We start from the raw sequence: 41,343 nt of genomic DNA on the forward strand, positions 1-41,343 counted from the left end.
ATCTAAATAATTTCCTAGGTCTAAGGACTCCTCTTTTGCTACGGCTTTGTCTAGAGATATTGCCCCTTCCTCGGGCATAACTAAGGCGTAACCACTACCATAGCGCTCCAAGCTTAGGGGAACGACAATACCGGTGGAGTTCAGGTTTTTAGAAATGACATACTGGTTGCGGAACTGCACCAGTTCGCTAAAACTGGGGTAGGAGTTGCGTAACAATTTGATCACGACGTTTAGGGAGTCGGATAGGCGGGTTCCTTGATAGACTAGGGTTCGTTCTCCTTCATATATGTTTTGTCCAATTTGATAGCCGGGAAGTGTTGGAGTCATTGGTCTAGTCTTTATTAGGGATAGCGATCGCCAAAGAAGACCTTTGTTCTATTCAGAAGTATAGTTTACTTCTGTTGTTGGTACGGGTCTGTTTTGCCTAATTTGATAACCAGGTAACTTCAAGACCATTTGTCTATGTACTTTTGGCGGAATTTAGATTATAGCCTTTATATTAGATTCAAGTAGAGATCGCGATCGCTCCTTCATGGTGATGCGATTCCTCCTATCTTGCAGAAGAGTCTATAACCTGGTTTTGGCGATCGCCAAAACCTATCTACTTCTTATTTTTTGTATTATTTGATACAGGAATGGAGATCGTAAACTCAGTTCCTTTACCCAATTCTGATATGAAAGCTATAGTTCCACCATGTTTTTCTTGGACAATTTTGTAGGCGATCGCCAGTCCCAAACCCGTACCTTTTCCCACCGCTTTAGTCGTAAATCCTTGCTCGAATATTTTCGCTTTCACCTCTTCTGGCATTCCCCTACCATTATCCGCAATTTTAACAACGATACATTTTTTATCTTGACCAAATTTCGTACTGATAGTAATGCAATTGGGTTGTGTTTCTATTTCTGTAAATGCTTTTCCTGCATTGCTTTCATCCAAGGCATCAATAGCATTAGACAAAAGATTCATAAAGACTTGATTGATGGGGCCAACATAACAGTTCACTTCAGGAATATCGCCATAGTTTTTCACGATCTCAATAGCGGGTCGTTCTTCATTAGCTTTCAGCCGATATTTGAGAATTAAGAGAGTGCTATCTAGACCCTCATGGAGATTGAATTTAACTTTTTCACCGGCATCACTGCGAGAAAAAGTTCGCAACGACGTACTAATATTTTGAATGCGATCGCATCCCGTTTGCATTGATTCAATTAGTTTGGGAAAATCTTCCCGAATAAAATCAGGATCAAACTCTTCAATCTCGTCCAGAACTGACTCAGGAGGGGACGTATTTTCTTGATAGAGAGCCAGAATTTCAAGTAAGTCTTGCAAATAGTCTTGTGCAGCCCCGATATTCCCACCAATAAAACCGAGAGGATTATTGATTTCGTGGGCGACTCCTGCCACCAATTGACCTAATGTAGCCATTTTTTCACCTTGGACTAATTGCAGTTGGGCTTCTTGAAGCTGCTCCAAGCGTCGGCACAATTCTTGGTTGGTCTGTCCCAATTGTTCATTCATCTGTTGCAGTAGTACATTTTGTTCCGCTAATTTTAGATCTTGAAGTTCATTTTTTTGCTGTAATTCCTGTTGTAGGCGGTGCAAAGAGAGATGGGTTTTTACCCTCGCCCAAACCTCTTCCGCCTGAAATGGCTTAGTGATATAATCAACTCCACCGACTTCAAAGGCCTTTAATTTGTCTAGCACCTCATCAAAAGCACTGACAAAAATCACAGGAATATCTCGCGTTCTTTCATCCTCTTTGAGGTGCTGACAGACTTGGTAGCCATCCATCTCTGGCATGGAAATATCCAGTAATATCAGGTCTGGATAGTCTAAATGAATGCCTTGGAGGGCTAATTTACCGCTCGGAATGGGTCTAATGGTATATCCTTTCTCTGATAACAAACCCATCAATAGTTGTAAGTTAGCGGGACTATCATCAATAATTAAGATATTGCCTGAATCGCCGTTCATTTGCTCACTATTCATAGAGGTTGATATTATTCGGTCAGTAAATTTAGAATTTTCTGATAGTCAAAGCGATCGCAACATGCTTTGATCGCCTGAGCTAAAGCGGGATCGTCAGCAGCAATCTCGTCTAGAACAATGGCCAACAGCTTCAGATTGCCCGTGAGTAACAATTCCTGCAATTGTTGCCGAAGAGTCTCTGGGAGTTCCATCAACGCTTCGCGGGTTAATGTATTTTCTGTGGAAGTTGCACTGGAAGTGTCAATTTCTTCTAGGCCTTCATAAACATACCGCACCCCTAAATGTTTCTGTATAGCCTCAAGGATTTCTTCTTGTCGAAATGGTTTGCGTAAAAAGTCATCGCAGCCAGCAGAGACAACCACTGCTCTCTCTTCTTCTAAGACACTAGCAGTGAGGGCAATAATCACCGTATTTTGTCCTTGAATCGTCGCTTTGATGCGCCGTGTTGCTTCGTATCCATCCAGAACTGGCATCCTCATATCCATCCAAATCAAGTGCGGTTCCCAACTGTGCCAATTTTCTATGGCTTCTTTGCCATTGCTGGCTTCTTTAAGTTCAAACCCCAAGGGAGATAGCAATTGGTTTAATAACTTACGATTCAAAGGCTTGTCATCGACCAGTAAAATCCGGTAGCGAGGTTGACCGGGTTCGAGGGCGATAACATGCCGTTTGGGTCTGCGCTCTTCGACTTGGTCTCGTTCTATAGGAATAGCATTGATATCGAATTGAAAGACTGTGCCTTTTCCAACTTGGGATTGAACCGTTAGCTCACCTCCCATCAATTGCACAAAGGAACGGCTGATCGTTAGGCCTAATCCGGTTCCCTCTTGGGACTTTTTGCCGCTGGTGGTTTGGGAAAATGCTTCAAAGAGCTGGTCTAATTCTTGTTCTGCAATTCCAGCTCCGGTATCTTCTACTTCAAAAATCAGTTTAATCTGGGTATCGGAGTAGATGGGACTAGGTGCGACTCTCACCGATACTCCTCCCGTTTCTGTAAATTTAATAGCATTGTTAATCAAGTTAATCAGAATTTGGCGCACTTTGAGTTCATCGGTACAAATATACCGGGTTAAATCCGGCTCCCACGCTACTGCTAAGTTGAGTCCTTTTGCCTCTGCTTTCAAGTGTAGTAAATCTTCTATATCGGAGAGTAAGCGGTACAGATCAAAATTCTTGGGATTCAGAGTGGTTCGTCCAGCTTCAATTTTCGAGAGGTCGAGAACATTGTTAATCAACGTTAGCAAATGTTCTCCACTACGGTTGATAATGCTAACGTTTTCCTGCTGTTCTTCTGGCAGGGTTTGGGAGCGAATCATCAGTTGGGAAAAACCAAGAATGGCATTGAGGGGCGTTCTCAGTTCGTGACTCATGCTGGCAATAAAGTTGCTTTTTGCAGCGCTGGCAGTATCGGCTTTTTCTTTGGCAAGTTGGAGTTCGGCAGTGCGTTCTTGAACTCTCAATTCTAATTGTTGCGCTTGCTCTCTGAGTTGGGACTCTGATTTTCGTAGGGCGGCTTCAGCTTGTTTTTGTTCAGTAATATCGCGCAGAATAATGACATTTTCTTCAAAAAAGTTGTGGGTTAATTCTGAGGTGGACATTTCTAGGACGATCGCCCGTTCCCCCAAGATTAATTGCTGTTCGCTCAGTCGCGGCCAACTTTCTACAGTATCCGGCAAATTTCTTAAATAGTCTTTGAGGGGGCGGCCGATCAGGTCGCGTCTATCGGTTTCAAATAATGCAGTCATGGCTGGGTTAACCTGGCGAATAACTCCCAGGCGGTCAATCGCTCCGATGGCATCTTGGGCAATGGTAAATAAAAGTTCCGCTTGTTCTCTGGCTTCGGCAATTCTAGCAACTTGAGGTAAGCTCGTCCAACAGGCGATCGCTACTCCTACAAATCCCACCGTTAAGATAACAATCACTAGCACGCTATTTCGGATCTCTGGGGGTAGCCAGTGGAATCGAGAACTCATCGACCAACCGAGTGCTGCTGCCCCGCAAACGAGAAAGATCAATACCGAGACTTGAAGCCCAACAAAATCATTAAAATCTCCGGCTGGCCTCATTTGATAGCGCTTGTTCCACCAAGTGGGCTGAAAAATGGGCAGTTTTAAGGACCATTGATCGATCGCGCGATCGGCTAAAATCAGTACGATGGGGATAGCTAAACCGACACAAAAATCAGTCACGCTCCAAGCCAAACCGCCAACCACCAGCACCAGGGTTTCGATTATTAGAAAACCGAGAGACCACCACGGCCAAAGCACTTCCGGCTTTTCACGATTGAGCCATAGTCCCAGATGAAGCACCATCATGGAAACGAGATAGCCAATTCCGGTGATCGAGATAATCCGCAAAACATTTCCCCAAATTAAACAAGCAATGCTAATGATTAGTGTGGCAGTGAGGGCAGGGCCTAAAACACCTCGACGGGACACCACGCCAAATACTGGGGCAATATAGTCATCAAGAGCAAGTTGGTAGAGAACCCTGGCACTTAGGGCGACTGTGGTGGCACAACTGAGCAAAGAGGCAAAGGCAATAAGCAATACAATTAATACGGTAGCCGAGTCTCCCCAAAAGGCCTGAGCGCTTTGGATCAAGTTGACCAGAGCATCGTCTCCGAATGTGCGATCGCTATCCAATCTCATCACAACCCAAGAGCCGCCAATATAGACAATGGGTAATAGTCCAGCAGTCAGTTTCAGATAGTGGAGTGCTGAACTGGGTTGGCGACTATCAGCAATAAAGGCCGTTGCACCTTCACTGGCATAAACAGCATAGACCGCGACTAAATACCATTTTGCCCATTCTACTGGAGCAAAGGGAGACCAGCGATCGGGGAAAAAGCCTGGACTGTCCGGAGACAGAACTAACCACCCCAATCCCTGAATCGCAAAAACTAGGAGGAAGCCGATCGCCGGCAGCATAAAGATCAGGTGTAGAATGGCTAGGGCGCGGTTGCCACTGAACGCTAAGATAAAGGCAATTAAGGTAAAGCCAATATTGAGAGCTGTATTGGGGATCTCAATGCTATAGGGCGTTAGGAGCGCTGCAATTAAATCCGTCAAAACAATAGCATTAATGGGAATCAGAGCTGCCCAACTAATGAAGTAACCACTAGCTGCATATAAACCCAAACCTGGATAAGGCTTTAGCAAGCGGGTTGCGTAGTTGGATGTGCCGCCCGACATCTCCGGCCAATAACTGCCCAACCGAGCTAATTGGAGATTGAGTAAGATCGCCACAATCACAGCAGGCAACCAAACCCATAGTGCTTGAGGGCCCAAAGCATAATGCATTCCAATCACTGTTCCCGGCCAGACTAATAATCCCGTGAGGCTAAATCCAAAATCTTCTAAGCGACTAAAACTACGAGTTAGCCGCATGGTTAGTTTCTGATGTTGATGTTGGGCGACTAAGCGGGACATAGGCTAGAGTAGCAATTATTTTAGTTTCCCAGAAGTAAATAAATACTTGAATCTGGATCGGGTCAATCTGCTGACTATGGATGGATTCACCAGCTAGCAGCCAGTAGGATAGCGAATCGACTTTTCTCCCATAGTTGCTCTAACTCTTTTTACTCCCTAGCATCTAGCTCAGTCAAGATATAGCATTTTCCCTTGGTAATAGGTTATGGAGATGACAGGGAAGGGAGTTTGATTACTATCGGCGATCGCCTTTAGGATAATTGTGTTAGCTTAATCTGAAGTTTCTGTTCACTCTTCGACCTACCCAGTCGGAAAAAAAACTCTATTTTTTTATTCAATAACTTAAGAGGACTAAACCCTTGACTCCCCCTAATAAGATCTCTGTTCGCAAAGGCACAGTCACGATCTGTATCGCCCTTACAGTTTGGACAATCTGGTTAAGCTTACTCGGTATCAATCGAGCTATTTCTTATGTTATGGAGTATTGGGAAATTGCTTTAACGATGATCTTTGGATCGGCAGTTTCTGGAGGAACAAGTCTGGGAGGAGCAGCAGTTATTTTTCCTGTATTTACTAAGGTTTTACATATTGACCCCTCAGAGGCTAAAATATTTTCCTTAGCCATTCAAAGTATCGGCATAACAGCCGCCGCCATAGGGATCGTCTTGACCGGCATTCGAGTCGATTGGCGGGTTATTTGTTGGGGCAGTATTGGAGGTCTAATCGGTATGGTTTTCGGTGCAATTTTATTAGCCCCTGTTTTGCCTCCAGATGTAATAAAAATGTCATTTACAGTTCTACTTGCTAGTTTTGGGATTACATTATTAGCCTTAAACCGATTACCGAGAGAAGTCCATCTAGGGATGCCAATCTGGACGGCAAATGAGCGAATCATCTGGCTACTCGCTGGAACTATGGGCGGAATCATTAGTAGTCTAGTCGGTAGTGGAATTAATATATTTTGTTTTTCTGTGATGGTGATTCTCTTTCGATTTTGCGAAAGAGTTGCTACGCCAACTTCTGTAATTTTGATGGCCACAAATGCTGTTTTTGGATTTGCGTTTTATGCCTGGATATTGAATGATTTTATAGAGCCTGTTCGGAGTTACTGGTTGGCAGCAATTCCTGTGGTTGTGGTCGGCGCTCCTCTGGGGGCAATATTATCTTCTCTCTTAACTCGGCAAACTCTTGCTAATATAGTAATTGGCTTGATTTCGCTAGAAATCATCAGTTCTTTATTACTGGTGGAGATGACTTCACTCGCTATCTATTCTAGCTTAATTGCTATGATGTTTTTTTCGGGTCTGAATTACTGGATGTACCGGACTAATATCTATAGTAAGGAATCAGTTGATTAGGACAGTTGGGTTATGTTTTGAGGCAATAGGGTTAGAGTTTATATGAAATCGATCGTAAAAAAGAAAAGATATTCGAGATTCAATCTATGACTACTGAATTAACTAAAGGTGCACGATTTAATCTGTCCCAAAACTATCCCGATCTACAAAAAATCCAGATAGCAGTGGGTTGGAGAACTACAGAGTCGGGATATGATATTGATGGTTCAGCGTTTATGTTAGGGGCAAATGGATTGATTCCTGCCGAAGAATATTTTGTATTTTATAATAATCCCCGATCGCCCGATCGCGCTTTGCAACGACTAGAAGATTCTCGAGAAGGTCGGCAAAGCTTTATGCTTGATTTGAGTCAAATTAGCCCGGTGATTACTGAACTGGTGTTTGTCGTTACTATTCATGAAGGAGTGGAGAAAAACCAAAGTTTTTGTTACATTGACCAAGCCTTTATGGCGATCTCCAATCCCCAAACCCAGGAAGAATTAGCCCGTTATGCTTTAACTGAGGCATTTACCTCAGAAACCGCTCTAGAATTTGGTCGCATTTATCAAAAAGGAGGACAATGGCGTTTTCATGCCCTGGGTCAAGGGTATGATTCTGGATTACAAGGCTTTTTAGACCAATATCATCAAGAAAGAGCAACCCCACCCGCTCGTGTTCCTGTTGCCCCCGAACCCATCCGCAGAGCAAAAGCGGTTGAATTAGAGAAAAAATTGGAAAAGGAAGCGCCTCTGTTATTCGATTTAGTCAAAAAAGCCGATATTTCTTTGCAAAAGGCAAATTTAACTGACCATCAAGCGCAAGTTGCCCTCTGTTTAGATGTTTCTGGTTCTATGTACTCACTCTATCACTCCGGTAAAATTCAACGGTTGGCGGAAAAAATATTAGCCCTCGGTTGTCGGTTTGATGATGATGGAGCGATTAAGATTTTCTTGTTTGCCGGAAATTCCCAGGATATGGGTGAGATGACGGTCGAGAACTTCCATAATTTTATCGGTCAAGCTCAAAATCAATATCGAGGTTCAGGAGGAACTAACTATTCTCCCGCATTGCAAGCCATTAGAAATACTTATTTTCCTGATGCGAGAGGTGCAAATCGGCGATCGCCATTTAAGGCTAATGTACCAGTTTACGTGATGTTTGTCACCGATGGGCGACCGTTCGATCGTGACCCGTCCGAACAACAGTTAAAATGGTCATCCTATGAGCCGATTTTCTGGCAATTTATGGCGATTGGGAAATCGAGTAAAGATGTCACATCGAAGCGTGGGGGCATTTTAGGCTTTTTGAGCGGTGGCAGTCAATTTGAGTTTTTAGAAAATTTGGATGATTTGGAGGGACGATATATCGATAATGCAGATTTCTTCAGTGTAGAAGATCCAGAGGCGATCGCCGACCAAGAGCTGTACGATCTACTGATGACAGAATATCCCAACTGGCTCAAAACTGCCCGCGATCGAGGTTTACTACCCTAGTGATGCCCATGAAATCTGCTTCTAGCGGCGATCGGCCTCAGCGCTATCTCCTGTTTTACAAACCTTACAATGTTCTCTGTCAATTCACGGATAATAATCCCCATACCCAAGGCAAATCAGCCAGGAAAACCCTGAAGGATTATATACCTATTCCTGGTGTTTATCCCGTAGGCAGATTAGACCGGGATAGTGAAGGGTTGCTGCTCTTAACTAATGATGGCATTCTACAGCATCGTCTCTCTGACCCACGCTATCGCCATCCGCGCACCTACTGGGTACAAGTAGAACGCATTCCTGACGACCAAGACTTAAATCCCCTGCGTCAAGGCATCAAGCTCAAAGACGGTAAAACTCGGCCTGCCCAAGTACAAATTATCCCTGAACCGAATCTTCCAGAACGCAATCCACCGATTCGCCACCGGAAAACCGTCCCCACATCTTGGTTGGAAATAACACTCACAGAAGGACGAAATCGTCAGGTACGGCGGATGACAGCAGCGGTAGGATATCCGACATTAAGATTAGTGCGGGTTTCCTTAGCAGGGTTAGGATTAGGAGCTTTAAACCCTGGCCAATGGCGCGATTTGACCCCGGAAGAAGTGGGCAATATAGCAAGGAGCTGGTTAAGTTAGGACAGCTAAATTGTGGTTTTAGGGAACAGGCAATAGAAAATGTCTTCATTTTCCCTTCTTTTGCTATACAAAATCAGTGGGCAGAAAGCACAAACAACCAGAAATGCTAATTTGTTGATTTAGGAATGACGAAATTAATGGCTGCTCGCAAAGCGAAAGAAAAATTTGTTGTTGCAATTAAAAGATTTACGAACCCTTGGGCGATCGCTGATTTAAGAATAAGTTTTGGGTCAATATTTGATTGAGACTGAAGTGTCAGAAACAGCGCTCTTAGGGAAGCGGAGCAGTGCAGTTTAATCTACCACTCGTAGACGACCTTGGCGTAATCCTTCAAATACTCGATCGATTTGGCGTTGATCGGCAAAACTTAGGGCATCTTTAGATAACAATAATCTCATAAAACCCTCTTGATCGGCGCGAGAAATTTGGCGAGTTTCAAAAATTCGCTCTATAATTTGCTCAAGATTTACTGTTGATGGACTAGCTAAACTCGTTTTCATCTCAATTCTATTGGTAAATAGGAAACTTAAGAGGATTAGATCGCACAGTCAGATTGAAGAACAGGCGACATACTCCTGGAGATGCGAAAGAAACCTTTTAGTTAAATTATACTGGATTTTAGAAAATAGTGCAGGCAGGTCAAGGGATGAAACGACGGACTTTTTTCCTTATAAGTAGCGCGATCGCCTCTTTAGGCGCAACTCTAAGTGCCCTAAGTCGCTCTTTTTCCCGCTCTCCAGTGGTTTTGGCTAATTCAGGAACTCCTTTACCGGAGCGAATTTTGGGCAAAACGGGGGAGAGCTTACCGGTTTTTGGCTTAGGAGGAGCAGGAAAAACGCCCCTATCCTGGAATGGAGCAGAGTCAGAAGCGATCGCCATTATTGAACGGGCACTAGAATTGGGCATTCGTTATTTTGATACAGCCGCTAGTTATGGTCCTAGTGAAAATTATTTAGGAAAAGTTTTACCCTCCTATCGATCGCAAGTATTCTTAACCACGAAAACGGCTGCTCGCGATCGCGATGGTGCTTGGCGAGAGTTAGAACAGTCTTTGAAGCGTTTGCAAACCGACTATTTGGATGCTTGGCAATTTCACCATGTCTCTTTTGGGGAAGAATTGGATCGCATATTTGCCCAAGATGGGGCGATCGCTGCTTTAGAAGAAGCCAAAGCCCAAAAAATTGTTCGGTTTAGTGGCATTACCGGACACCATGAACCCGCTATTCTTGTAGAAGGATTAAACCGTTATCCCTTTGATACCACGCTGGTGTCGATCAACGCAGCCGATAAACATCATCCCCGTCCCTTTATCCCCACAGTTTTACCCGTTGCCCAACAAAAAAATCTTGGTGTTATAGCCATGAAAATCCCTGCCTATGGCAAACTTTTAGAACCCGGAAGATTAACCAGTATGGATCAAGCCCTAGGCTATGTTTTATCCCAACCTGAAATTCATTCCTGTATTGTTGCTGCTGAACATGTCACTCAACTGGAAGAAAATGTTAAGGTGGCCCAAGCCTTTCAATCCCTATCCTTAGACCAACTCGAAGCCATTGAAAAACTTACCGCCGAAACTTGGCAAGAAGCCACATTTTTCCGCCGTTGGACTTAATGAAGTTTAACGATAATTTTCTTGACTTGTATTGACTCTCGTGGTGTTAGACAGGGTATCCTCTTATGGTGAAGTCAAATAGGTTATGTTTGATCGAATTAAAAACCAAGCCCAAGAAAGAGCCGCCGAAGTTGCAGATGCAGCTCAAGAAAAAATTGAAGATGTTATTGATGAATTTAACAAATTTCTGCCCTTAGCAGAAGACCTAGGTTTAAGCCTAGATAGCTTTAATATTGAAGCTGGAATTTTACCGGAAATCAATGCGACTTTAATCGGTTCTGTTGATCAAATTGATAATGAAACCGTTGAGCGCATCATTGCCGAAAATGAGAATAACCAGCTCTTAGTCGCTGCCCTAAAAGCTGTCTTGATGGCCAAAGGCTTTCATGAAAAACTCGAGGGCGTGTATATTCAGATCCTACAAGATTTGGTCATTGATATTAAATTGGGTATTCCTCCCAGTATTTCTTGTAAATTCAAAAAATCGAATCACAACAACGACAAAAAAGAGAAGTAAAGTGCTTCGCGCTAGGCAATAGGCTTGCTTTGCAATAGCTTGTATAGCTTAGGTTCTAAGGCTTCAAGCTGTACCTCAGAGAAGAGAGAAACGCTATAATACCAGTAGGGGCGAAAAACAAAAACTTTTCGCCCCTATTGTCTTTTTCCGGACTTCTGCAAGAAGTCTACTGAAGGTTTCACCCAACTTTGTGTTCCATCTGCCCAACATTCGTTTTTCCAGATGGGAGCATCTTCCTTGAGTGCATCAATGGCATACTGACAAGCAGCAAAGGCTTCTGCTCGGTGAGGACTACCCACGGCAATAATCACACTCACTTCACCAATTTCCAAATATCCTAACCGATGGTGAATCACCACTCGATTTACGCTAGGATAGGCTTGATGAATACGTTGGGCAATCTGCTTAAAGATTTCTAGAGCCATCGGTTTATAGGCTTGATAATCGAGAGCGATCACCGGTTTCCCTTCGGTTTGATTGCGAACCATACCGCTCATCAGGGCGATCGCCCCATTGCCGGGATCTTCTGCTAAATGATACACTTCTTCTAACGAGAGGCGATCGCGAGTAATCTTAAACTGCTCTAACATAACACCATAGCCATCATTCACTAAACCTATCTAAACATGAACTCCCCGCCCCTCCTTCAAGGTCACCTGAAAACCGTCCATCATATTGCCCTCAACGTCAAAAACATGGACGCTTCCCGGCACTTTTACGGTCAAATCCTAGGCTTAGAAGAACTCACGGGCGAACAAGTCCCCGAAACCCTCATTAACCTCGTCGCTGCTGGAAAAGTTGCCAACTTTCGCACTCCCGATGGCATCATTATAGACCTGTTCTGGGAAGCTGAATTATCTCCCCCAGACCCCAATCCTAAAACCCAATTTACCCGCGCCAACCATCTCGCCTTTGATATTGCCCCAGAAGACTTCGATCGTGCCGTTTCTGTCCTCCAGCATCATCAAGTAGAGATCGATCACGGCCCCGTCAGTCGCCCCACAGGACGTGGAATTTACTTCTACGATCCCGATGGTTTTCTCGTCGAAATTCGCTGCGATCCCGATTAATTATTTTATCAGATTTTACCCTTAAAAATGGCAAGCACTTCCACCTTATCTTTACCCAAAATGGGATGCGGAACCTGGGCATGGGGCAATCGATTACTCTGGCAATATGACCCTACCATGGATCGAGACTTACAAAACGTCTTTAATCTCTGTGTGAGCAATGGCATTACCCTATTCGACACTGGAGATTCTTATGGAACCGGTAAATTCAATGGCCAAAGTGAAAAGCTCCTCGGACAATTTGCCCAAGAGTGTATTGCTGCCAATATAGATAGTCTTTGTATCGCCACCAAACTCGCCCCTTATCCTTGGCGCTTCACCCGAAATGCCATGGTGCAAGCCGGAGAAGCATCCGCTCAACGCTTGCAACGACCCATTGATTTAGTGCAAATTCATTGGTCTACTGCTAATTATGCTCCTTGGCAAGAATGGGCACTCTTGGATGGGTTAGCTGATTTATATGAACAGGGAAAAGTAAAAGCAGTGGGTTTATCCAATTATGGGCCCAAACGCTTACAAAAAGTGGTCAAGCACTTGCAAAACAGAGGCATTTCTGTTCTTACCCTACAGGTACAATATTCTCTCTTATCTACCGCTCCAGTGACCCAACTGAATCTTAAAGCGGTCTGTGATGATTTGGGCATTCAACTGATTGCCTATAGTCCCTTGGCGTTAGGACTGTTAACCGGAAAATATATGGAATCTGGACAATTACCCCAAGGACTGCGTAAAGGGTTATTTCAGGAATTATTACCCCAAGTCAAACCGGTTTTAGAGTGCCTGCAAGCGATCGCCAAGTTTCGCCACAAAACCCCCTCGCAAGTAGCATTAAATTGGTGTATGGCCAAAGGTTCGATTCCGATTCCTGGCGCAAAGAATACTCGTCAAGCTCAGGAAAATATAGGCGCATTAGGTTGGCCTTTAACCCCTGGGGAAGTCGATGAATTAGATCGAGCAGCGGCAGGTTTGAAAAAGGGAATGGTCAAGAATATTTTTCAGACGGGTTAAAGGAATTGGGGAATAGGGAATAGGCAAAAGGCAATTTCCCCGTGTCCCCGTGTATCCGTGTCTCCCAATTACCGTCCAGCAACGCGAGATTGAGACATGGCCAATAAAATCATACTGGGATCAACCCATTGACCGGCGTATTTCAAGCCCCAATGCAAGTGCGGGCCACTGGTGCGTCCGGTCATACCGATTCTACCAATGCGATCGCCAGAATTCACCATCTGACCTTCCCAAAGAATAATGCCACCAGCCTGATCCATCAAATAGGGACGACCTTGATGGGTTCCTACCCGTCCCTTGACATGGCAATAAATATGCTCCCAATATCCTGACTCAATCACAATTCCTGTGCCGCAGCGATTATCTTCCCACACTTCCACGACCCTTCCAGTCCACCAACTGCGAATATAACTACCATAGGGAGCGGCCAAATCTAAACCGTAATGATAGCCTCCAGCACGGGGCCCAAACCGGGACGTATACTCCACAAAATTTTCCACAGGAAATGAAGCACTATTCCAACCCCTCATGGCCGCCATTGGTACCGATTCTACCACCTGGCCTCGATCAATCTCGATACTTTGAGTTGGCAATCCCGTTGCATTCAACCCCAACGTCAGGCTTAAGCCCAAAAACGCTTTCCAGAACCCTAATCTATGTTTGCGTGCTACCATGATTCCTCTGTGCGATCGCTCTAGATAATGTACTAAAAAATCTATGTTTAGACCATTCTCATTGCTGTTGCGATCATCCGGATACCCCAGACTATCACTTCAGCTCATCTGCATTTTATAAAAAAATCTAAAATCCCGATGGCCATAACTCATTCAATGCGATACCTTAAAGGATTATTGTACGCAGATTAAGTCATCATCAAGATCATCAATGGAACCTGATTTATTGCCCACAGAGATTATTGTCACCCATCCCCGTGAGAACTTAGGCAAAATTCAACTCGACTGGACTCCCCAACCGGGAAACTATCTTAATATTGAAGGCAAAACCTATACTGTTCTGGAGCGTCGTCATCGCTATACCCTAAAATCGGGCCAATATCGTTTACACAAAATTGCCCTCTATGTTCAACCGTCCTCCCCTCCCAGAGAACAAAGCTTAGTCGAGGGACGGTGGATTATTGGCGATAGTACTTGTCGCTTTAATGCCTTATCTGAATTAATTCGTTGTGCAGTCTATCCAGAAGGCCCCTGTTCTAGTTGTAGATTCTATGAACAGAGAACTTGAGCTGTATTAATCTTCATTGTCTAGTCATCGGGATAATGATATTTATGCCAATGACGAGCAATATCTACCCGACGACAAATCCAAATCCGCTCGTGCTGTTGCACATAATCTAAAAAGCGAGCCAAAGCTGCCGCTCGTCCAGGTCTTCCTGCTAATCGGCAATGTAGACCAATACTGAGCATTTTGGGACTCTCTTCACCTTCTGCGTACAAGAGGTCAAAGGCATCTCGCAGATAAGTAAAAAACTGATTTCCACTATTAAAGCCTTGGTAAGTGGCAAACCGCATATCATTGGTATCTAGAGTATAGGGAATGACCAAGTGGGGTGGGCCATACTCCATGATCCAGTAGGGTAAATCATCAGCATAACTATCTGCATCATACAAAAAACCCCCAGCTTCTATCACCAGTCTCCGGGTATGGGGACTCACTCGACCGGTATACCATCCCAAGGGACGAGACCCAGTTACTTGAGTATGGATTTCTATAGCTTTTGTAATATGTTCTCGTTCGGTTTCTTCGCCAATATGTTGATAGTCAATCCAGCGGTAACCATGGGAGGCAATTTCCCAGTCTGCTTGTTTCATTGCAGCTACGGCTTCTGGATTGCGCTCTAAGGCCATGGCTACCCCATAGATGGTGACGGGGATTTGGCGTTTCGTAAACAGGCGATAGAGTCGCCAGAATCCAACTCGACTTCCATATTCATAGATGGATTCCATGTTCATATTACGAACTCCATCTAAAGGTAATGCACCTATAATTTCTGAAAGAAAAGATTCAGAATGAGAATCACCATGAAGAATACAGTTTTCTCCACCTTCTTCGTAGTTAATGACAAATTGAACCGCAATTCTGGCTTGATTTGGCCATTGAGGGTCAGGAGGATGTTGGCCATAACCGATAAATTCACGAGGAGATTGAGGGAGCATAACAACCGTCCAAATGTTTTATTTCATTTCTAAATCTTGCTAAGGTTAACTTTGAAGTTCTTCCAGTTCTAAGGTTAACGAAGGCATTAACCGTTGTAAATTTTTCAAAGATTTTCCTTGCCAAGGAATCCCTTTTGATCCTTTGACGACCATGGCCATATCTTTCTTCTGACGAATTTTAATTACGAATTTTGAGAGCATACTAATCCCTGAACTATTCAGAAATTCCAAGTTTCGTAAATTCAACGTAATCACAGGAGGCTGTTGTTCAGCAATCTCTTCTAAAATTTGTACAATCGGGGCATATTCATCCATGCCACTTAACCGTAGAGAGCCTTGAAAACTAATGGTTTTCGTTTCATCATCATAGTATACGTTGTAGTCCTCTGTTTTTATTTCGATAGTCATTCATTCATTCTCCTTAGTGTCGATAATTATTTTTGATTGTCTTTAACTACACTTAAACAGGATTAAGTGTTAATCAATTTATATGGGGAGTTGTACCATGGTAGTTACTTTAATTATACCAGGGTGATCGGGAACCGTTTCAAAGCTCCATCCCAACTTGGCAAAGTAGTCATTAAGCATGGTCAACAGTCCTAATCCTGAATTAGAGCTGCTCTCTTCTTGGGCACTACTTTCGAGTTGTTCCAAGTATAGAGTTTGAGGATCGCCTTGCTCTATTTTTTTCAAGAACGTTTGGAATTTATTCACATGTTGACCGGGGATACTGTTCGAGGTGGTAAAGATGATTTTATCTTCTCGTACTTGCAGACGAATACTAATCGGAAATTCTGAAGTTTCGTCGTTAAACTTCATGGCATTTTCTAATAATTCATTGGCAATGTAGCTGACCGCACTCTTGACTTCTGCTTGCTGTTGTTCTGAAATATCATCTTTGGCAGGGAAAAAAGTAGTCAGATAGTCAGCGAGGAAGTCTGCTGATAAGCCATTGTTGCGCCAACGCTGTTTTAAGGGAACAGAGCTGGGGGAAAATCCAATAATTAAGTATTCTGGACTCTCCGGTAAGTCGTCGATATAGTCACCAAAAGTTTCTGCCATTTTTGAATTCACCTTTGACCATTTTTCTTGCTCTATGGATTTAAATATATTGTATATAGCGTTTCTTTTTTCTCCTTAGATTTGGATAAATGAGACGGGACTTGTTCATTGTACTATGGATATTTGCTTTGAGATCAAGGAAGTTAAGGGTAAAGGATGACCCGATCGCGGCCTTGTTTTTTTGCTTGGTACAAGGCCACATCGGCTGCTTTGATTAATTCTCTAGGGGTAGATCCATGCATAGGATAGCAAGCAACACCAAGGGAAATGGTGACTGGAGCTAATTGTTGTCCTTGATGATGAACTTCAAGGTTTTTAACTTCTTGCCGCACTTGTTCAGCGAATTCCGCCGTCTCCTCCAGACTGCGATCTGGTAGGACGAGGGTTAATTCTTCTCCACCATAGCGAAATGCACTTCCTATCTGTTCCACTTGCTTTTGTAAACATTGACCAACGGCTTGGAGGACTTTATCCCCTGCATCATGACCAAATGTGTCATTAAATACTTTGAAATAATCGATGTCAATCATCACTACCTCTAAGCAGAGGTGATATCCTTTAGCGCGATTGAGTTCTCGCTCTAAGACTTCTTCGAGGTGGTGACGATTATATAGTTGAGTTAAACTATCATGAATACTTTCTTGATGGCTTTGCTCTTCAATAAAATCTGCATGTTCAGTAATCGCCTCTAAAATAATTTCCAAATCTTCTTTCTCCCTAGAGACTATTTCCAGAAGACGATTCAGTTCAGTGGTCGAGCGTTGAAGTTTTTTTTTCTACCTGCTTACGTTCCAAAACTTCTGCTCTCAGTTGTCGATTGGATTCATGAAAAAGGTTTTCTACTGTGTCTGAATGGTCTATCGTATTTTCTAAGAGAATTTCTAAGTCTTGTTTTTCTTGTTTGAGCATCCTGATTTCCTGACGCAAGCTTTCAAGTTCTGGTTGATATTGACTGAGAGATTGAGAGGAAACATCCCTAGAGGTAGACAGTTCAGGATAGGACATAGTAGATTCAATAAAATATTTAACACTCATCGGCTGGCTTTGTATCCGGATCAACGGTTATCATGGTTTTAACACTAATAAGGTGATATCGTCATAGATTTTCTGCTGATCAATATGACACAAGATGCCGTTAATGATATCTTGTCAAATGGCTTTTGTGGAATTTTGCCAATTTTGGCTGAGAATTTGACACAGACGATCTACTCCATACTGCACTTCATCTAAATTTTTCGCTTCCGTAACACCATTCGTATAAAGAAGTACGATGTTATAAATCGTGCGATTGAGGGCGGTAATTTCTTGATTGGCGTGGGAGAATGGGGCGGTGCGTTGAGTCATTGGAAATATAATGAGTAAGGATGGTCAAGGTTGAATCGATGAAGGTCTATGACTCGTATCCCCAAATTAACTTACGATCGCGGTACGCTGATTTTGCATCCCCCACCGAAGGGAAAAACTTGGGTTGATTATGCTACTTGGGACGATCGAGTAGAAAAGTTTCGTATTTTGGCGATTCATTATCGCCGGTTAATGGAAACGTTGTGGGAGGAAAAGGCTGTATTTGACGATCGCGCCAAAGAATTTTACCCCGTAGAGTTAATTCCTGCCTTAGAAATGACTCCCTATCCCCACCAGGTGGAAGCTCTGCAAGCGTGGCGGGATGCCCAACGTCAGGGGGTGGTGGTTCTGCCGACGGCTGCGGGAAAGACCTATTTGGCTCAATTAGCCATGCAGATTACCCCCCGAACGACATTGATTGTTGTGCCAACGTTAGATTTAATGCATCAATGGTATGCCCATCTAAAGGCAGCATTTCCGGATGTGGAGGTGGGGTTATTGGGGGGCGGATCGCGCGATCGCTCTCCTGTCCTTGTGGCAACCTATGATAGTGCGGCGATTCATGCGGAGGCGTTGGGGTCTCGCTATGGGTTGCTCATTTGCGATGAGTGTCATCATTTACCGACTGAGTTTAGTCGTGTGATTGCTGAATATGCGATCGCCCCCTATCGGTTAGGCTTAACTGCGACGTTAGAGCGAGCGGACGGACGACACCAAGATTTAGCCTTTTTGTTGGGGGCAACGGTGTATCAGAAAACCGCGCAAGAGTTATCAGGTAAGGCTTTAGCGCATCATGAAGTGGTGCAAATTAAGGTGAAATTGTCCCAACAGGAAAAGCAGCGATATGAAGCATTAATTGAAGAGAGGAACCAGTTTCTGCGATCGTCTAACATTTTCCTCGGTTCCGTGAAAGGCTGGCAACTCTTTGTCCGCGCCAGTTGCAGGTCTCCAGAAGGTCGTAGGGCAATGTTAGCACATCGTGAGGCCAAGGCGATCGCCCTGTCAACTGATAGTAAACTCCGCGTTCTTCAAGACCTCCTTAGCCAACATTATCCCGAAAAAATCCTCATTTTCACCGCTGATAACACCACCGTTTATCAAATTTCCCAAACGCTCCTTATTCCTGCCATTACCCATCAAACCCCCGTCAAAGAACGCCATGATATGCTTACCCGCTTCCGTCAAGGAGAATATAAAACTTTAGTCGCTTCCCACGTTTTAAACGAAGGCGTTGATGTTCCCGATGCTCGCATTGCCATTATTTTATCTGGAACCGCATCCAAGCGCGAATATATTCAACGCTTAGGGCGAGTCTTGCGGAAAGGTTCTCAAAAAAACAAACAGGCTATTCTCTACGAAGTGATTGCCGAAAACACAGCAGAAGAACGCACCTCAGAACGTCGCCGAGGAGAACCTAAAAAAGAATCTACTTCGCTCACTCCCTTACGTTTGATTTATGGTCAAGGAGAGACTCAAATCCAACGAGCAGCAGAACACACTTCATCCTACACCACAGAAACCGAAAAAGACAAAGGCAAAGACGATCTCTAAATTATGCCTCATTGCGATTAGAATGATCGGCTAACCAATAGGATAAATCTTCCAGATTAGCTAATTGAAAAATAGCAACACTGAGTAACTCTAACTCAGATAAAGACAACTCTTCTATCTGGGTTTTTAGACTCTGTTCCAGCTCTCCAAAACGCTGTTCGAGTAACCGCAATATTAATTTAAGTTGTCCCAAAAATTCTCCCTCTGCGCGTCCTTCTTCCCGTCCTTCTTCCCGTCCTTCTTCTCGTCCTTCTTCTCGTCCCTGTGCAAGTCCATCTATTCTCGCTTGCACCGCGTAACCTTGCTGGTCTAGCAGCCAGATTTCATTTTGGTGTAACTCTTCTGCTTCCTTTGGACTTAAATTAGCTCGATTAGCAATTTCTAGAGCTTTGCCAATTTCTGGCACTTCTTCTAGACGACTGGGAATCATCTGTAAATTAGGTGCTTCTTTCATAAAATAAATCCATTTGTCAGTCAAGGTTTCCAAGACTTCTAGGGATTTATTGAATTTTTGCAATTCTACAAAGATGAGTTCGATCTGTTCGCCTGGATAGTCAAATGATAATTTTTTTTCCTTTAAAGAAAAGTGAGTGATAATGGGGTCAACCTTTGGAAACAGAGGAAAATCGACAATCGTTAGGGAAATCACCGGTTGCAGTCGCGTATAACTTTGGGCAACACTGAGTTGATTGCCATAGGTTTTAGCACAGTTATATAAGACTCGCTTTTTAAATGCAGGGGTGTTATATAATTGCATTTCGATCAGTACCGTGGTGCCGTTGCTTAAGATGGCTTTGACATCAAGATAGCTGTCTTTGATGAGTCTAATGTCACTTTGATTAGAAGGATCGATAATGTCTAGGTCAGTAATTTCTGAGCGACCTTCATAGATCAGGGCGTTTAAGAAGCTAATCAGAATATCTTTACTTTGTTGGGAGCCAAAGATACGCTTAAAGGCGAAATCGGTTTTGGGACTGATAAATTCCATGATTTTATCCTCTAACTTTAGAGTCCTGAAACTTGCTGGAGTAGATTCATTAATCCTACTTTTTTTAATTGTGCCAATTTTTGAGCATCTCGGACTAATAAAGCTCCAGCAAAACCTAGGGAATTAACGGAAATGGAGTGCCAAGAGTCCTGGGAGCGGGGAATGACCATCATCCAGCGGCGAGTGATCAGTAAATTATAGGCTCCGGTTTGTTGAATGCCTGGGTTGTCTTGTTCTAAGCGTCCCACATGCCGCAGGAGCTGATAGTAGCAGTTAAGGCTCACCTGAGCGGCGTTTTCTGGGCTGTTAATTATCTCAGGGTCAAAAAAGCGAATCGCATGGGGAAAGGGCAGTTGATGGCTTTGATAGGGACTACTCTGAGGCGATTTGGAGTCGAATACCGTCTCTATGGGAATGGCAATGCCTTCGGGGATCAGGGGAAGGGGAACGAGTTGTAGGTGTTTGTGGGGTTGACTTGCCCCGGCATCCGTGCCACCATTGTAGAACCCGAGACCATCAATTTCTGCTAGGGCGAACCACAAGGCTTGAAAATCGGCAAGGGTGAGCCAATTGTCCTGGGGTTCAAAGTCGCGGGTGACGATCAGGATATGGTGGCCTACAACGTTATATTTGTTGAGCAGACAGTGGTGGGTGGGGGAGATATTGGTAAGGAAGAGGTTGCGATCGCAGGGCAAAAATGGATTAACCGGTTTGCTAGACTCTGAAGAGACTTGTTGCTTGCGTTTTTGGGCTTCTTTGCGGGCTAGGTTAGAAATAATTCTGACGAGAAAGGGAATACCCCGATCTTCGATGATTTCGTAGTTGGTGAGAATAGGATGTAGGGCCCCGCAACTTAAGGCATACTGGGTTTGTTGGCGAATTCGGTCACTTAATGTGCCAGGGGTGAATAATGGGGAATTCGTTTGCATCCGTAGTTGAGGGCCCTTAGTTTCTTCAGCCTTATGATAGGGCTTTCAGGGACAGATTTAAACAGCCAGAGCTTCAGGTTCGCTGATGCAGAGGCGATCGCATAATATCTCAGTCACTAACTTGACATTTTCTGGCTCATACCCTTGATAAATTTCCAGATGTGCAGAAGGAGGCGCTTCAAATAACAGGTATTCTTGGGGGAATACCACCCGTTCAAAATACCAGTTGGGAATATTGGTAATTCGGGCAATCTGAATCGATTCAGTTCCGTTTTTATAGCTACAGACTAAACGCTGAGACTGGAGTTGAGATAAGGCATCAAGAATTTGGCTCATGTTAAGAGGAGATTAATTGACTTTTAACTAAATGGTCTGCATCTCTGAGAACGGGATCAGAGCAGGGTTATATCCCAAAAAAACATAACCTAATACTATCATACCTATTTTTTTATCTTTAGGTTGATCATGGAAAAAATACATAACCAACATGCGAATTCAGGTAATTTTTGTCTGGAAAGTAATTATTCTAGGAAAAGATGGTGCTGAAATGTTGATCCTCCCATCTAGGATGAGAAATTGCCCCTTGCGGGTTTGAGCGGTTGCGATCGCCCCCTTTTCCCCATATGCTAAATAAATCTAGACCAAATCTTACATAACTTGGGTCAATCGAGTTTAATTAACCATATGGGACAAAAACGTAACTTAACTGCAATCATCACAGGCGCATCCTCTGGAGTCGGCTTATACGCAAGTAAGGCTATGGCTAAACGGGATAACTGGCATGTTATCATGGCTTGCCGTAACCTAGAGAAGGCTGAAGCGGCGGCTAGGGAATTGGAGATTCCCAAGGATGCGTATACAGTTATGCCTTTAGATCTAGCAGATTTACAGAGTGTGCGTAACTTTGTTAATACCTTCCATGAAAGTAAACGCGCTCTAGATGTACTATTGTGCAATGCGGCAGTATATCTACCGTTGCTGAAAGAACCCCAGCGGTCAGTAGATGGTTATGAGGTCAGTGTCGCCACGAACCACCTGGGTCATTTTCTTCTATGCAACCTACTCTTAGACGATCTGATTCAGTCTAAATTCTCCAACCGTCGCCTGATTATCCTGGGAACAGTAACAGCAAATACGAAAGAGCTAGGGGGTAAAATTCCCATTCCTGCCCCTCCTGATTTAGGCGATATGAAAGGATTGGAACAAGGATTTAAAGCTCCGATTTCTATGATTGATGGCAAGAAATTTAAATCAGGTAAAGCCTACAAAGATAGCAAACTTTGTAATATGCTCATTACCCGCGAACTCCATCGCCGCTATTATGAATCGACTCAAATTGTGTTCAATTCGCTCTATCCCGGATGTGTGGCAGATACGCCTCTATTCCGCAATCATTATCCCCTATTCCGTACAATTTTCCCCCTATTTCAAAAGAATATTACCGGTGGCTATGTTTCCCAAGAATTAGCTGGAGAACGGGTTGCCGACGTAATGGCCGAGCCAGAATATCAACAATCTGGAGTTCATTGGAGTTGGGGAAACCGCCAAAAAGAAGGCCGCCAAGCCTTCGCACAAGAACTTTCAGCCGAAGGAAGTGATATGGAAAAGGCAAAACGTTTATGGGAGTTGAGTGAAACGTTAGTGGGACTCTCTTAATCAGAATTAAGCAAGGAAAGTCCCTCTCCTGTGAGAGAGGGCAATATCTTGTCGATTCACCAAACTAATCGTAATCAAGAGGGGCAATGGCTGTTTGCCCCTATACCGTGTCTGCTTTTCATTTAAAAACGCTATAGAACCCCTTGAGCAACTTGTCTTTCAAGAATTGATGACAGCACGAAGCGCTAATGTAACGATGGATTTATGTTAACCATCAGTGCCCTCACATATTTCGTATCATTGTGTTAAACTCTGTTGCAGTTTAGTTACATTACGCCCCAACTGGCCCAGAAAACCCCCAGAAAATGGTACGATTCAATCCGTGTTGTGTAACGATTGTGGAGAAAACCTTTGGGTATAAGGGTTGCTGTAGTAGGATCGGGGCCAGCAGGTGCAAGCACTGCTGAGACCCTAGCAAAGGCAGGGATTGAAACTTATCTGTTTGAGCGTAAGCTAGACAACGCGAAACCCTGCGGTGGAGCTATTCCCCTCTGTATGGTCAGTGAATTTGACTTACCGCCTCAGATTATTGATCGGCGCGTAAGAAAGATGAAAATGATCTCGCCATCTAACAGAGAAGTTGATATTAATATAGAGCGGGAAGACGAATATATTGGTATGTGTCGCCGGGAAGTGCTAGATGGCTTCATGCGCGATCGCGCAGCCGAACTGGGCGCTACTTTAATTAACGGAACGGTCCAGAAACTGGAAATTCCCACCAATAGCACAGATCCCTATACCCTGCACTATAGTGACCATTCTCAGGGAGGCACGGTTGGAGTGGCGAAAACTCTCCAGGTTGATGTTGTCGTTGGTGCAGATGGAGCAAACTCCAAAGTCGCTAAAGCGATTAAAGCAGGAGACTATAACTACGCGATCGCCTTCCAAGAGCGTATCCGTATTCCCGATCATCTAATGAACTACTATGAAGACTTGGCGGAAATGTATGTCGGAGACGATGTATCGCCAGACTTCTACGCTTGGGTATTCCCCAAATACGACCATGTGGCTGTCGGAACGGGAACGATGAAAGTTAACCAAGCCAAAATTAAACAATTGCAAGCCGGAATTCGCGCTCGTGCTGCCAAGCGCTTGGTTGGCGGAGAAATTATCAAGGTGGAAGCCCACCCCATCCCCGAACATCCCCGTCCCCATCGAGTACGCGGTCGGGTTGCCCTCGTGGGTGATGCCGCAGGAACCGTAACCAAGTCTTCTGGAGAAGGAATTTACTTTGCTGCCAAGTCCGGTCGTATGTGTGCAGAGGCGATCGTCGAATTTTCCAACAACGGTCAACGCATTCCCACAGAAGACGATCTCAAGGTTTACATCAAACGCTGGGATAAGAAATATGGCCTGACCTACAAGGTACTCGATATCCTGCAACAGGTCTTCTATCGCAGCGATGCCACCCGCGAAGCCTTTGTCGAAATGTGTTCCGATAAGGACGTACAACGGCTAACCTTTGACAGCTACTTGTACAAAACCGTGGTTCCCGCGAATCCCTTGATCCAAATGAAGATTACTGCGAAAACCATTGGTAGCTTGCTCCGGGGTAATGCTTTAGCCCCTTAAGTGCTGTAACTTACTGTACGTATCGCCAATACGAATCAACATCGATAAGATCCTCCCTCTCATACAGAGGGGGGATTTTTAATGGTCATCGCCCTGGACTTATTTAGAATTATTTGCAATAATGATCTTGTTAAACCTCACGACACAGATGAGGATGAACAACAAAATTTATTACAGATTGAGGAAATAGATAGATGCTCCAAACGACTCTGGCACAGACTTTATCGATCGCCATAGAATCAGTATGTCCTCTAGCCTTATCAGCCTTATTTCTTGGATTCTGCGGAGCAGTGGTTGCAGCCTTTCAAAAAGCCATCCCTCAGATGAAACGGCTGCATTCTGTGCCTTGCAATTATTGTGTGTATTTTACAGGCTGTCATTATCTCAAATGCACCGTTCACCCGTCTAAAGCATTAACAGAGGAGGCGATTGACTGTCGTGACTTTGAACACCTATCCTACAGAAAATCCTGTTGCACTAAAGATTGTAAAAGTTAGTTAAGCGAAAGAAGGGAAACCTTGAAAATGCAAGGTTTCCCGATTAACCATCTATATAAAACAACTGGAGAACTCAGACCCTATTGAGGAGCAGCGATAAAGATCAAGGTTGTAATCAATATTACTACAGCAAGTGCAGGAACAATCAATAACACCCGACGGTAAACTGCGGCACTGCAATCTTGGACTCCATTGCTAAAAGTTCGCAATAATCCCAACCTTTGTAATTGTCGCAGATAAGAGGCATCATAACGGGCCATCCGTGCAAACGGAAGGTCACCTTGCGATCGCTGGGGCAAAATCCGCCGCCGTTGATACGGGACAATATCATCTCCGAAGTTTTCTTGATATTCTTCAGTATCAAGCAACTGATCGATAAATCCGCGCAATCCTTTGGTGGCTAAAACAATTGACCAAGCCAGCTTTTCTTGAGGATTATACACTTCACGTCCTAAAAAGCGTTGAATGCACATTTCGACAAACCGATAATTATTATTGGTGTCGTAATTCAAGCGCCGAAACGAATCCGAAAGAGCCAAACCGCGCATAAAACCGCGCACGGTAATTTCGCCGTGACGGAATTGCGATTCTAAAGCAAGTTGGCGATTAAACGCGATCATTTGTTGTTCATTAAACACCTGTCGATAACCCGCCCAAATAATTTCATCGATTTCTGTTCCTTTGGGCAAGTTTTCAGCGCTGTAAATCCTCGGTTGTTCATCCCCAGGAATTTCATAGTTTTTGACTCGCTGATTTTGGCTCGACAGTGGATAAGTTAAAAGGGGAAGATTCATGTCACACTTTTGTCCGTTGAGTTATCAAAAAGGGATACCGATCCCCCTGAAGAAGGGGGACTTTTGGGAATTAGGTCAGTCCAGCTCGACTGATTTCGAGCAAAATGAAACTGGCAAAAATAACGCCACCTAAACCCCCAACTAGAAAGCCGGAAGTGAATAAACTCCAATCTTTGTAGCCTTTGATGTTATCGGGTAGAACACCTCGTGGTTTTTGTCCGGGTTGAAAGATTGCCGATCCATATAAGAACAGACAAATACTAAGAATCAGAACTAAACCGCAGGCACTGCCAAATCCGGCTAAAAGAGCGGAATCTGTATCGCGCAGGGGCCCTAGTTTCAGAAATGGGCCCAGAAGCAAATAACCGTGGGCCATGCCAATTTCTAATCCTCGGGCAATGGGAGATAATCCTTTTCGATAAATAGGGAGATTTTTCACCCAAGTTAGACTAATCTCACTGGTGTTTAGGGGAGTAGCCAGATTACCTTGTTGGAAATCATTTTCGTAGGGTTGCACGATCCCTGAAAATAAGGGTTGGTTAAATTGAGTATCCCCAAATAAGGCTTCTGGATTGAATTTCATGTTACTGAAGACAAACCCAGCCGCGATCGCCCGTGCCCTCAGGGCGTGCCAAAAATGACCAGCTAAGAGCAAACTGGCAAAAATGATATGAAACAACATTAACCAAGTCCGCACAGTGATGGTGCCATCGACCGTTAAGGTTTCAGCAGGGCCATAGAATACGGAAGGATAGACCGTCTCATTCACCCAAACCAAGTAGGCAGCGAAGTAACCCATGTAAGCTAGAGCCGCCTGAGAGTAAGACAAATAAGCCTCACCCGACCAGACAAACAGCCCTTTAGCCCAAGCAGTAGGCTGGGTATAAATATGCCAAATTCCACCTAAAATACAGAGGATACCGATCCATACATGACCGCCCACCACATCTTCTAGATTGTTGACTGCGGCCATACCTTGCAGTGTCCAGCCATCGGGGGTAATGCCTACCACATAGCCAAAAATGGTTAGGGGGTTGAGTGTGGGATCGGTGACCAAGCGAACATCGGCGATCGCCGGATCGTATAATCCTCCTACTACAGTTGCCTTCAGTACTAGCAACAGCGCCCCCATTCCCAGCAACACCAAGTGAATGCCGAGAATGCTCGTCATTTTGCCCCCATTTTCCCAGTCATAGCCAAACCCTTTTACATCCAGGGTTTCCGGGCCAAGGACTGCATGATAGATCCCCCCAGCTCCCAGAATGGCAGAACTGATTAAATGAACCACACCAATGGAAAAATAGGGAACGGTATCAATAATTTGTCCTTCACCTCCCACTCCAATCCCTAATGTTGCCAGATGAGGCAACAAGATCAGACCTTGGTTATAAATGGGCAAGTCAGGATTGAGGCGTGAGAGTTCAAACAACGTCATTGCCCCAGCCCAGAGGACAATCAATCCTGCATGGGCAATATGAGCGCCGAGCAACTTACCCGACAGATTGACAAAGCGGAAGTTACCCGCCGACCAGGAATAGGGATTAACAGAATCTTTAACGTAGTCGGTTTCCGGAGAACTTCCTGGAAACGCTACAGAAGTTAAGTTAGCGCTGGTCATGTCAACTTACCTGTCCTCGTGTCGATGTAATGACGCGGCCTTCAACAAAGCTGTATCCTGCTGCTCGCAAGGCATGGAAGAGATGACCTTGTAGAAAGAAGAAGCCCAGCCAAAAATGAGCGTTGGCGAGCCAAACCCGTACAGTTAATGCACCATTCGTGCTGGTAAACACCGGGAAGCGATCGAACGTTAACGATAAGGTAGGGCCGTAAAATTCTATGGGAAATACCGTGGAGTTAACGGAGACAAACAAGGTAGCGATAAAGGCCATTAGGCTAACCGCACCGATGCTATACGAAAGATAGCCCTCACCTGACCAAACAAAGAGGTTTTTTGCCCAAGAGAATGGAGTCGTCTGGATGTGCCAAATTCCACCAAAAATGCAGATTGCACCGATCCAAATATGTCCACCGATGACATCTTCTAGGTTGTCCACACTGGCTAGCCAGTATTTTCCTTGAGTGCCAAAGAAATAACCAAAAATCACGGAGGGGTCTAAGGTAGGATTGCTGACAACGCGCACATTTTGTACTACAGGGTCATAAATTCCTCCTAAGATCGTGGCTTTGGCCACAAGGAGAAACGCGCCTATACCGAGTAAGACCAGATGAATACCAAGAATCGTAGTCATTTTGTTGGCATCATCCCAGCGATAGCCGAAGAAGGGAAAGTTTTGTTCCAGAGTCTTCGGCCCTTTGAGGGCGTGGAATATTCCGCCAGCTCCCAGGAACGCAGAGCTGATGAGATGCAAAACCCCGATGACGAAGTAGGGATAAGTATCAATGATTTGACCTCCTTCTCCGACTCCCCAACCCAAGCGCGCGAGGTTGGGCAGAACAATCAGTCCTTGTTCGTACAGAGATTGATCGGGTTTATACCCCGATACTTCAAAGAGGGTAATTGACCCGGCCCAGAGTACAATCAGTCCAGCGTGGGCTACATGAGCGCCCAATAGTTTTCCAGAAAGGTTGACCAGACGAGCATTCCCGGCTCGCCAGGGAATGGCTTGCATGGTGTCAGTGGCAACTGCCATAAGATACACTCCTCCTATTCAGATTGTTGTATTTGTAAGCCTGTAGGTACGATTAAGGTGACATCTTTGGCTACGAAGTCAAAGAACGTGTTAAACCGTACTCCTTTTTCCGCTATGCGGGCCCGATAGGCGTGCCAGATATGACCAACAAGGGCGATAAATCCAAGAGCGGCATGGACGCTTGAGAGGACGGCTCGGATTCCGGATTCACCAACCGGGCCGTAAAAGGCACTGGGATAAGCAATGTCGTTGACGGTGACAAAGCAAGCGACGCTGAAACCGGCGATCGCCAGCGCTCCTAAGCTGTAAGATAGATAGGCTTCTGCTGACCACACCAGCCTTTGCTTGGCCCAATCGAGGGGTTTAGAAACGATGTGAAAAATCCCCCCACTCATGCAGAGTATGCTCACCCAGACATGACCTCCAATCACATCTTCCAAGCTATTCACGCTGGCCATGCCGGTCATGGTCCAGCCATCGGGACTAATTCCCACGAGATAACCAAAGATTTGTCCAGGATCGAGATTGGGTTGCACCAAGCGGACTTGTTCAATGAGGGGATCGTAGATGCCCCCAAAGCGAGTGGCTTTCATCACCAGCAGTGCCGCTCCCATTCCCAGTAATACGAGATGAATGCCGAGAATCGTGGTCATTTTGTTGCCATCTTTCCAGTCATAGCCAAATCCTTTGATATCCAAAGTATCCGGCCCGAGAACGGCGTGGTAAATTCCACCCGCTCCTAGGACAGCAGAGCTAATCAGGTGTAGCATCCCAATCAGGTAGTAGGGATAGAGATCCACGATTTGTCCTCCGTCTCCTACCCCCCAACCAAGGGTGGCTAGATGAGGCAGCAAGATCAGGTTTTGCTCGAACATCGGTTGCGAGGGATCAAACTGGGAAAGCTCAAACAGAGTCATGGCTCCTGCCCAGAGAACGATTAAACCCGCATGGGCAACATGCGCTCCTAATAATCGCCCGGAAAAGTCAATAAATCGAGTATTTCCTTCGAGTAAGGGGGCCCCAGATTGAGGATTGTCGCCTGGAGACCAGCCCAAGGCTTGGAAGGCTGGCTTCCAAAAGATTGATACGGCCATTTGCATTCCTCAAGTATCCAAACAACAGCGCAAATGAGAACTCGATACCCTCTATTCATGCAAGAATACTAAGGGAAAAAGAGTTTTTCAGATGAGAATAATTTTCACTAAATTGAATTATAGGGATAGAGGCAATTTTCTGGAATAAAATTCACATATCGTTACATTCTCTGGAGAAAGTCGCCAAATAGTCGGTTTTATAGGCTTTACAGTGTTACTGAGCGTTACAAGATTTCCAGGAGTGAGAGGAGCAGCGAATCTTAATTAAGAGTCTTTCTTAATTGAATAGGCTCTTAATAACTTTAATTTAGAGAATAGTTATTCAGTATATCGCAGTACTTGAGATTTGTTGCAAGTCAGTAGGACAGGATTCCCCCTCTTCTGTCACTTTCCACAAAAAAGGGGGAATGATGGTTTCTGGGTCAAGTTTAAGAAGTGCGATCGCTTAACTCGATTTTGGGAAATAGTTGAAAATATTGAGCAATATCTAGCTGATCCGTCTGATTAAGACTGTCTTCTTGCAGTTGAGTGAGTAACGTTTTGCTTTGCAGGAGCAGTTTGCGAATATCTAATCCGGCGTATTCTGGTTGATAGCGACTTAAGCGGCCAATACCTTCACCAAGTAGAATCATCGCCCCCCGCAAATTTTGATTACTGAGATGATAAATACCGACAGCAATTTGCAAAATCCCTTGATAGAGCGTGCGTTCGGGTTCAGAGGCTTCTAGCCAAATGGCTTCTAGGGTATCGTGACAAGCATAAAACTCTTGTTGATTAAATTGTTGAATGCCGTGCCAAAATTCGGGGGGCAGTTGATTACACATGAGATTCGGTTTTACTCAGACTCTTGATCGTCTTGATGCAACTGTTCTTGGATCTCTTCTAAACTATTATTACTAGAGGCGATCGCCCTCGAACAAGACCAACTACTGGGTAACATGGCTGGCCAGCCTTTACGGATTGCTTCTGGACAGATGGCATGAATGGTAAGTTGACAATCAATCATCTGTACACCGGTTTTCGAGGCTTGTTTTAAGCTTTGCTTGAGAATTGTATCATTCTTAAATTCTAGGGTTTGGTTGCACTGAACGCAGACAATGTGATGATGGTGATGGGGATAGGGATGGTTCAACTCGTAATGTTTGTGACCTTCAGCAAGTTCCAGTTCCCGAATAATCCCCATTCTAGCCATCAGTTTCACCGTGCGGTAAATAGTCGATAGGCTAATCCTCTCACCCCTCTGTTTGAGGAGATCGTGGAGTTCTTCGGCGCTCAGATGGTTTCCCCTAGGAAGATTCTGAAAAACATGCAAAATCGTTTCCCGTTGTGGAGTTAAGCGCCAACCTTTGGAATTGAGTTCGGCTTTGAGGGAAGTGGGAGTATATAGAGACATGAGAGACTCTCAAAAACAATGGTGTTCTCAAAATTATAAAGCTCGAATTACTGATTTGCAAAAAAACAAGCTTATTGAGAATAACTCGCAATGTACCCAACTCGACTGTTTCCGCTACATTCTCCATGACCTGACTCAAAGAATCCCCATCCGTTCAGTCTGGGGATTGCTCCAACGTCCTAAGCACTTTTATACTCGTCTTTAGATTCTGGTAAGGTAAGGATTTCTACTCCACTGTCGGTAACGGCGATCGTATGTTCAAACTGGGCAGAGAGCTTGCCATCTTTCGTGATGGCTGTCCAATTATCGTCTAAAACCTGCGCTTCATAAGTTCCTTCATTAATCATCGGCTCAATTGTAAATACCATACCTTTACGCAAGCGTTTGCCCTTGCCCTTTACCCCATAATGAGGAACCTGGGGAGCCGTATGAAATTCACGATTAATCCCATGACCGACAAAATCGCGCACGACAGAAAACCCATGGCCTTCTGCATACTCTTGAATCGCTGCGCCAATATCTCCAATTCTCCCCCCTGGTTTGACCGCAGCAATCCCGCGCATCATGCATTCATAGGTCACGTCTACTAACTTTTTGGCGACTGGAGAGGGTGTTCCCACAAAAAATGTGCGCGATGTATCGCCATAATAGCCATCAAGAATCGGAGTCACATCGATATTGATAATGTCGCCATCCTTGAGTTTTTGTTTAGCATTGGGGATACCGTGACAAATCACCTCATTTACACTGGTACAAATGGATTTAGGGAATCCGTTATATCCCAACGGCGCACTAATGGCTCCATTTTCACGAGTCCAGCGCTCGGCTTCATCATTTAACTCTAAGGTACTGACTCCCGGTTGCACCATGGGTGCTAAGTGATCCAGTAACTGACTGGCTAAGATTCCTGCTTTCCGCATTTTGTCGATTTCACGCCGCGATAATAATACGATCGTTTCGCTTCCCATGTTTCTAATTTCTCAAAGGTCATCACTCTTTACCTATGATAGGGGAATCGGGGGATAGGGGGATACGGGGATGGGGAGATGTCCACCGATCTCTCTCGGGTGAAGCACGACAAGAAAGTTGACAAAAATTCATCAAAACTAATACTCATTCACTTTAGTTCAAAAAAGTACCCCAATTGCTTTAAAAGAGATTGCGAGTTGTTCAATCTCGATGCAGAAGAGGTAACCTCAAAAAATAACGAAGTGATGGTGCATACCGACAACAAAGGATAAAAAATGCCCATCATACCCTCCTTTACCTTAAGAATTGAGGAGAATATTATGAAAGAAACAGGAGTATTGAGCAGCCGTAATGTGGCCATTGTTGGCCCTTACATGAGTGGTAAAACCACGCTGCTCGAAAGTTTAGAATATGTCAGCGGCGCACTATCGCGCAAAGGCTCGACAAAAGACGGAACCAGTATTGGAGACGGATCGCCCGAAGCGCGATCGCAACAAATGAGTGTTGAAATTAATGTTGCCTCCACAGACTATCAAGACATTCATTTCACATTCCTCGACTGTCCCGGTTCCATCGAATTTGCCCAAGAAACCTACAACGCTCTTGTCGGCGTAGGTGCAGCCATTATTGTCTGCGAACCCGAACCCGATCGCATCCTCACCCTGGCTCCTCTCTTCAAATTCCTAGACGACTGGGAAATTCCCCATCTTGTCTTCATCAACAAAATGGATCGCGTCTGCACTGACGAAGAACGCTGCCTAACCAGTTTTTCCGCTCTGCTTACCGCTCTACAATCTGTATCTTCACGGCCCATCATTCCCCATCAATTCCCGATCGCCGCTCAAGACAAAATCATCGGTTATATCGACCTAGTGAGCGAACAAGCCTACCACTACCACCCCGATGCCCCTGCCGATCCGGTTCCCCTTCCAGAGTCCCTCAAAGATTCTGAAACTCAGGCGAGAACCCAGATGCTTGAAACCCTAGCTGACTTTGACGATCACCTACTCGAAGAACTGCTCGAAGATATCCAGCCCTCCCAAGAAGAAATCGTCAAAGATCTGAAAATGGAATTAGGAGCCGATTTGATCGTGCCCGTATTCCTCGGTGTGGCTTCCGAAGGCTATGGCGTGCGTCCGCTCCTGGAGTCCCTGAAACGGGAAGCGCCCTCCCCAGATGTCACTTCAAAGCGGCGTGGAGTCGATCTAGACAGCGATACCCCCATTGCCCAGGTCTTAAAAACCTTTTACACTCCCCAAGGCGGAAAAATGTCTCTGATCCGTGTTTGGCAAGGAGAAATTACGGAAGGCCTAGTCCTCAATGGAGTCCGCCCTGGTGGAATTTATCGCCTGTTCGGACAGCAACAACACTCAGTCTCCAAAGCCGGAATTGGAGAAATTGTGGCCCTAGCACGGATGGATGGGGTGTACACAGGAGATACTCTATCGCCAACGAAAAATGTGGAAGGACTACCCAAAGCGGATAGAGTCCAACCGGTTTATGCTATGGCGATTACCCCCCAAAACCGCAAAGACGAAGTCAAACTTACCCCTGCTCTCAACAAACTCCTAGAAGAAGACACCTCCCTCTATTGGGAACAACATGGAGACACCCATGAAGTCATCCTCTGGGGACAAGGGGAAATCCATCTCAAAGTCAGCCTAGAGCGACTCAACCGTAAATACAATATCCCCATGGCCACCCATTTACCCAGGGTTGCCTACAAAGAAACCATCCGTAAAACAGTTGAGAGTGTTCACGGACGCTATAAACATCAAAGTGGCGGTCACGGTCAATTTGGCGATGTCTACTTAAATATCCGCCCCTTGGAGAGGGGAGAAGGCTTTGCCTTTAATGACACCATCGTTGGTGGAGTCGTGCCTAAACAATATATTCCTGGTGTAGAAACTGGAGTACGAGAATACCTGAGCCAAGGGCCTCTAGGCTTCCCTGTGGTTGACGTGGGGGTTACCCTCACCAATGGTAGTTACCATAGTGTAGACAGTTCGGAACAAGCCTTTAAACAAGCAGCTCGGTTAGCCATGAACACAGGGATGAGTCAAGGTAAACCCACCTTACTCGAACCGATCGCCGCTATTACCATTTCTGCACCCACGGAATTTACCTCCAAAGTCTTGCAACTGCTCAGTGGTCGTCGCGGTCAAATTCTCGGTTATGAACCCTTCGACTCTTGGAAAGGATGGGATCAAACTTCTGCGTATCTTCCCCAAGCTGAAATGCAAAACTTTATTATTGAATTACGCTCTCTCACCATGGGAGTCGGTTTCTTTGATTGGAAGTACGATCATTTACAAGAAGTCCCCGATAAAATTGCCGATCGCGTGTTAGCAACTACGGCTGAATAGACGGCTTGCAGAAGTTAGGCAATGGTCAGTCAATTGTTAGGGTGGGTAGTGCCCACCCTGTCAAGCCGCCTATCTTTAATTAAGTTAAAACAACCCGGTTTTACTCCCTTGGCCTACGACAACACCTGCAAATACCTCGCCGAAAAATTCCCAGAGTCCTTCATCAAATGGTTGCTTCCCCTAGCGCAACTGACTCCCGTTGAAGTCCTCAAAACCGAACTAATACAAGAACCCATCCGCGCTGATTCTGTCACCTTCTTAAAAGCGGGTAATCAAATTCTACACATCGAGTTTGAAACCCGTCCCTATTCTAAACCTCCCCTACCGTTTCGGATGCTCGACTACTACGTGAGACTCAAACGGCAATATGGTGTCTCCGTGCATCAAGTGGTGATTTTCTTACGAGAAATGGTTTCCGAGCAAGCTTTGGTCTCCAAGTACGAGGACGGAGAAACCCAACATCCTTATCAGGTAATTCGACTCTGGGAACAAGATCCCAATTTACTCCTATCGTCTCCCGGTTTGCTACCCTTGGCCACCTTATCTAAAACGACTGAACCGCGCCAGTTACTACAGCAAGTGGCTAATCGGGTTGCTACAATCGAGGAGAGCCAACAACAAGCAGATGTCCTAGCTTGTAGTCAAGTACTGGCGGGTTTGAGATTTGAGAAAAAGTTAATCAGACAACTATTGAGGAAAGAGACGATGCGCGAGTCAGTGATTTATCAGGAAATTCACGAAGAAGGGCGGCAAGGTGAAGCCGTGTCTTTAGTTACTCGTCAATTGACACGACGAGTGGGGGCGCTTTCTCCGGAATTGGAAGCGCAGATTCAGTCTTTATCTGTGGAAGTTTTGGAAGATTTGGGGGAAGCGCTGCTCGATTTTACGGGAGTTGAGGATTTAGTATCTTGGTTGGCAGAGCGCCACTCTTGAGTTGAGGAAGTAGAACGGATGAGAGTTGATGAAGCGCTGGCGATCGCTGTTTCTAATCTGAATTTTTCTTATCCTGACCAACCCAACGTCCTGCAAAACCTCAATTTCACCATTCGAGAAGGGGAACGGGTGGGGTTAATTGGCCCCAATGGAGCTGGAAAAACTACGCTATTTTTTTGTTTGTGCGGGATCTTATCACCGACGAGCGGAGAGATGCGACTCTGGGATAAACCCGTTGAGGTGGGACAGTTTCGGCCAGAAATTGGTTTGGTCTTTCAAAATCCCAACGATCAGCTCTTTTCGGCTTCTGTCTGGGATGATGTGGCCTTTGGCCCAGAAAATATGGGTCTGTCTCCCGATCGCGTGAAAGCCTGTACTGAAGAAGCCTTGAGCTTAACTGGAATGACCGAATTAGCCGATCGCTCTCCCTATCATCTATCAGGGGGACAAAAGCGCATGGTGGCCATTGCCTCTGTGTTATCCATGCATCCCCAAGCGATCATTTATGATGAACCCAGTGCTAATCTCGATTTGCGATCACGGCGACGTTTAATCAACTTCCTCCAAGCGTCCCGAGAAACCCTACTCATTTCCTCCCATGACCTCGATTTAATCCTAGAAGTCACCTCTCGCACGCTTCTCCTCGACTCCGGTAACATCATTACAGATGGGCCGACGGTGGAAGTCATGGGAAACACGCAAACCATGATTGACCATGGCTTAGAAGTTCCCCACCGACTCCAATAATACAGTGCTTCCCTATTGCCTACTGCCTATTGCCTATTGCCTACTCATATTTTCCTTTCCCTCACCAAGCTTAAACGCTGCCATGCCCCCTGAGCATCGTAACTGCGAATTAACCGTAGGCGCTCAGTAGGGGAAATTAACCATCCCACCTCTAAAAAGAAGGGTTTTCTAGATTCCACATGAATAGGAGTCGTGGTAGAACTCCCATCGGGGAGTAAGAGGACTTGTACCGGTTGAGATCCTCCAGTAAATTCTAGTCTTGAACCTTCTAAGGTCGTGGTTGAGGTCAGGGAAATATCACCGCTCTTGAGTGTTTGAGTAATTTGATTACCCTCTCGTGAAATAGATAGGGTGCTTCGAGTATAGTTTGGGGGACGTAAGTCAGGATAGAGAGCGATCGCTTCTCCTTCCCAGGTTCCTAAGAGTTGATCGATCGTTAAAGGGGGACGTTCGGGAACGGTTGTGTCTCGGAGTTTTTCCCGAATCAGGGTAATTTGATCCAGGTAGCCTTTTTGATAAAGGATAACAAAGCGTAAACGGCGCTGTTCGTGAATGAAGCCAAATTCACCCCCAAAAGTGCCTACTGGGTTATAGTGGGCGCTGCCTTGGGAAAAGTGCCCATTGTCAAAGAAGAGAAGGTTGCGATGGAGAGATTTATATTCAAGTTCTAGAATTGGGGGTGGGGTTTCTCCTGGGGGAAAGCGTTGTACGGTTTGATAAACGGTTTGGTTGTTATCTCTACCTTCAAAGGTAACGACGGTGGGAGTATCTTTTTCAACGATGCCCAGGGGGGAAAGTTGGGTAAAGGAGCCATCCCAAATACCGAGGTTTTCTAGGAGATTTTGCCACTGCGATCGCATAATTTAGGGAATAGGGAATGGTTAATTTGTTGTATCTTCACAAACTTGAGGGAGTACTGCGCCGTTTAGACAAGCCTGTTGTGCCATGGCTACGGCTACTGCATCAAATACGGGAGTCGCCCATTGGGTAGCGGCTTCCCAGGATCTGGCTTTAGCAATAATTTCCCTGGCTTGGGCAACTTCTAGAATAGCGACATGCGGATTATATTCGGCTGCGCGTTCAATTAAGGGATGCCAAGCAAGAGAGTGACCTTCGCGATCGCTTTTTCCACCGCGAACTCTGGGACCGATGTTGCGTAAACCCTGCTGTTGATAGAAGGGTTGGAGTTTGGCTTGAATCCGATTTTCCCATAGGCGATCGCGCTGATGCAACCCCGTAACGAGCATTTGTGCCCCTGGAAAGGGGTTTGCTTCACTGACAACATGGGCATCGGCGGTTAAAATCATAGTCTGTACATTGCGATTCCCTTTATGTACACCCGCAATAAAGTGTTCTAAGGCTTGAAACCCGTCGAGATTTTCGCCATACATTTGAATGGTGGGAACCAAGACATAAAATCCGAGGGCGTTTAAGCGTTCATAGAGTTGATTAGCCGTAACCGTATTCCAATAGAGTCCTACATGGTAGCCATCAACTTTAGCTCCAGGTTGCATGGAGTTGCTGGTGTACTGAATGGGTAAAATGGCGATCGGACGGTTGGTGTTGATGCGAATGGGAGCAACATCGGCATGAGTCCAGTTTTTACCGGTGTAGTTATAACGCACGCGATAGATGCCTTGCCCGGCTTCAAAGCTATAGTTACGGCCATCGTCAATAATGGTGACTTGGGGAGTAGGGTCAAATGTTGCAGTTTGGGCGCGAGTTATTGCCTGTGGAGTGAGTCCATATAATAGGCTCAGAGCAATAATACGACCCATTGCTGACGAGACCACTATTCCCCAAATTTTGGATAAAAAGCTCATCGGGAAAATTGGGTTTGAAACCCCGCCCTTCCAGGGCGGCTTGACTTTCTTATTGTGCCACAACCACAGATTATGTACGATTTAGCTCTAAGTAGTATTAGAGAGCTATTCTCTCTTCTATAGATTACAGCTTAAAGCCTTAAACCCTAATCACTGCAAGCTTTTGCTAGAGTCCCTATTGCCTAGTGCGAAACGCTAGACTTCTCCTTCTGCTTGATGAAATGGATAACCATTACGGATCGGAGGATACGTTTTCCTGACTCCAGGAGACGCTACACTGGGAAACTCCTTCATAATTAGAGAAACGAATCAGGAGAGCGACCCATATGTTTCTAGATGACTATCGTCAACATGCCCAAGAACGGGCTGCCCTCGGTATCCCTCCCCTTCCTTTGGATGCCGCTCAAGCCTCTGAACTGTGCGAACTGTTGAAAGATCCGCCAGAGGAACTCAAAGAAGAGTTACTGATGTTACTGCGCGATCGCACTCCGCCTGGAGTCGATGAGGCAGCTTACGTAAAAGCGGGGTTCCTAACGGCTGTTGCGAAGGATGAGATCCAGTGTCCGTTGATTTCCCATCAGGGGGCGATCGACTTGCTGGGGACGATGGTGGGAGGATATAATGTGCGATCGCTCGTTGATATCCTCAAAAGCAATGATAACGGCATGGCCAGTGAAGCAGCGGCTGCTCTGAGCAAAACCACCCTCGTCTTCGATGCCTTTAACGAAGTCCTAGAACTCTCGGAAGTCAACCCCTACGCCAAACAAGTCATCGACGCTTGGGCGAATGCCGTCTGGTTTATCCGTCGTCCCAAAGTAGCTGAAGCCATTACCGTCACCGTCTTCAAAGTTCCTGGCGAAACCAACACCGATGACCTTTCCCCTGCACCCCACGCCACTACCCGCCCTGATATTCCTCTCCACGCTCTAGCCATGCTAGAGTCTCGGATGCCAGAAGGCTTGGAAACCATTGCCAAACTGAAAGAAAACGGCCATCCTGTCGCCTATGTGGGCGATGTTGTGGGAACCGGTTCCTCCCGCAAGTCTGCCATTAACTCCGTTCTCTGGCACATTGGCGAAGATATTCCCTTCATTCCCAATAAGCGGGCAGGAGGATACATCCTCGGTAGTAAAATTGCTCCCATTTTCTTCAATACCGCCGAAGACTCTGGCGCACTGCCCATCGAATGCGATGTTAGCAACCTGAACACTGGGGATATCATCACCATCCATCCCTACAAAGGAGAAATTACCAACCAAGCGGGAGAAGTCATTTCCACATTTGCTCTGAAACCCGAAACTATCCTCGATGAAGTGCGCGCGGGTGGGCGTATTCCCCTGCTCATCGGACGCAGTTTAACCGATAAAACCCGCGAAGCTTTGGGGTATGAAACCAGTCCTTTGTTTACCCGTCCCAGCGTACCGAGCGATACCGGGAAAGGCTTCACCCTAGCGCAGAAAATGGTCGGGAAAGCCTGCGGACTCCCAGGTGTGCGTCCGGGAACCTCCTGTGAACCGATCATGACGACGGTTGGTTCTCAGGATACCACGGGACCGATGACTAGGGATGAGTTGAAAGAACTCGCCTGTTTGGGTTTCAACGCAGATTTAACCTTACAAACCTTCTGCCATACCGCCGCCTATCCGAAACCGGTAGACATCAAAACCCACAAGGACTTACCCGACTTCTTCTCGACTCGTGCCGGGGTTGCTCTGCGTCCGGGAGATGGCATCATCCACTCCTGGCTCAACCGGATGCTCTTACCGGACACCGTAGGCACGGGGGGCGATTCCCACACCCGTTTCCCCCTGGGTATTTCCTTCCCCGCCGGTTCCGGGTTGGTCGCATTTGCGGCTGCTCTGGGCGTGATGCCGTTGGATATGCCAGAGTCGGTGTTAGTCAAGTTTACGGGAGAGTTGCAACCGGGGGTTACCCTGCGCGATATCGTCAACGCCATCCCCTGGGTAGCCATGCAACAGGGTAAGCTGACTGTCGCCAAAGAGAACAAAATCAATGTGTTCAATGGGCGCATTATGGAGATGGAAGGCTTACCGGACTTGAAGTTGGAGCAAGCGTTTGAGCTAACGGATGCCACGGCAGAGCGTTCTTGCGCTGGTTCTACGATTAAGTTAAGTGCGGAGACAGTGGCTGAGTATCTGCGATCGAATATTGTATTGATGAAAAACATGATCGCTCGCGGCTATGAGGATGCCGTTACTCTCACTCGTCGCATTGCCAAAATGGAGCAATGGTTGGCAAACCCAGAGTTAATGTCAGCCGATGCAGATGCCGAGTATACCGATCGCATCGAGGTCAATTTAAGCGAGATAAAACAACCCATTGTTGCCGCTCCCAATGACCCGGATAATGTCAAGTTAATGAGCGAATGTTCTGGCGATCGAATTGATGAAGTATTCATCGGTTCTTGTATGACCAATATCGGCCATTATCGGGCAGCCGCGAAGATTTTGGAAGGCGCAGGAACGGTAAAAGGTCGCCTCTGGATCTGTCCCCCAACCCGCATGGATGAACAACAGTTACGGGATGAAGGAATGTACGGTATTTTTGCCGCTTCTGGCGCAAGAACGGAAATGCCGGGATGTTCTTTGTGCATGGGAAATCAAGCTCGCGTGGAAGATAATGCCACGGTTTTCTCGACTTCGACCCGTAATTTTAACAACCGCATGGGTAAAGGTGCGCGAGTCTATTTAGGCTCGGCAGAGTTAGCAGCCGTCTGCGCTCTTCTCGGTAAAATCCCCACGGTGGATGAGTATTTAGATATTGTCGCCAAGAAGGTCGATCCATTCAAGGCTGAATTGTACCGTTACCTGAACTTCAATGAGATTGAGAACTTCGAGGATTTCGGTCGCGTCATTCCTGTGGAGCAGATGCCCAAGTTAGAGGAGGCTGTAGTGTAGTAGTATAATTATTGGGGTGGGTCTTTTATTGACTCACCTCGATCGAGATTATAATTTATGGGAAAAAGTCATTTTAAAAAAGCAATATTATCTTTGGAGGCTCGGATTGCTGAACATCAAGAAAAAAGTAGATTAGAATTAAATAAGGAGTTTCCAGATCAAGGATTGATTAACCATTGGCAAAAGGAAATTAAAGCCTTTGAATAAGGTATTCAACAAGCATTAAAAAGGTTAGGGAAAAACTAATGCAATTAATTACTAAAAAAAATAGCACTCAAAAGTCCACTTTCAATCAATTGATTATAGAATTACAGGAAGAATGTCAAAATGTTCTTTCTTTGATTAATCAATTACAACTTTCTGAGTTAAGCGATCGCCAAAAAGGTCAAATTTTATCAGAGTTATTAGTAGCGTCAATTCATTTACATTCTCACTGTGATGAGGATTGGCAAAATTTAATTTCTGATGAGTTATAATCTTTAACTGATGATGAGAATTAAAACTGAGTTATACCATTATCTCAATTTTGATGAGATTGACGGTTTCAAGGATTTCGGTCGCGTCATTCCTGTGGAGAAGATGCCCAAGTTGGAAGAGTCTGTGGTATAGTATGATAATTAGGGTGAGTCCTAAGTTTAGGACTCACATACTCAATAGACATCTCCTAAAACCATTAAAACCTTTGAGCATAAGGTTTTTATCCCATCATCAACTCGGAAGCTCCCAATGCAACTTTAACGAATTTATAGGACTTTAAGCTATTTCACAATAGCCACTTTCAAAAAACATAGG

General features: G+C 45.3%; 42 protein-coding genes and 2 pseudogenes. 20 read left to right on the forward strand and 24 right to left on the reverse strand.

The annotated features are described in order from the left end of the window. From PN466_RS03370 to PN466_RS03380, 3 genes and pseudogenes are all read right to left on the reverse strand, one after another. Positions 1-327: pseudogene (locus PN466_RS03370) on the reverse strand (serine/threonine protein kinase); the annotation flags it as partial. Positions 328-601: 274 nt separating this feature from the next. Next, on the reverse strand, positions 602-1,975 hold the full coding sequence (locus tag PN466_RS03375) for a hybrid sensor histidine kinase/response regulator (protein WP_271936962.1): 1,374 nt from the start codon (positions 1,973-1,975) through the stop codon (positions 602-604). A gap of 26 nt (positions 1,976-2,001) precedes the next feature. Continuing rightward, on the reverse strand, positions 2,002-5,421 hold the full coding sequence (locus tag PN466_RS03380) for an amino acid permease (RefSeq protein ID WP_271936963.1): 3,420 nt from the start codon (positions 5,419-5,421) through the stop codon (positions 2,002-2,004). A gap of 359 nt (positions 5,422-5,780) precedes the next feature. Here PN466_RS03380 and PN466_RS03385 point away from each other — a divergent pair, with 359 nt between their 5' ends. From PN466_RS03385 to PN466_RS26155, 4 genes and pseudogenes are all read left to right on the forward strand, one after another. Further along, positions 5,781-6,779: a sulfite exporter TauE/SafE family protein gene (locus PN466_RS03385; protein WP_271936964.1), complete on the forward strand. Its 999-nt coding sequence runs from the start codon at positions 5,781-5,783 to the stop codon at positions 6,777-6,779. 86 nt (positions 6,780-6,865) lie between these two features. Next, positions 6,866-8,251, forward strand: a complete 1,386-nt coding sequence (locus PN466_RS03390; protein ID WP_271936965.1) for a VWA domain-containing protein — start codon at positions 6,866-6,868, stop codon at positions 8,249-8,251. An 8-nt stretch (positions 8,252-8,259) separates the two neighbouring features. Next, positions 8,260-8,883 carry a pseudouridine synthase gene (locus PN466_RS03395; RefSeq protein WP_271936966.1) on the forward strand — a complete coding sequence of 208 codons (624 nt, stop codon included), beginning with the start codon at positions 8,260-8,262 and terminating at the stop codon, positions 8,881-8,883. A 122-nt stretch (positions 8,884-9,005) separates the two neighbouring features. Continuing rightward, positions 9,006-9,128, forward strand: a pseudogene (locus tag PN466_RS26155) (hypothetical protein); the annotation flags it as partial. 48 nt (positions 9,129-9,176) lie between these two features. On the opposite strand, the gene PN466_RS03400 reads toward PN466_RS26155, so the two are convergent. Further along, positions 9,177-9,383, reverse strand: a complete 207-nt coding sequence (locus tag PN466_RS03400) for a hypothetical protein (protein WP_271936967.1) — start codon at positions 9,381-9,383, stop codon at positions 9,177-9,179. Between the two features lie 146 nt (positions 9,384-9,529). On the opposite strand from PN466_RS03400, the gene PN466_RS03405 reads away from it, so the two are divergent. Continuing rightward, positions 9,530-10,495, forward strand: a complete 966-nt coding sequence (locus tag PN466_RS03405) for an aldo/keto reductase (protein WP_271936968.1) — start codon at positions 9,530-9,532, stop codon at positions 10,493-10,495. 85 nt (positions 10,496-10,580) lie between these two features. Beyond that, a complete protein-coding gene (locus PN466_RS03410) occupies positions 10,581-11,012 on the forward strand; it encodes a hypothetical protein (protein WP_271936969.1) in 432 nt (143 codons plus the stop codon). A 134-nt stretch (positions 11,013-11,146) separates the two neighbouring features. Here PN466_RS03410 and PN466_RS03415 read toward each other — a convergent pair whose 3' ends face one another. Further along, positions 11,147-11,602 (reverse strand): molybdenum cofactor biosynthesis protein MoaE, encoded by a 456-nt coding sequence (locus tag PN466_RS03415; RefSeq protein WP_271936970.1) that lies wholly within the window; start codon positions 11,600-11,602, stop codon positions 11,147-11,149. 36 nt (positions 11,603-11,638) lie between these two features. Here PN466_RS03415 and PN466_RS03420 point away from each other — a divergent pair, with 36 nt between their 5' ends. Then, positions 11,639-12,082: a VOC family protein gene (locus PN466_RS03420; protein WP_271936971.1), complete on the forward strand. Its 444-nt coding sequence runs from the start codon at positions 11,639-11,641 to the stop codon at positions 12,080-12,082. Positions 12,083-12,109: 27 nt separating this feature from the next. After that, complete coding sequence (locus tag PN466_RS03425; protein WP_271936972.1) at positions 12,110-13,090, forward strand: aldo/keto reductase; 981 nt, start codon at positions 12,110-12,112, stop codon at positions 13,088-13,090. A 68-nt stretch (positions 13,091-13,158) separates the two neighbouring features. Here the strand turns inward: PN466_RS03425 and PN466_RS03430 are convergent, their stop codons facing one another. Beyond that, positions 13,159-13,764 (reverse strand): M23 family metallopeptidase, encoded by a 606-nt coding sequence (locus tag PN466_RS03430; protein WP_313898522.1) that lies wholly within the window; start codon positions 13,762-13,764, stop codon positions 13,159-13,161. 211 nt (positions 13,765-13,975) lie between these two features. Here PN466_RS03430 and PN466_RS03435 point away from each other — a divergent pair, with 211 nt between their 5' ends. Continuing rightward, positions 13,976-14,332 carry a DUF6464 family protein gene (locus PN466_RS03435; RefSeq protein WP_271936973.1) on the forward strand — a complete coding sequence of 119 codons (357 nt, stop codon included), beginning with the start codon at positions 13,976-13,978 and terminating at the stop codon, positions 14,330-14,332. 20 nt (positions 14,333-14,352) lie between these two features. Here PN466_RS03435 and puuE read toward each other — a convergent pair whose 3' ends face one another. The 6 genes from puuE to PN466_RS03465 all read right to left on the reverse strand — a co-directional run bounded on the left by puuE (position 14,353) and on the right by PN466_RS03465 (position 17,670). Then, positions 14,353-15,264 (reverse strand): allantoinase PuuE, encoded by a 912-nt coding sequence (puuE, locus tag PN466_RS03440; protein WP_271936974.1) that lies wholly within the window; start codon positions 15,262-15,264, stop codon positions 14,353-14,355. 45 nt (positions 15,265-15,309) lie between these two features. Further along, positions 15,310-15,666, reverse strand: coding sequence for a slr1659 superfamily regulator (locus tag PN466_RS03445; protein ID WP_271937010.1), 357 nt, complete (start codon positions 15,664-15,666; stop codon positions 15,310-15,312). A gap of 84 nt (positions 15,667-15,750) precedes the next feature. After that, on the reverse strand, positions 15,751-16,326 hold the full coding sequence (locus tag PN466_RS03450) for a DUF6272 family protein (protein ID WP_271936975.1): 576 nt from the start codon (positions 16,324-16,326) through the stop codon (positions 15,751-15,753). A 143-nt stretch (positions 16,327-16,469) separates the two neighbouring features. Beyond that, the gene (locus tag PN466_RS03455) at positions 16,470-17,030 is read right to left on the reverse strand and encodes a GGDEF domain-containing protein (RefSeq protein ID WP_271936976.1); all 561 of its coding nucleotides are present in this window, start codon (positions 17,028-17,030) and stop codon (positions 16,470-16,472) included. 43 nt (positions 17,031-17,073) lie between these two features. Beyond that, entirely contained in the window at positions 17,074-17,331 is a 258-nt protein-coding gene (locus PN466_RS03460) for a diguanylate cyclase (RefSeq protein ID WP_271936977.1), read from the reverse strand. A gap of 144 nt (positions 17,332-17,475) precedes the next feature. Next, positions 17,476-17,670: a SpoIIE family protein phosphatase gene (locus PN466_RS03465; RefSeq protein WP_271936978.1), complete on the reverse strand. Its 195-nt coding sequence runs from the start codon at positions 17,668-17,670 to the stop codon at positions 17,476-17,478. Positions 17,671-17,718: 48 nt separating this feature from the next. Here PN466_RS03465 and PN466_RS03470 point away from each other — a divergent pair, with 48 nt between their 5' ends. Continuing rightward, positions 17,719-19,221, forward strand: a complete 1,503-nt coding sequence (locus tag PN466_RS03470) for a DEAD/DEAH box helicase (protein ID WP_271936979.1) — start codon at positions 17,719-17,721, stop codon at positions 19,219-19,221. A gap of 1 nt (position 19,222) precedes the next feature. Here PN466_RS03470 and PN466_RS03475 read toward each other — a convergent pair whose 3' ends face one another. The 3 genes from PN466_RS03475 to PN466_RS03485 are packed head-to-tail and all read right to left on the reverse strand — an operon-like array spanning position 19,223 to position 21,474. Continuing rightward, positions 19,223-20,209: an Rpn family recombination-promoting nuclease/putative transposase gene (locus tag PN466_RS03475; protein WP_271936980.1), complete on the reverse strand. Its 987-nt coding sequence runs from the start codon at positions 20,207-20,209 to the stop codon at positions 19,223-19,225. Between the two features lie 17 nt (positions 20,210-20,226). Then, entirely contained in the window at positions 20,227-21,138 is a 912-nt protein-coding gene (locus PN466_RS03480; protein WP_271936981.1) for an ATP adenylyltransferase family protein, read from the reverse strand. Between the two features lie 57 nt (positions 21,139-21,195). Further along, complete coding sequence (locus PN466_RS03485) at positions 21,196-21,474, reverse strand: DUF1830 domain-containing protein (protein ID WP_271936982.1); 279 nt, start codon at positions 21,472-21,474, stop codon at positions 21,196-21,198. Positions 21,475-21,822: 348 nt separating this feature from the next. On the opposite strand from PN466_RS03485, the gene PN466_RS03490 reads away from it, so the two are divergent. From PN466_RS03490 to PN466_RS03500, 3 genes are all read left to right on the forward strand, one after another. After that, a complete protein-coding gene (locus PN466_RS03490) occupies positions 21,823-22,794 on the forward strand; it encodes a protochlorophyllide reductase (protein ID WP_271936983.1) in 972 nt (323 codons plus the stop codon). Positions 22,795-23,145: 351 nt separating this feature from the next. After that, entirely contained in the window at positions 23,146-24,366 is a 1,221-nt protein-coding gene (gene chlP / locus PN466_RS03495; protein WP_271936984.1) for a geranylgeranyl reductase, read from the forward strand. A gap of 194 nt (positions 24,367-24,560) precedes the next feature. Continuing rightward, positions 24,561-24,863 (forward strand): hypothetical protein, encoded by a 303-nt coding sequence (locus PN466_RS03500; RefSeq protein WP_271936985.1) that lies wholly within the window; start codon positions 24,561-24,563, stop codon positions 24,861-24,863. Between the two features lie 80 nt (positions 24,864-24,943). Here PN466_RS03500 and PN466_RS03505 read toward each other — a convergent pair whose 3' ends face one another. The 7 genes from PN466_RS03505 to map all read right to left on the reverse strand — a co-directional run bounded on the left by PN466_RS03505 (position 24,944) and on the right by map (position 31,763). Beyond that, positions 24,944-25,657: a phycobilisome rod-core linker polypeptide gene (locus tag PN466_RS03505; protein WP_271936986.1), complete on the reverse strand. Its 714-nt coding sequence runs from the start codon at positions 25,655-25,657 to the stop codon at positions 24,944-24,946. Between the two features lie 70 nt (positions 25,658-25,727). Then, the gene (locus PN466_RS03510) at positions 25,728-27,275 is read right to left on the reverse strand and encodes a chlorophyll a/b binding light-harvesting protein (RefSeq protein ID WP_271936988.1); all 1,548 of its coding nucleotides are present in this window, start codon (positions 27,273-27,275) and stop codon (positions 25,728-25,730) included. A gap of 1 nt (position 27,276) precedes the next feature. Then, positions 27,277-28,308, reverse strand: coding sequence for a chlorophyll a/b binding light-harvesting protein (locus PN466_RS03515; protein WP_271936989.1), 1,032 nt, complete (start codon positions 28,306-28,308; stop codon positions 27,277-27,279). A 14-nt stretch (positions 28,309-28,322) separates the two neighbouring features. Continuing rightward, positions 28,323-29,402 (reverse strand): chlorophyll a/b binding light-harvesting protein, encoded by a 1,080-nt coding sequence (locus tag PN466_RS03520; RefSeq protein ID WP_271936991.1) that lies wholly within the window; start codon positions 29,400-29,402, stop codon positions 28,323-28,325. Positions 29,403-29,830: 428 nt separating this feature from the next. Then, positions 29,831-30,226 carry a DUF309 domain-containing protein gene (locus tag PN466_RS03525; protein ID WP_271936993.1) on the reverse strand — a complete coding sequence of 132 codons (396 nt, stop codon included), beginning with the start codon at positions 30,224-30,226 and terminating at the stop codon, positions 29,831-29,833. An 11-nt stretch (positions 30,227-30,237) separates the two neighbouring features. Further along, positions 30,238-30,795 (reverse strand): Fur family transcriptional regulator, encoded by a 558-nt coding sequence (locus PN466_RS03530; protein ID WP_271936995.1) that lies wholly within the window; start codon positions 30,793-30,795, stop codon positions 30,238-30,240. Between the two features lie 179 nt (positions 30,796-30,974). Then, the gene (gene map / locus PN466_RS03535) at positions 30,975-31,763 is read right to left on the reverse strand and encodes a type I methionyl aminopeptidase (RefSeq protein WP_271936997.1); all 789 of its coding nucleotides are present in this window, start codon (positions 31,761-31,763) and stop codon (positions 30,975-30,977) included. Positions 31,764-32,084: 321 nt separating this feature from the next. On the opposite strand from map, the gene PN466_RS03540 reads away from it, so the two are divergent. From PN466_RS03540 to PN466_RS03550, 3 genes are all read left to right on the forward strand, one after another. Then, positions 32,085-34,130: an elongation factor G gene (locus PN466_RS03540; RefSeq protein ID WP_271937011.1), complete on the forward strand. Its 2,046-nt coding sequence runs from the start codon at positions 32,085-32,087 to the stop codon at positions 34,128-34,130. 108 nt (positions 34,131-34,238) lie between these two features. Further along, positions 34,239-35,063, forward strand: a complete 825-nt coding sequence (locus tag PN466_RS03545; protein ID WP_271937012.1) for a DUF4351 domain-containing protein — start codon at positions 34,239-34,241, stop codon at positions 35,061-35,063. 18 nt (positions 35,064-35,081) lie between these two features. After that, a complete protein-coding gene (locus tag PN466_RS03550) occupies positions 35,082-35,810 on the forward strand; it encodes an energy-coupling factor ABC transporter ATP-binding protein (RefSeq protein WP_271936999.1) in 729 nt (242 codons plus the stop codon). A 44-nt stretch (positions 35,811-35,854) separates the two neighbouring features. Here the strand turns inward: PN466_RS03550 and PN466_RS03555 are convergent, their stop codons facing one another. Next, positions 35,855-36,670, reverse strand: coding sequence for a DUF3598 family protein (locus tag PN466_RS03555; protein ID WP_271937001.1), 816 nt, complete (start codon positions 36,668-36,670; stop codon positions 35,855-35,857). 21 nt (positions 36,671-36,691) lie between these two features. Beyond that, a complete protein-coding gene (locus tag PN466_RS03560) occupies positions 36,692-37,588 on the reverse strand; it encodes a hypothetical protein (protein ID WP_271937003.1) in 897 nt (298 codons plus the stop codon). A 371-nt stretch (positions 37,589-37,959) separates the two neighbouring features. Here PN466_RS03560 and acnB point away from each other — a divergent pair, with 371 nt between their 5' ends. Genes acnB through PN466_RS03580 form a run of 4 tightly spaced genes read left to right on the forward strand, consistent with a single transcriptional unit; the run spans position 37,960 to position 41,160 of the window. Next, positions 37,960-40,551 carry a bifunctional aconitate hydratase 2/2-methylisocitrate dehydratase gene (acnB, locus tag PN466_RS03565; protein ID WP_271937005.1) on the forward strand — a complete coding sequence of 864 codons (2,592 nt, stop codon included), beginning with the start codon at positions 37,960-37,962 and terminating at the stop codon, positions 40,549-40,551. A gap of 57 nt (positions 40,552-40,608) precedes the next feature. Then, complete coding sequence (locus PN466_RS03570; protein ID WP_271937006.1) at positions 40,609-40,758, forward strand: hypothetical protein; 150 nt, start codon at positions 40,609-40,611, stop codon at positions 40,756-40,758. A gap of 38 nt (positions 40,759-40,796) precedes the next feature. Then, positions 40,797-41,027, forward strand: a complete 231-nt coding sequence (locus tag PN466_RS03575) for a hypothetical protein (RefSeq protein WP_271937007.1) — start codon at positions 40,797-40,799, stop codon at positions 41,025-41,027. Between the two features lie 10 nt (positions 41,028-41,037). Then, positions 41,038-41,160 (forward strand): hypothetical protein, encoded by a 123-nt coding sequence (locus tag PN466_RS03580; RefSeq protein ID WP_271937008.1) that lies wholly within the window; start codon positions 41,038-41,040, stop codon positions 41,158-41,160. Positions 41,161-41,343 lie beyond the last annotated feature (183 nt).

Source organism: Roseofilum reptotaenium CS-1145 (assembly GCF_028330985.1).
Taxonomy (GTDB): Bacteria; Cyanobacteriota; Cyanobacteriia; order Cyanobacteriales; family Desertifilaceae; genus Roseofilum; species Roseofilum reptotaenium.

Excerpts from the sequence above, each read along its gene's own strand:
- PN466_RS03375 (WP_271936962.1), bottom strand. The coding sequence starts at position 1,975 with ATGAACGGCGATTCAGGCAATATCTTAATTATTGATGATAGTCCCGCT.
- PN466_RS03380 (WP_271936963.1), bottom strand. The coding sequence starts at position 5,421 with ATGTCCCGCTTAGTCGCCCAACATCAACATCAGAAACTAACCATGCGG.
- PN466_RS03390 (WP_271936965.1), top strand. The coding sequence starts at position 6,866 with ATGACTACTGAATTAACTAAAGGTGCACGATTTAATCTGTCCCAAAAC.
- PN466_RS03395 (WP_271936966.1), top strand. The coding sequence starts at position 8,260 with ATGAAATCTGCTTCTAGCGGCGATCGGCCTCAGCGCTATCTCCTGTTT.
- PN466_RS03400 (WP_271936967.1), bottom strand. The coding sequence starts at position 9,383 with ATGAAAACGAGTTTAGCTAGTCCATCAACAGTAAATCTTGAGCAAATT.
- PN466_RS03405 (WP_271936968.1), top strand. The coding sequence starts at position 9,530 with ATGAAACGACGGACTTTTTTCCTTATAAGTAGCGCGATCGCCTCTTTA.
- PN466_RS03410 (WP_271936969.1), top strand. The coding sequence starts at position 10,581 with ATGTTTGATCGAATTAAAAACCAAGCCCAAGAAAGAGCCGCCGAAGTT.
- PN466_RS03415 (WP_271936970.1), bottom strand. The coding sequence starts at position 11,602 with ATGTTAGAGCAGTTTAAGATTACTCGCGATCGCCTCTCGTTAGAAGAA.
- PN466_RS03420 (WP_271936971.1), top strand. The coding sequence starts at position 11,639 with ATGAACTCCCCGCCCCTCCTTCAAGGTCACCTGAAAACCGTCCATCAT.
- PN466_RS03425 (WP_271936972.1), top strand. The coding sequence starts at position 12,110 with ATGGCAAGCACTTCCACCTTATCTTTACCCAAAATGGGATGCGGAACC.
- PN466_RS03430 (WP_313898522.1), bottom strand. The coding sequence starts at position 13,764 with ATGGTAGCACGCAAACATAGATTAGGGTTCTGGAAAGCGTTTTTGGGC.
- PN466_RS03435 (WP_271936973.1), top strand. The coding sequence starts at position 13,976 with ATGGAACCTGATTTATTGCCCACAGAGATTATTGTCACCCATCCCCGT.
- puuE (WP_271936974.1), bottom strand. The coding sequence starts at position 15,264 with ATGCTCCCTCAATCTCCTCGTGAATTTATCGGTTATGGCCAACATCCT.
- PN466_RS03450 (WP_271936975.1), bottom strand. The coding sequence starts at position 16,326 with ATGGCAGAAACTTTTGGTGACTATATCGACGACTTACCGGAGAGTCCA.
- PN466_RS03460 (WP_271936977.1), bottom strand. The coding sequence starts at position 17,331 with ATGTCCTATCCTGAACTGTCTACCTCTAGGGATGTTTCCTCTCAATCT.
- PN466_RS03465 (WP_271936978.1), bottom strand. The coding sequence starts at position 17,670 with ATGACTCAACGCACCGCCCCATTCTCCCACGCCAATCAAGAAATTACC.
- PN466_RS03470 (WP_271936979.1), top strand. The coding sequence starts at position 17,719 with ATGACTCGTATCCCCAAATTAACTTACGATCGCGGTACGCTGATTTTG.
- PN466_RS03475 (WP_271936980.1), bottom strand. The coding sequence starts at position 20,209 with ATGGAATTTATCAGTCCCAAAACCGATTTCGCCTTTAAGCGTATCTTT.
- PN466_RS03480 (WP_271936981.1), bottom strand. The coding sequence starts at position 21,138 with ATGCAAACGAATTCCCCATTATTCACCCCTGGCACATTAAGTGACCGA.
- PN466_RS03485 (WP_271936982.1), bottom strand. The coding sequence starts at position 21,474 with ATGAGCCAAATTCTTGATGCCTTATCTCAACTCCAGTCTCAGCGTTTA.
- PN466_RS03490 (WP_271936983.1), top strand. The coding sequence starts at position 21,823 with ATGGGACAAAAACGTAACTTAACTGCAATCATCACAGGCGCATCCTCT.
- PN466_RS03500 (WP_271936985.1), top strand. The coding sequence starts at position 24,561 with ATGCTCCAAACGACTCTGGCACAGACTTTATCGATCGCCATAGAATCA.
- PN466_RS03505 (WP_271936986.1), bottom strand. The coding sequence starts at position 25,657 with ATGAATCTTCCCCTTTTAACTTATCCACTGTCGAGCCAAAATCAGCGA.
- PN466_RS03510 (WP_271936988.1), bottom strand. The coding sequence starts at position 27,275 with ATGACCAGCGCTAACTTAACTTCTGTAGCGTTTCCAGGAAGTTCTCCG.
- PN466_RS03515 (WP_271936989.1), bottom strand. The coding sequence starts at position 28,308 with ATGGCAGTTGCCACTGACACCATGCAAGCCATTCCCTGGCGAGCCGGG.
- PN466_RS03520 (WP_271936991.1), bottom strand. The coding sequence starts at position 29,402 with ATGGCCGTATCAATCTTTTGGAAGCCAGCCTTCCAAGCCTTGGGCTGG.
- PN466_RS03525 (WP_271936993.1), bottom strand. The coding sequence starts at position 30,226 with ATGTGTAATCAACTGCCCCCCGAATTTTGGCACGGCATTCAACAATTT.
- PN466_RS03530 (WP_271936995.1), bottom strand. The coding sequence starts at position 30,795 with ATGTCTCTATATACTCCCACTTCCCTCAAAGCCGAACTCAATTCCAAA.
- map (WP_271936997.1), bottom strand. The coding sequence starts at position 31,763 with ATGGGAAGCGAAACGATCGTATTATTATCGCGGCGTGAAATCGACAAA.
- PN466_RS03540 (WP_271937011.1), top strand. The coding sequence starts at position 32,085 with ATGAAAGAAACAGGAGTATTGAGCAGCCGTAATGTGGCCATTGTTGGC.
- PN466_RS03550 (WP_271936999.1), top strand. The coding sequence starts at position 35,082 with ATGAGAGTTGATGAAGCGCTGGCGATCGCTGTTTCTAATCTGAATTTT.
- PN466_RS03555 (WP_271937001.1), bottom strand. The coding sequence starts at position 36,670 with ATGCGATCGCAGTGGCAAAATCTCCTAGAAAACCTCGGTATTTGGGAT.
- PN466_RS03560 (WP_271937003.1), bottom strand. The coding sequence starts at position 37,588 with ATGGGTCGTATTATTGCTCTGAGCCTATTATATGGACTCACTCCACAG.
- acnB (WP_271937005.1), top strand. The coding sequence starts at position 37,960 with ATGTTTCTAGATGACTATCGTCAACATGCCCAAGAACGGGCTGCCCTC.
- PN466_RS03570 (WP_271937006.1), top strand. The coding sequence starts at position 40,609 with ATGGGAAAAAGTCATTTTAAAAAAGCAATATTATCTTTGGAGGCTCGG.
- PN466_RS03575 (WP_271937007.1), top strand. The coding sequence starts at position 40,797 with ATGCAATTAATTACTAAAAAAAATAGCACTCAAAAGTCCACTTTCAAT.
- PN466_RS03580 (WP_271937008.1), top strand. The coding sequence starts at position 41,038 with ATGATGAGAATTAAAACTGAGTTATACCATTATCTCAATTTTGATGAG.